Below are 57,671 nucleotides of genomic sequence, written 5' to 3' on the forward strand. Positions count from 1 at the left end.
GGTCGCCGCAGCTGGCCGACTTCGAAAGCTTGCGCCGCGTGCTCGACGGCCAGTCACCGGAACCGCCAGCGCGTCGCCCGGCGGCGGTCGTGCTGCCCGCCAACGAACGCCGGCGCGCACCGGAAAGCGTCCTGCTGGCGGCGGAAGTGGCCGGCCAGGCGATCTCGATGAGCGGCCAGGATGCAGCCACAGTCGCGTGCGTGTTCGCGTCGTCGCACGGCGACCAGGCGATCACCGACTACATGTGCGCCACCCTGGCCGAGGTTCCGACCGAGTTGTCACCGATCCGCTTCCACAACTCGGTACACAATGCCGCAGTGGGCTACTGGACGATTGCCACCGGCTGCCATGCACCGTCCACCGCCATCGCCGCACAACGCGCCAGCTTTGGCGCCGGGCTGCTTGAAGCGGCCAGCCAGGCGTGCAGCGAGCAGCGTCCGGTGCTGCTGGTATGCAGCGACTTCACCGGCGCCGGTCCGCTGCTCGAAGTCACGGCTTGCACGCAGGCATTTGGTTGCGCGTTGCTGCTGGCGCCAACGCGCAGCGCAGCCAGCGTGGCCCGACTGCGCCTGACGCTGACAAACGCGCGCCCATCCAGCACACTCAACCCACCGCTGGCCGGCTGGCGCGAATCGAACCCTTCCGCCGCGGCGCTGCCGTTGCTGGTACAACTGGTGCAGGGTCACGGCCGTTGTCAGGTGGAAGCGGCTCCGCAGCTGGGGCTGCAGATCGACATGGAGAGCGTCGCTTGAATACCGTCACGCCACGCTGGTGCGTGTTGATCCCCTGCCTCAACGAGGAGGCGGCGATCCGTTCGGTGCTCGAATCCGTGCTCGCCCTCGGTGCGCCCGTCATCGTCATCGATGACGGCTCGGACGACCGCACACCGGAAATCGTCGGATCCATGCCGGTCACGCTGCTGCGTCACGACCAGCGTCGCGGCAAGGGCGAAGCATTGCGGCGCGGCTTTCGCGAGGCGATGGAACTTGGCTACGACGCCGTGTTGACCATGGATGGCGACGGCCAGCATCTGGCCGCCGACATACCGCGCATTGCCGCCGCCGCGACGAAGTACCCGGAACACATCGTGATCGGCGCGCGCATGCTGGACAAGGAACAACAGCCGCCCAGCCGCCGCCGCGCGAACGCGGTGGCCGACTGGGGTATTTCCTGGGCCTGCGCCCAGCCGGTGGCCGACACGCAAAGCGGCCAGCGCTGGTACCCACGCGCCGCACTCGAACTGGTCGACTTGCAGGCGGAGAACTTCGTGTTCGAGGCCGCGATACTGATCGCCGCCTCGCGCGAGAAGAAACTGGGCGTGGTCTCGGTGCCGATTGCCTCGCGCTACCACGGCAGTTTCCGGCCCAGCCATCTGAAACCCGTGCGGGATGTCACCCGCATCACCACCTACACGATCGGTCGCATCGTTCATTACGGCAAGGTGGTGGCCAGCTACCGCCGCTCGCGTGCCCTGCCCATTCTTTTCAAAGGCGACGCGACACACTGAGATTTGCCCACACGGAGCATGTCGCATGAGCGGGACCAAGCATGAAGCAGTGATTCTCGGTGGTGGCCTGGCTGGTCTCTGCCTGGCGTTGCAACTGCGTGGCGAGTTCCCCGAGATGGACATCGTGGTGCTTGAGCGCAACCACCATCCGCTGCCCGCCGCGGCGCACAAGGTTGGCGAGTCCTCGGTGGAGATCAGCGCGCACTATTTCGGCCATACCTTGGGCCTGCGCGACCACCTGGAGAATGCGCAGATCCGGAAGTTCGGCTTCCGCTTCTTCTTCTCCGAGGGTCGCAGCGACCTGGCCGAGGTAACCGAGCTGGGCGTGCGCGAGGTGCTGCCCACGCCCAGTTACCAGATCGATCGCGGCATCTTCGAGACGTTCCTCGGCGAAGAAGCACGCCGGCGCGGCATCGACTTCCGCGATGGCGTGCGCGTATCCGGTTTCACCTTGGGCACGCACGGTGCGATGCACAGCGTGCGCTGCACCGATGCCGACGGCAGCGAGCACACGCTGGAGACGCGCTGGCTGCTCGATGCCGCCGGCCGCGCCGGGATGATCCGGCGCAAGCTCGACCTCACCCGCGACAATGGCCACCACGCCCATGCCGTGTGGTTCCGGCTGGACGATCGCCTCCGCATCGACGGCTGGTGCGATGACGCCGAATGGCAGGCCCGCTGCAACCCGCCGGAACGGTGGCGTTCGACCAATCACCTGTGTGGTCCCGGCTACTGGGTCTGGCTGATTCCGCTGGCTTCGGGCGCGCACTCGGTCGGCATCGTGGTGGATGCCGCAATGCATCCGATCGATACCTTGAACACGTTTGAACGCGCCCTGGCCTGGTTGACCGAACACCAGCCGGCGCTGGCCAGCGAGGTGGCGAAGCGGCAGCACAAGCTGCTCGATTTCGCGTTCTTCCGCGACTACTCCTACAGCAGCGCGCGCATGTTCAGCGCCGATCGCTGGGCGCTCACGGGTGAGGCCGGCGCGTTCCTCGACCCGTTCTATTCACCGGGCAGCGACTTCATCGCGATCAGCAACACCTACATCACCGAACTGATCCGGCACGATCGGGCCGGCGAGTCGCTGGCGCCCTATGTCCGTCTCTACGAACGACTGTTCTTCTCGTTCTACGAAAGCACGCTGGCGCTCTACCGGCATCAGTATCCGCTGATGGGCAACGCCGAGGTCTTGCCGATCAAGGTGATCTGGGATTACGCGTATTACTGGGGCGTGCTGTGCCAGCTGGTGTTCCAGCAACGCCTGGCCGATGCGGCGCTGTTCGCCGAACTGGGGCCGGAGCTGGAAGCCGCCCGCGCACTCAACGAACGCATGCAGGCCTTCTTCCTTCGCTGGCATGCGTGCTCGCGGGGTCGCAATCCGCGCGCCATGCTCGATCAGGGTGATCTGCCGTGGTTCGCCACCATGAACGCCAGCCTGCACGACACACTCGATGACGCCGGCGTGCGTGCGCGCCTGCGTGACAACGTGGCGCTGCTGCAGGGACTGGCGGTGACCATCGTCGAGCGCGCAGCGACGGATGGTGGCGATTCGCTGCGCGAGAGCATGGCCGATCTGGTCAGCACCCACGAATCACCGCGGTTGTTCGAGGCGGCCTGAGCGCAAGGCACGACGCAGCAGAGGCACCGGCGTGCGCCGATATCGAACCGTCCGGGCCACGGCTGTTGAAGCCAGTGACCCGGACGCGTGACCTAGTTCAGGTCGCCGAGCATGCCGTCCTTGCCGGGCTGGGCGAGCCAACCGGCAATGTCTTCGCCCAGTGCCTTCACGGTGCGTCCGAGCACCGAACAATTGCCCTTGAAACCACCAAACGCACCGCCCATCGAGTTGCGCCGGGCGAGGAAATTGCCGACCTCGGCACCGTTCTGATAGAGCTTGCCCTTCACCGTGGTATGCGTGTGATGGCCGATGAACGCATTGCCGTCAGCGACCGAGTCGGTGATCTCCAGTACCAGCGAGCGGCCGTTGGAGCCCGGGGTCGCCTGCGCAACCTGCGCGACCGCCACACCCTTTTCCTGACCGTACTCCTTGATGAATCCGGACAGCTTTTCCCCCAATTGGCATTCGCGCTTGACTGCCCCCGCAATCACCGCGTCCTGCGCGAAAGGCACCACCGCCGGTACATTCACCGGGGCCGTGCTGTCCGCCGCATGAGCAACCGATACGACGCCGCACAACAAGGCGGCCGCAACAAAAATCATCTGACGCATGAAACATCCTCCGTGATGGAGCCCCCATGACTCCGTTCGCGAATTATGCCTGTTACGCCTCGCGACGACGAAGCTGCCCGCACCCTGGTTCCGCAACAACCCCGGGCGTGTCGCGAGCCGGACTGCGGGATGCTGTCGGTCCATGGTTGACGTTGTGCCGGAAAAGCCGCGAAGGCACCCTGGCGATGATCGGGCACAAGGGAGACACCGGGGAACCGTACCGAAAGTCTGGCCGCGGGGTTTTCAAATGCGGCGCCACCTGCGTGCGTTCAACCCGGATGACGAAATGACAGTGCGGCAGGCCTGCAGCGGCTGCGTCCCTATCCCATGCCGCCGTTGACGCCGATCACCTGACCATTGATGTAGCCCGCCGCATCGGAGCACAGGAAAGCCACCAGCGCGGCAACTTCTTCCGGCTTGCCGGCGCGTTGCGCGGGCACCACCTCGCGGATACGCTCGGGAGGAAACGCCGCGTCGGCCATGCGCCCTTCGATCACGCCGGGCGCCACCACGTTGACGGTGATCCCGCGCGAAGCCATCTCGCGCGCCAGCGACTTGCTGGCACCGTGCAGTGCGGCCTTGGCCGCCGCGTAGTTGGTCTGGCCGCGGTTGCCCAGCTGCGCCGCCACCGAACTCAGCGACACGATGCGGCCGAAGCGCTGCCGTGCCATCGGCAGCAGCAGCGGCTGGGTGACGTGGAAGAAGCCGTGCAGCGACACGTCGATGACCCGATGCCACTGTTCGTCGCTCATGCCGGCCATCGGCGCATCATCGTGAATACCGGCGTTGTTGATCACGGCGTGGATCGACCCCTCCGTCAGCAAGGTGTCGAGCGCGGCGCGGGTCACTTCGGCGTCGGCAACATCGAAGGCCAGCGCCTGCGCGCTGCCGCCATCCGCATTGATTGCTGCGGCGGTTTCCTCGGCGCGGGTCAGGCTGTGATGGCCATGCACGATCACGTGCCAGCCCGCGGCCGCCAGGGCATGGCAGATCGCACCGCCGAGTTCGCCGCTGCCCCCGGTGACCAGGGCACGGCGCCGCTTGCTTGTTTCGGACATGGGAACCCTCGCTCCGGATCAACGAACAGGATGGATCACCGCGGCGCGACCGCTGGCCAGCAACTGGTCGCGATGCTCGACGCGAAAGGCGTATTGCGCGCCGCCATCATCGGCATAAAGGCACTCGCCGTACACATCCAGCGCACCATCAAGCTGATCAACGTATTCGGCGAACAGCTGCACGTCGCGCAGGCTGACCAGCATGCCTGGTCGCACCTGCCCGTCGCCGCGCGCGCGCGCCAGCAGCGCGCCATGCACGGCCATCGCCTGGGCGCCGTATTCGGCCAGATGCACGGCATGCAGACCGTTGTCGCCGCGCAGCGGATTGTCAGTGCGAGCGTGACCCGCACTCTGCGCGTGGATGGTGCGCTCGTCCCACGCGCACACCACGTCGAGCAGGCACATCGTGCCCGCGTGCGGAATCAGATGGGCCCAGTCAGTCTTCGGAAGCATGCGGAGCCATCAGGATCGACAGACAGAAATGGAACGCCACGCCCAGGCTCACGGTGAGGCCGATCGCGCGCAGCACCGGAATGGTCGCCCACGCCAGCATGCCGAACACCAGCAAGGCGGACAGCACGCAAACGATGGTGGCGTGCAGGGTGCGCCGCTGCTCGGCCGGGTCGCCCGTGTCGCGCTCGAAGAACAGTGCGTAGTGCAGACCCAGACCCCCGGCGAGAATCAATGCGACCAGATGGAACAGCGAGATCTCGATGCCCATCACGCGCTCGACCGCCAGCACCAGGAAGGTGGCCAGCGTCATCGGCGCCAGCACGTGCCAGGCGCGACGCACGCTGCGCAGCGCGAAACTGATCGTCAGCACCAGCAGCAAACTGGCCGCCAGCAAGGCCTGCAGGATGCGCGTGCGGTAGTCGGCCACCAGCGATTCGGAGGCCGCCTTCAAGTCCAGCAGCCGCACCATCCCGCCGGTGTCCGCACCCAACGCCTGCAGCGCCGCCACATCATGCACGCCGCTGACCGTGCCCAGACCCAGCCAGTGGCCGTCGCGCTTCACCAACATCGCACTCAGCCGCTGGCCCAGCGGTGTTTGCGCATAGCGTTCGGGAGTCAGTGGCGGCAGCGTGCGGGCGGTTTCCACGTCGTCGACAAACGGCTGAAACAGGTCGGCGCGGAATGGCAGCCCCTGCAGTGCCTGATCCAACGCGTGCTGCAAGGTCACCCCATCGGGCAGCTTCTGCTGGCGTTCGCGTTGCACGGCGACGCTGGGCAGGTAACGCGAGGGCAGTTCCAGCGCGTCGACCGCATGTTTCGCCACCAGCGCATCGACCTGCGGCTGCAGTTTTTCCGACAGGGCCAGCACGCCCTGCTCGGTCGGCGCCTGCAGCACCAGCAGGTAGCGTACGTCCGGTGCGCCGAGCGCTTCGCGCAGTCGCGCATCGTGCAACAGCATGTCTTGCGGCAGCGGAGTCAGCGCGGCCAGGTTGTTCTGCCAGAACGGACCGCGGGCGAGCGCCAGCATCGCCACGATCGCCACCGCCACCACCAGCGGAATCCAGCGTGGTCGCGGCAGGCGATCGACGAAGCGCCGTGCACGCGCCAGCCAGACCATGTCGGCCACGTCACGCACCCGGCGCGGCAGCAAGTGCGGCAGCAGGTAGCGCGTGCTGAAACCGGCCACCAGCAGGCCGACGATGGTGAACACCGCCAGTTGCTTGAGCCCATTCACGCCCGACGCATAGAACGCCAGATAGGCGATGCACGCCGAGGCAATCGCGGTCAGCAGCAGCGGCCACAGCGCGCGCACGCTCTGCACCGCGTCTTCACCGGCGCGACGATGACTGAGCACACGGATCGGATACTCCTGCGCCACGCCAAGCAGAGTGAAACCGAATGCCAGGGTGATGCCGTGGACTTCGGGAAAGGCCAGCGTCAACGCGGCAATGCCGGCCAGCGCCGCGCTGGCGATCGGCAAGGCGCCCAGCAGCAGCGAGCTGAAACTTCGATAGGCCAGCAGCAGCAACGCGATGAAACCCACGGTGGAGATGCGCCCGATCCAGTCGGCCTGGTTGCGCGTCTGCGCGCCCACCACCACGCTGAAATAACCCGGGCCACTCAGGTCGAGCGTTGCCGCAGCGCTGCCCGGCAGCGCCGCGAAAGCCTGGCGGATGCCGTCGATCGATTGCTCCTGCGCACCCGGATCGAAGCCGGCGGCCACCGTCTGCACCAGCAGCAATGCCTCGTTCTGCGGCGAGAACCACACGCCCTCACGCACCTCCGGCGATTTCGCCGGCGCCCACAACTGGGCCAGTTTCAGCACTTCCAGCGTGGGGTCACGTGGCAGCAGGCCTTTCAACAGGCTGGCCGCGGGCGAGGACAGGTCATCCAGCCGCTGTTGCAGCTGATCGGCGAGATACGCCTCATCCAGCGGCTGCGTGTCCAACGTCGGTGACAGCAGGAACCGGTACGGCAGCAGGCCGGGATCGAGCGCGCCGAGATCGAAACTGCCGTTGATCACCTGGCTGTAGCGCGGATCCTTCTGCAGCGCCGCAGCCAGGCCCTGGCTGAGACCGGTCAGCGCCGCATCGCGCTGGTCAGCGGGTAGCGAAGCGCACGGCGTGGCCGCCGTGGGCGTGTGCGCGGCTGGTGTGGGGCAACGGGCGCTGATCGCCAGCAGCAGCAAGCGCGAACCGGGGCCTTCACCGACCTGCTCCATCAGCAGGCGCTGGTCGGGCGTGGTCGGCGCGGGCATGAAACTGCGCAAGTCGGTGCTGATCTTCAGCCGCTGCGCCACCATCCAGCCAAGCCCGGCCAGCGCCAGCAACCAGAGTACCAGCAGGGTCGCTCGGCCACCCCGACGCATGCTCAGGGCGCGCCCTGGCACAGTGCCTGCAGCGCCTCGCGAGTCGGCTCGGCGGGCATCTTCGTGGCCAGCGAACCGAGCAGGTCGACCGCGAGATCGCCGTCGGCCTCCTGCATGTGCATGCAGCGCGATTCCTTGCCGACACCGTCGATGCGGATGCTCGCCACCGTCTTCGCCACCCGCGCATCGCGCGGCACCAGGGTCAGCGTCCAGGCGCCATCAGCGTTGCCGCTCTGGCTGATTTGAAAGGACTGCTGCAGGCGCGCCGCGTCGCCGCTGAGCAGGGCCACGAAACTGTCCAGCAGCACCTGCAACTGGGGTGCACGCTTCAGCGAAAAATGCCGTGCACTTTTGCCTTCGCGCTGCTGGGTCACCTCGCCATCGGCGATCGTGGCGGTCTCGCGCTGCGGCTGGTCCACGCGCCGCTGCAGCTGATCGCCGCCCAGCCAGGACAGCTGTCCGGACACTACCAGCGGCTTGTCCAACACCTGCATGAAGCGGGCCTCGGCAAACGCCGTGCGCGCGGGCGCGGGTTGACCGAGCGCGGCAATCAGCGTCTGCGCGGAGGAAGACGCCGGCGCAGGTGCTGACTCAGACGCCGACGTGCTCGCGCACAGGGTCAGCAACAGGCTCGGCAGGAGGAGGTGCGTCTTGCCAGAAATCATAGAAATTGAACCAGTTGTAGGGAGCAAGGCGGATGTAGTGCTCCAGCCGTTTAGCGTAGCGGGCGATCAGCGCATCGAGCGCCGGCCCCCGATCATGCCGCGGGATCTCCACCCGTTCGCTGAACGGCTCGAACACCAGCCGATAGCGGTTACCGCCCAGATACAGCCCGAAACAAAGTACCACCGGCACCTGCAGGGTATGCGCCAGCAACCACGGACTCACCGGAAACGGTGCCGACGAGCCGAGGAACTCGGTGCGACGCAGTACCTCGTGGCCACGACCACGATCGGCCAGCATCGCCACCAGTGCACCGTTCTGGCAGGCCTCGGCCATCGCCAGCGCGATGCTGGTGCCATCCTGCGCCGCGTCGATCACGCACTTGCCCACTTCCGGCGCCAGCTCTTCCAGCAGCTCGGTCATGGCCGGCGTCTTCTGCTTGTCCAGCACCACCCGCAACGGCATGTCGGGACGACGCGCACCCACAGCGCGCAGCGCTTCGAAGCTGCCCTGGTGCGAGCCGAACAGCAGCACGCCCTTGCCGCGATCGAAGCGCTCGTCGAGCAGTTCAAGCCCCTGGGTCTCGATCTCGAACGGCTTCTCGCCGTGCGCGAGCAGGAAAATCCGGTCCATGATCGTGGCAGCGAAACAGTGGATATGTTTCAGCACCTGCCAGGCCGACACCGGAGCGCCCAGCACGCGCTCCAGATACTGCTTCGACGCCAGCCGCTCGGGCCCGCGGCGCACATAGAAATACAAGGTGATCGGATACAGGCACAGTCGCCCGATGCGGCGACCGCCGTACAGTGCAATCGTGCGGATCAACCAGATCGCGAAACGGCCACCGCCCTCGGGCCGGCTCTGCCAGTGTTCTTCGGTACTCATGTCGCTCCCTCGACCATGCCGCGAGCCAGCAATTGTCCCTCGCGACGGATCTCGAAACGGGCCCGCGATCCTTCAGGAGCGGCCCCGGTCAAACACAGCATGGCCGTTTCGTCCGGCAACAGCGGTGCCACGAATTTTGCCTCAAGCAACCGGGTAATCCGCTGTCCGCGCCAATGTCGCAATGCCTGCGCCACATGGTCGAGCAGGATCACGCCGGGAACCAGCGGGTGTCCGGGAAAGTGTCCCGGCAAGGCCGGGTGTCCGGCCTCGATACGAATGACTTGCTCGAAGCGGTCAGTCACGACGGCATCACCGGCTTGCCGCGCACCAGCTGCGGCCAGTGCAGCGCCAACTGCATCATCATCTGGTGCAGGCCGGGGTGGCTGAGGTGACGCAGACGCCAGCGCCGATAGGCGTACTCCAGCAGAAACGCCACGCCCAGCAACACGTAACAACCCAGATGCAGCCACGCCGCCGCCCAGCGCTCCGGCACGTACACCGGCGGGGCGATTCCGAAACGGGGCAGCAAGCCGCTGTGGTCCGCGCAAAGCAGCAGGAACGTGAGCAGCAATGCCTGCGCGCCAAGCAACACGGCCCAGAACCAGGTGACCTGGCGCGCATAGGCCGTCACGCCCGGTTGCTGCAGCCGCTCGGCGCCCTCGATGGCCATGATGAAGCGTTCCACCAACGGCTCGGCGGTCGCCAGGCTGCGCCCGAACCAGATCGCCAGCAGGGCATTGACGAGGATCGGCACCGTTTCCAGCAGCAACCCTGCGAAACCACCCACCCAGACCAGCCCCAAGCCCACCAGCACGGCACACCACACCAGCCATGCCAGCCCGCGACGCGCGAAAAGTTGCGGCAGCAGCACCACCGTCAGCAGCAATGCCAACGCCAGCACGGCAAAAATCTGTCGATGACTGACCGCCCCGGCGATCGCCAGCACCGGATACACCGGCAACAGATACAGGGCGTAACGCCGCCCGTGACCAGGCATTGGAGATGATGCCGTCATGCCAGGTTCCGCGTGGGCTCCATCGAAAGCGCTACCGTGCCACCACCGCGGGAAAACAGCGTGATGACGCGCCACCGTGCGCAAGCGCGCTCACCTGCGTAACTCAGCGGGCGCGATGCTGCTCGACGTGGTCGGTCAGGCTGCGCAAGCTGGTGAAGATCTGCCGGTTCTCCGGGTTGTCCGAACGCAGCTGGAAGCCGTAGTGCTTGGACACGGCCAGCGCGATTTCCAGCGCGTCGATCGAATCCAGCCCAAGTTCGCCACCGAAAAGCGGGGCATCGGGTTCGATCTGGTCCGCCGTGACGGACTCGAGATTCAGGCATTCCACCACCAGGGTGGCCAATTCGTGCTGTGCTGCGGTCTGCTCTGCCATGCTCGATTCCGTACGATGAATTCATTGCCTCCCCCCGGTGGCAGTGGGCGCGGAGTGTAACATAGCGCCCTTGTCGTCCCCGGTTGTCGAGAATGGTTCAGGGAAGTGAAAACCCGCAAATTGACTCGCTGGTGCGCCGCGCGCCACGGGTTTCCTATCGCATGGCTTCGGCGGCATCCGTGCTCGCCGAGCCCGGCATGCTGGCCGTGTTCGGCTTTGGCGATGACGCGCCACGCCATGACGACCCGCGCTATCTGCAGGTACCACTGGATGCGATCGACAGCCCGGTTCCGCTGGAGCTGTGGCAGGTTGACGGTCCGGTAACCAGCGGCCAGCAGGACGCGCTGCACTGGTCGGCGGGTGATGGCTGGCTATTCGTCTCGATCGAACTGGATGAGCGCGAACACGGCGGCGCCGCGGCCACCGCCGAACTGGCCTACCAGCGACTGCACCAATGGGTGGCGTCGCGGCCGGAACAGCATGTACTGCGGGTGTGGAACTATCTTGGCGCGATCAACCGCGGTGAAGGCGACGCCGAGCGCTACAAGCATTTCTGCGATGGCCGCGCCAGCGGCATGGGCGACTTCTTCGCCGAGGGTTTTCCGGCCGCCACCGCGATTGGCCATCTCGGCGATGCGAACCGGCTGCAGATCTACCTGCTCGCCTGTGATCAGCCTGGCCAGCGGGTGGAAAACCCGCGCCAGGTCAGCGCATGGCGCTATCCGCGCCAGTACGGCCGGACCCCGCCCAGCTTCGCTCGCGCGATGAGCATGCCGGCGAATGACGCGCTGGCCATTTCCGGCACCGCGGCCGTGGTCGGCCATGCCTCGGCGCATCAGGACGACCTGGATGCCCAGCTTGCCGAAACCATGGTCAATCTCGATGCCTTGCTGGCCAACGCCGGCATGAACAGCGGCTTCGACAGTCACTCACCGCTGAAAGCGTACGTGCGCCACGCCGCCGACGCGTCACGCGTGCGCCAGTTCATCGAGACACGGTTGCCGGGCGTGCCGGTGCTCTTGCTGCACGGTGACATCTGCCGCAGCGAACTGCTGTTCGAGATCGACGGCTGGCGCTACGCCTAGGAGGGGCAACACGGAATGGCGCAGGAAGTGGCTTGGCGCTGCTTCTTGTCGTGTTCCACTCCGCGCGGCTCAACTCACGGCTGCTTCACCGGCCGCTTCCAGCCCTCGAACGTCTGCTGCTTGCCGCGCGCCAGGGTGAGCTCGCCGTTCGGTGCATCGTGGGTGATCACCGAGCCGGCCCCAATCGTGGCTTGCGCGCCGATGCTCACGGGGGCGACCAGCGAACTGTTCGAGCCGATGAATGCGCCATCGCCGATACGGGTCAGGTGCTTGTTCACGCCGTCGTAGTTGCAGGTGATCGTGCCGGCACCGATGTTCACGCCACGGCCCACCTCAGTGTCACCCAGATAGGTCAGGTGATTGGCCTTGCTGCCTTGGCCGAGATGCGCTTTCTTGGTCTCCACGAAGTTGCCCACGTGCACGCCGTCATCCAGCTCGGTGCCGGGGCGCAGCCGCGCGAACGGGCCGATCGTGCATGCGCCGTGGGTGACCACGCCCTCGAGGTCGCAGTGAGACTGCACCACCGTGCCCGCCGCCAGCTGCACGTTTCGCAGCCGGGTGAACGCGCCAATGCGCACGTCATCGCCCAGCACCACGTTCCCTTCGAGAATCACGTCGATGTCCAGCTCGACATCGCATCCGGTGGTCACACCCCCACGGACGTCGATGCGCAGCGGGTCCGCCAGTCGCACGCCGCCGGCCAGCAGCGCCTGTGCGGCGCGATGGCGAAAAGCCGCCTCCAGATCGCTCAGCTGCTGGGGATTGTTGGCCCCCGCAGCCTCGACCGGATCGGCGCATTCCACGCTGAGCGCGGGACGGTTCTCCTCGGCAGCCATGCGGAAGATGTCGGTAAGGTAGAACTCGCCCTGCGCGTTGTTGCGATCGAGCCGGCCGATCCAGGCACGCAACATCCGGGCGTCAGCAACCAGAATGCCGGTATTGACCAGATTCACCGCGCGCTGGGTGTCGTCGGCATCCTTCTCCTCGACCACCGCCCGCACGTGGCCGTTGCCATCGCACAGCACGCGGCCGTAGCCGCGCGGTTCGCCCAGGCGCATGGTGAGCAGGCTGAAGCCGCCCTCGGCGGCCACCAGATGCTGCAGCGTCTCGACCCGGGTCATCGGCACGTCGCCGTACAGCACCAGCACGCGCGCCTCGTCCGGCACCCCGACCAGGGCCTGCTCCACCGCGTGGCCCGTGCCCAGCCGCTCCGCCTGCAGCACCCAGCGCAGATCCGGCTGGTCGGCAAATGCCGCCTGCACCTGTTCACCGCAATGGCCGTAGACGACGTGCAACGCGGCCGGATCCAGCGCGCGACCCGCGGCGATGACGTGGGCCAGCAATGGCCGTCCAGCCAGCGGCATCAGCACCTTGGGGCGATTCGACTTCATCCGGGTACCGGCCCCGGCGGCAAGAATGACGATGTGAAGAGGAGCGTGGTTCATGAGTGTCGGCCTTGACGTGTTTCAATCAAAAAGCATAGCAGTCGATTCGGCGCTGCTGCAGGCGAATGTGGTTCAAGGCGTACCGGCGGCGGCCGAAACCATGGGCTTGCCACCATGGCATGCAAAACGGAACACGTAAGTGAGGCTGAACGGGCGGGTTTCGCTGTCCACCACGTGAGTGTTGCCATCGGCATCGGCAGCCCAGTGATTGATCTGCAATGGATTGAAGCGCCACTGTTTCGCCGCCACGCGGATCGCTTCGATGAATGCCTGCCGAGCGCTGTCCGCCTGTGCTTCGCCGGCGACACGAATTTCTCCCACCGCGCCCTGCCCATCGATGATCAACAACGCCGGAATCTCTTCCGGCGGCGGGCAGCTTGCCAGCAGGTTGGCCGGATACACCGGGCTGACACGCTGGAACGGCGTACCGCCGCTGGAGATCTCGCCCATCGCCAGTTGGTAGCGCACCGTGCCCGGTGACGATTCGATGCGCCAGGAAGCGTCGCCGGTCGCAGGCGGCGGGGGCGCGAGCTTCGATGTGACGCACCCGCCAAGCATCAGTGAGGCGATCAGGACGCCGCCGCGCAAAACCCCTGCCGATCCGCTCATGCGCGTCCCTGTGCCGGAAAGTTCCATCGTGCCGAGACAAAGACGCCGGCACAAGGCCGGCGTTTTGCGATACCCGGACAGCTCCGGAATCTCAGTGCTTGAGGGTCTTGCGCAGCCGCTCCAGCGCCTGCAGCTGGGTCATCGCCTCGGCCAGCTTGACCTGGGCTTCGGCAATCTCCATCGCATCAGTGCGATTGGCCAACGCGTCCTCGGCTTCCTTCTTCGCCTGCTGCGCGGAGGCCTCGTCCAGATCGGAGGCACGAGCGGCGGTGTCTGCCAGCACGGTGACCACCTGCGGCTGCACTTCCAGAATGCCGCCGGAAACCCAGAACTGCTGGCGCTCGCCACCGTCCAGCAGCACGTCGACGTGACCGGGCTTGAGGCGGGTGATCAGCGGTGCGTGACGCGGCGTGATGCCGAGCTCACCCAGCTCGCCGGTGGCAACAACCATCGTCGCGTCGCCGGAGAAAATCTCGGCTTCGGCACTGACGATGTCGACGCGAATGGTGTGGGTCATTTCATGGTCTCGCTTTGCACGACGGGAACGGGGAAAGGGGAACAGGGAACGGATGGATCAAGAGCGCGGCGAGACGGCAGCCTTTTGCTTTTGTTCCGTGTTCCCTGACCCCTGTTCCCGCTTTCAGAATCAGGCCGCCTTCTTGGCGCCCATCTCTTCGGCTTTCTTGATCGCTTCGTCAATCGTGCCGACCATGTAGAACGCCTGCTCCGGCAGGTGGTCCACGTCGCCGTCGATGATCATCTTGAAGCCGCGGATGGTTTCCTTCAGCGGCACGTACTTGCCCGGCGAGCCGGTGAACACTTCGGCCACGTGGAACGGCTGCGAGAAGAAGCGCTCGATCTTGCGCGCGCGGGTCACCGACTGCTTGTCTTCTTCGCTCAACTCGTCCATGCCGAGGATCGCGATGATGTCCTTCAGTTCCTTGTAGCGCTGCAAGGTGCCCTGCACGCGGCGGGCCACGTTGTAGTGCTCTTCGCCGATCACCAGCGGATCAAGCTGGCGGCTGGTCGAAGCCAGCGGATCCACCGCCGGGTAGATACCCAGGCTGGCGATGTCGCGCGACAACGCCACGGTCGAATCCAGATGCACGAAGGTGGTCGCCGGCGACGGATCGGTGTAGTCATCCGCGGGCACGTAGACGGCCTGGATCGAGGTGATCGAGCCGGTCTTGGTCGAGGTGATGCGTTCCTGCAGCACACCCATTTCCTCGGCCAGCGTCGGCTGGTAACCCACGGCCGACGGCATGCGGCCCAGCAGTGCGGACACTTCGGTACCGGCCAGCGTGTAGCGGTAGATGTTGTCGACAAAGAACAGCACGTCACGACCCTTGCCGTGCTCGTCCTTCTCGTCACGGAAGTACTCGGCCATGGTCAGACCGGTCAGCGCCACGCGCAGGCGGTTGCCCGGCGGCTCGTTCATCTGGCCGTAGACCATGGCGACCTTGTCCAGGACGTTGGAGTCTTTCATCTCGTGGTAGAAGTCGTTGCCCTCGCGGGTACGCTCGCCCACGCCGGCGAACACCGACAGGCCTTCGTGCGCCTTGGCGATGTTGTTGATCAATTCCATCATGTTGACGGTCTTGCCGACGCCGGCGCCGCCGAACAGGCCGACTTTGCCGCCCTTGGCGAACGGGCAGACCAGGTCGATGACCTTGATGCCGGTTTCCAGCAAGTCAGTCGCGGCAGCCTGCTCGTCATAGCTGGGCGCTTCGCGATGGATGACCCACTGATCCTTCTCGCCGATCGGGCCGGCTTCGTCGATCGGGTTGCCGAGCACGTCCATGATGCGGCCGAGCGTCTGCTTGCCGACCGGCACCTTGATGCCTTCGCCGGTGTTGCGCGCCTGCAAGCCGCGCTTCAGACCTTCGGTGGAACCGAGCGCGATCGCACGCACGATGCCGTCGCCGAGCTGCTGCTGAACTTCCAGCGTGATCTCGGTGCCGTCGATTTTCAGTGCGTCATACACCTGCGGCACCTGGTCGCGCGGAAATTCCACGTCGACGACCGCGCCGATGATCTGAACAACTTTGCCCTGGCTCATGCTGATAGCTCCGGATGTAACTTTCTAGGTTTCGTTGCGGCGCCGCTTCGCGTCGCCAAGATTTTTTCAAGAACAGCCGCGGTTACACCGCAGCTGCTCCGCCCACGATTTCGGAAATTTCCTGGGTGATCGCAGCCTGACGGGCCTTGTTGTAGACCAGCGTCAACTCACCGATCACCTTGTTCGCGTTGTCCGACGCGCTCTTCATCGCCACCATCCGGGCGGCATGTTCGCTCGCCAGATTCTCCAGCGCGGCCTGATACACCACCGACTCGATGTAGCGACCCAGCACGTGCTCCAGCACGGCCTGCGCGTCGGGCTCGTAGATGTAATCCCAGTCGTGACTCGACTCCAGCTTCACGCCAGCGTAAGCGGACTCGCCAGCCGCCTGATGCGCTTCCATTTCCGACGCCACCAGCGGCAGCGGCAACAGCGCATCGATGGTCGGCTTCTGCGTCATGGTGTTGACGAAGTCGTTGTAGGCCAGGAACACGCGATCCAGTCCGTTGGACGTATAGGCGTCCATCATCACCTTGATCACGCCGACCAGCTGCTCCAGCTTGGGCTTCTCGCCCAGGTGGCTGACGCTGCCGATAAGGTTGACGCCCTTGATCCGGCGGAAGAAGGAGATCGCCTTCTGGCCCACGGCCACCACATCGACCTGCACGCCCTGCTTCTGCCACTCGGCGATCGCCGGCAGCAGGCGACGGAACAGGTTGGAGTTGAGGCCGCCGCACAAACCGCGATCGGTCGACACCACGATGAAACCGACCCGCGCGACGTTGTCACGCTGGGTCAGGAACGGATGGCTGAAGTCGGTGCTGGCCTGCGCCACATGCGCGATCACCTTGCGCATCGAGCGGGCATACGGGCGCGAGGCCTTCATCAGGTCCTGCGCACGACGGATCTTTGCCGCCGAGACCATTTCGAGCGCGCGCGTCACCTTGCGCATGTTCTGCGTGCTCTTGATCTTGGTTTTGATTTCGCGTCCGCTGGCCATGCTCTATCCGCTTGTTGTGCTTGATGACGGGAGCGGCAGGTACCCCCGCCGTTCCGATTCACCACTGTCCGGTGTTACCAGCTACCGGTTTTCTTGTACTCGTCCAGCGAAGCCTTGAAGGTGGCCTCGATGTCCTTGTCCCAGTTGCCGGTGTCGACGATCGTCTTCATCAGGTCAGCGTGGTTCTGGTGCATGAACGCGTGCAGGCCCTTTTCGAACGGCAGCACCTTGTTCACCGCCAGGTCGTCGAGGTAGCCCTTTTCAGCGGCATACACCGACAGCGCCAGTTCGGCGATCGACAGCGGTGCGTACTGACCCTGCTTCATCAGCTCGACCACGCGCTGACCACGATCCAGCTGGGCGCGGGTGGCCGGGTCCAGATCAGAGGCGAACTGCGCGAACGCCGCCAGCTCGCGGTACTGCGCCAGCGCCAGCTTCACGCCGCCGGACAGCTTCTTGACGATCTTGGTCTGGGCCGCACCACCGACACGCGACACCGAGATACCGGCGTTCACGGCCGGACGGATACCGGCGTTGAACAGGTCGGTTTCCAGGAAGATCTGACCGTCGGTGATCGAGATCACGTTGGTCGGCACGAACGCCGAAACGTCGCCGCCCTGGGTTTCGATGATCGGCAGCGCGGTCAACGAACCGGTCTTGCCCTTCACTTCACCGTTGGTGAACTTCTCGACGTATTCCTCGGACACGCGCGATGCACGCTCGAGCAGACGGCTGTGGAGATAGAACACGTCGCCCGGATACGCCTCACGGCCCGGCGGGCGCTTCAGCAGCAGCGAGATCTGGCGATACGCCACCGCCTGCTTGGAAAGATCGTCGTACACGATCAGCGCGTCTTCGCCGCGATCGCGGAAGAACTCGCCCATCGCGCAACCCGAATAAGGGGCGACGTACTGCAGTGCGGCCGACTCGGAAGCCGAGGCCACCACCACGATGGTGTGCGCCAGCGCGCCGTGCGCTTCCAGCTTGCGCACCACGTTGGCCACCGACGAGCGCTTCTGGCCGATGGCCACGTAGATGCACTTAACGCCCGAATTCTTCTGCGCGATGATCGCGTCGATCGCCAGCGCGGTCTTGCCGGTCTGGCGGTCGCCGATGATCAGCTCGCGCTGGCCACGACCGACCGGGATCATCGCGTCGACCGACTTGTAACCCGTCTGCAGCGGCTGGTCGACCGATTTGCGCCAGATCACGCCCGGTGCAACCTTCTCGACTTCGGCGCTGAGCTTGGCGTTGATCGGACCCTTGCCATCAATCGGATTGCCCAGCGCGTCGACGACGCGGCCGAGCAATTCGGGGCCAACGGGCACTTCGAGGATGCGGCCGGTGGTCTTGGCGGTATCGCCTTCGCGCAGGTGCTGGTATTCACCGAGCACCACCGCGCCGACCGAGTCGCGCTCCAGGTTCAGCGCCAGGGCAAATGCATTGCCCGGCAGCTCGATCATTTCGCCCTGCATCACGTCGGCCAGACCGTGGATGCGCACGATGCCGTCGGACACGCTGATGATCGTGCCTTCGTTACGCGCTTCGGCGCCGAGCTTGAACTGCTCGATGCGGCTCTTGATCAGTTCGCTGATCTCGGACGGATTCAGTGTGGTGCTGGACATGTTTGCCTATCCCGAATTGAATGCTTTTTTGAAGAGTCCGGCCTGGACGGCCGGTCTTGCTCTTCGCGAAATGGACCTCGCGTATAACCAAATCTTTCCGGCCCGGACGGCCGGTCTCTCTTCGCGAGATGGACTTCGCGTCTAACCCGATCTTTCCGGCCAGAGACGGCCGGTTTTACGCTTGGCGAAACGAACTTCGCTTGAAATTCAGTGCGCCAGGGCGCCGGCCAGCTGCGCCAGACGTCCGCGCGCCGAACCGTCGATCACTTCCGTGCCGGTATCGATCACCACGCCAGCCAGCAGCGAGGCATCGACCGTGGTTTCCAGTTCGATCTCGCGCTTGAAACGGCGCTTCAACGAAGCCTTGAGCTGCTCGGACTGCGCCGCATCCAAGGTCATTGCACTGGTCACCTTGACCAGCAACTGCGACTCGGATTCGCGCTTGAGCATCTCGAACAATTCGGCGACTTCCGGCAACAGCGCCAGACGACGTTGCTCGGCCATCTCGGTCAGGAACTGACCGAACGGCGCATCGACCGCCATGCCGGCCGGCAGATGCAACGCCACCAGCTGAGCCGGCAGCACCCGCGGATCGTTGCCGAGACCGGCCACGAGCGCATCGCCCGCCACCGCCGCAGCAAAGGCCAGCGACTGCGACCATGAATCCAGCGTGCCGGACGCATGGGCCACTTCAAACGCGGCGCGGGCGTAAGGACGGGCGAGAGTGATTGCCTGGGCCATGGATCAAAGACCTGCTGCGAGCTGGTCGAGCAAGGCCTTGTGCGTCGAGGCATCCACCTCGCGCTGCACGATCTTGCTGGCACCCTGCACCGCCAGCGCACCGACCTGCTCGCGCAGCTGGTCGCGCGCACGCTGAGCCATCGACGCGATGTCATCCTGCGCCGCTGCCTTCAGGCGATTGATCTCGCTGATCGCTTCAACACGGGCCTTGTCGATGATCTGATTGGCCGTCTGCTGAGCTTTGTCGATAATCTCCGAAGCCTGCACACGGGCCTGCTTGATCTCGCCAGCCACTTTCACGTCCGCGCTCTTCAGCTCGGCGTGGGCGCGCTCGGCGGCATTCAGCCCTTCGGCAATCTTGACCTGACGGTCTTCGATGGCCTTGTTGATGTGCGGCCAGATGAAGTGGACGCAGAACCAGATCAGGATGGCGAACGAAATCATTTCGCCAATCAAGGTCGCGTTGAAATTCATCGCTGCATTACCTGTAAATACGGGTTGAAACGGGCCCGGGTGTCACGACACCCGGGCCGAGCCGGCGACGCCGCAGCGTCGCCAAGAAGTGCTTACGCGCCCGCCAGCTTCGACAGCAGCGGGTTCGCCACGGCGAAGTACATCGCCAGCGCCACGCCGATCAGGAACGCGGCGTCGATCAGGCCGGCCAGCAGGAACATGCGGCCCTGCAGCAGCGGCACCAGCTCCGGCTGACGCGCAGCGGCTTCGAGGAACTTCGAACCCATGACGCCGATACCGATACAGGCACCAAGGGCGCCGAGGCCGATGATCAGGCCCAGTGCAATGGCGGTGAAGGACTGGACTTGAGCAATGTGAGCGATGAGTTCCACGACGGTCTCCTGAGAAATTCAAACTGGAATAGATAAAACGGTTGAAACAGATGATTCGAGAACGCCGATCAGTGGTGATCGTGCGCCATCGAGATGTACACAATCGTCAGCACCATGAAAATGAATGCCTGGATCGAGATGATCAGGATGTGGAAGATGCCCCACACCGTGTAGCCGATGATGCCTGCGCCATACAACGCCCAGCCCGCCACGCCGGCACCGGCGCTGAACAGGCCGGCGATCAGCATGAACACCAGCTCGCCCGCGTACATGTTGCCGAACAGTCGCATCGCCAGGCTGACCGGCTTGGAAGCGAGCTCGACGAGGTTGAGCAGAAAATTGGGAATCCACAGCAGCGGGTGCTTGCCGAACGGCGCGGTGAACAGCTCGCTCATGTAGCCCGCGGCGCCCTTGGCCTTGAAGCTGTAGAAGATGATCAGCACGAACACGGTCAGCGACATCGCGAACGTCATGTTGATGTCGGCGGTGGGCACGGCGCGGAAATGACCGATGCCGAACTTCTCGGTGATCCACGGCAGCAGATCGACCGGCAGCAGATCCATCGCGTTCATCAGGAACACCCAGACAAACACGGTCAGCGCCAACGGGCCCAGCACGCGACGGTCGCCATGGAACACGTCCTTGACCTGGCCATCGACGAACTCGAGGATGATCTCGACGAACGCCTGGCCCTTGCCCGGCACACCGGCCGTGGCCTTGCGCGCCTTCAACCAGAACCACGCGCAGAACAGCACGCCCAGCGCCAGCGACACGGTCATCGAGTCGATGTTGATAGGCACCGCCCAGAACCCGCCCTCGCTGACATGCGGCGTCAGGTGAGTGAGGTGATGCTGAATGTATTCGGTAAGACCGCCAGTCGGCTCGCTTGCCATGGATCAACCCTTGAATCTGAACGCCAGCAGATAAACCGCGTAAGCCGCCGCCAACCCCGTGATGGCGGCCAGCGGTGGCAACTTGAATTGAAACAGGATCACGATCAGCCCTCCAACGATCACGATCCATTTCAGGATCATCCCCGTCAGCAACCGGCCCAACGCCTGACCCGCACCCGACACGCCGCTGAAGAATCGCGCCGACATCAGCGCGGTACCCAGCGCCACCATCGTCGCGCCCGCAGCAGCCGAAACCGCTTCACGCGGCCCCAGTGCGAGAAACACGAGGCCAACCAGCACGGCCATCACCAACTGCAGCAGAACAATGCGCAGTGCGATGCGTCGACCAGAGGCAAGACTGTTGAGCAACGTAGCTTCTCCGCGCGGCCTGCACCAGGCGGCACCGAAACAGCTGCGGGCCACGATCCAATCCGCAAAAGTATAACAGTTGGAAACTCGCAGGGACAAGCCACAAAGCGGGTGGCATCGTGGCCGCGTTCGCGCTTAACGTCTTGAAATGTGAAGCGGTCACAGCCCGCAACACAAAAACTTGCGACGCCGCATGCAAACAGGGCCGGACATGAAGTCCGGCCCTGCTGCACCGCGCGAGTGCGCGATGATCCCGCCAGATTACTTGGCGGAAGCCTTCTTGGCGGCGACCGGCGCGGCAACCGCATCATTGGCAGCCTGACGCTGTTCCTGCACCAGCGCATTCACGGACTCGGCGGTCTTCTGCGTCACGGCGATCACTTCCTGCGACACGGCCACGGCGCGCTCGGCGTTCTCGCGGCTCAGGCTGCTGCCCTTTTCCCACAAGGTGCGCAGGCCGTCCATGTCACGGGTTTCCATCGCCTCGGCGACGAACTGAGCCGAAATCTGCGACTGCTCCTGAAGCGCCTTGAGCTGCAGCTCGGCGACCGTCTCCAGGCCCTTCAAGGCCAGCGACTGCGCCTTGAACGCGCTGTCGGTGAACTGCTTGGTGAAAGCGAAAATCTGGTTGTTGAACTGCTGAGTCATGGCTTTGTCCTCGTCGAGGATGGGGTAGTGGCATGCACTCTACCAACAACTTTTGTGCACTGCAATATATATTTCGCAAATGCCACCAGACCATTGCAGGAATATTCAGCAAAAACGGCCGCTTGTGGCCGTTTGAAGACGCCATGCGTCGCGTCAAAATCCGACGCTGCGGACAGCGGGGGCCAAGGGCATCGCGGTTACTCGCCTTCCTGCCCGGCCAGCAAGGCACCACCGCCGCCACACACCCACACGTGGCCAACCCGGAATCCCGGCAGACTTCGCGCCCCATCTTCCCGGCGCCAGGATGACCCGCACACATTCCTGACTTTGCTGACGCTTGCTTCGGATTGGGACTGGACTTGGACTTGGCGCGCACTTCAGGCGCCCCTCCCCCAAACCGTTCGCGCTGAGCGTAGTCCGCGCAGCAGGCGGAGTCGAAGCGCCGCCAACGCAGCTCGTGTCAGCACGCCCTGCACTTCGACCGTCCATCTCCGCTCAGGACGAACCACGCCTGGAACGAGCACCATTCATCCCTGATCGTCCCTTCAACGGAAGCGGGTAGCCGTAACGTCAACGGTCAACGTGACATCGAGCCCCGCACCGCCCTTGGGCCGGCGACAACCGCTTCGCCAAGACGACACCTCAGATCAGGCCACTTCCTGGCTGGCTGCAAACTGCCGCCCGAGGAACGCCGACACCTTCGCCGCACTCTGCCGGTTGATCGCCTCCAGCAGCTCCGGCGCAATTGACGTGCACCGATAGCGCCGCCGGATGTCCTCACCGATATGCAGCAGCAAGCGCGTGGAAACCTCCGCATCGGCCTCCGCGCGATGCGCCGCACCGCGCCAGGAAATGTTCAACGCCTGCGCCAGCCCGCCCAGCTTGTAACTGCCCTGCCCCGGCAACATCCGGCGCGCCAGCTTCAACGAACAGATCAGCCCGCGATACCGCGGCGACAAACCCAACCGCGCACTCTCGGCCAGCAGGAACTTGGCATCGAAGCCCGCGTTGTGCGCCGCCAGCGCGTCATCGCCAATGAAATCCAGCAACTCCGGCACCACTTTCGCCACCGCCGGCGCGCCATCGACCATCCGCTGCGAGATACCCGTCAACCCCGTCACGAACGACGGAATACGCACCCCGCAATTGATCAACGTGACATAGCGATCGACCACCACGCCACCGACAACGCGCAGCGCTGCCACCTCGGTAATGCGGTCGCCCATCACCGGACTGAGGCCGGTGGTCTCGAAATCGAGCATCACGATAGGTTGGTCGAACAAGGCAGATCCCGTGCAAACGCGCGTTACTCAGCGCTCGCGAAACATGGTGGCTGTGCCGCGCATCCCGGCAACGGTCACCACCAGACAACCGCTCACGCGCCGCGGTAACGACACCCTGACGTACAGGTCTCATGCACCACCACCTCGGAAAGCAGCGGCAGCCCAGGCTTCAACCGATCCCAGATCCACACCGCCAACCGCTCGCTGGTCGGATTCTCCAGCCCCTCGATGTCATTAAGGTAGTGATGATCCAGCTGGTCATAGATCGGCTGAAACACCGACTTGACGTCACCGAAATCCATCACCCAACCCGACTCGGCGCCAATCTCGCCCGTCAGATGCAGTTCGACGCGGAACGAGTGCCCATGCAAGCGCGAGCACTTATGGCCTTCCGGCACGTTGGGAAGACGATGTGCGGCTTCGAGGGTGAAGGCTTTGAAGATATTCATCGACGGATTGTACAGCGGCCCGGAACATGAAATTTTTGAGGGCTCAAGACACCAGGTCCTCGAAGTCCGTCCAAGTCACCGACTGTTCTGGTGCCAGCATGTCGCGAGAGAGTTCACGCTTGCGGGAAAGTCGTTCAGCGATGCGTTGTTCAAAGCTTTCAAAACCGTCGCCCGCGACGGTGGGGCAATATACCCAGACCGGTTTGGTTGAACCGATGCGATAGGCTCGATCCGTGGCCTGGTCTTCCTTGGCGGGATTCCACGGCCGGGTGAAATGGATGACGTGATTGGCAGCCTGCACGTTGACGCCAAAGCCCACCGCTGTGGTGGACAGCACGATGACACCGAAGCCTGGCCGGGCCTGGAAGCGGTCAATCACCGCCTGTCGTGAGGCCTCATGGGCGGGATCAACAGTGGTGCTGCCGTTGACCACATCCACCTGCAGATTGAAACGACCTGCGATGGCTCGCTGCAGCAGCCGCTGGAGCTCGCGATACTCGGTGAACACGATGGCTTTTTCATCGGCTTGCCGAATATGGTCCAGTTGCTCCAGCAGCCAGCCCAATTTGGGTGAATGACGCAGGTGCTCTTCCACCGGCAACAGCTCCGCGCGTTCGTCGTTGGCCGCCAACGGGTTGGCGCAGATCATGCGCAAGCGATGTAGCAGGGTCAGTGCTGCCGTGCCGGGGCCCCCTTTGTCTTCGGCACGCTCCATTGTCTGCTTGAAGTCGGCAATGGTCCGGCCATAGAGCTGGCGCTGCAACACCGACATCTGAAGCATCTTGTGCTTGAGATCGGCTTGCGGATGAGTCTCATCGATTTTGTCGGGAAGGTCAGCCACGTCACTTTTCATGCGACGCAACACCCAAGGGTCAATGGCGGCGCGCAGTTGCTCGACCAACGGCTCGTGCCCCTCCTCGCGCTGCTCGATGGCTTTGCGAAATGACTTGGTGAACTCACTCAGGGAGGCCAGCAGGCCCGGCTGGAAAAAGTCGAACAAGCACCAAAGATCGGCCAGCGAGTTCTCCACGGGTGTGCCGGTACAGGCGATCTTGAATTCCGCCTGCATGGCCTTGGCCGAGCGAGTGACCAGCGCACCAGGTGTCTTGATTTTTTGCGCCTCGTCGCAGGCGAATACGCCCCATGCCTCACGCCCGAGCGAGAGCTCATAATCGCGCAGGGTCTCATAGGTTGTCAGGACGAACGCCGCGCCGTCGGCAAAGCCGGGGCGAAGAAATTTCTTTATCCCGGCCTCGCGCAGACCCGGCTCCAGCTGCGCAGGGAGCAGGCGATGCTTCGCCAACTCCGATCCATACAGCGCAATCGTTGTGCCCTGGCTTCCATCAAGAAACTTGCCGATCTCTGCCTTCCAGTTTTCCAGTAGCGACACCGGCGCGACGATCAAGCATGGCTTGGGCATCGGGGTAATTTCGCGATACCACGCCATGACGCAAAGACACTGCAAAGTCTTGCCAAGCCCCATGTCATCCGCCAGCAGGATGCCGCGAACACCCTGGTCGCGTTGCTGAAACCGATGCTGCATCCAGGCCAATCCGTCACGCTGATGTGGCATCAGGGCGATCTCGCGTCGTAGTGCGCGAGGGAGCTGCGGCGCATCCAAGGGCGGCGGTGCCAAGCTGGATTGTGTGCCGTATTCGAGCTGTTCGATGTTGTGCAGGATGCGCAAACTGGTCGTTGCCCGAGGCTTGGGATCTTTCGGTGCGCCGGGAGCGCCGACCTGCTTGCGCAGTACATCGTTCATGCCATTTAGCCAGACAATAGCCTCGCTAGTGGGGATCTCGAATTTCGTGCCAGGCACGGCAACAGAGGGAGTTCCCTGCTGGCGAGCTTCTTCGGTGATCTGGCGAAATTCTTGGATGCGTTCGACATCCAAGTGAGTGCTGGATACCTGGCCACTGAGCGGATCGACCGTCGCGATGAGCGCCTCCATGTTCTCCGGAATCATGTCTTTGCCGGCATCCCCGCGTACCAGCTGCGGAACATGAATGGGTTTGCCGTCAAAGCCCACGACGCGATCGCTGTATGCACCCAGGTCGAAGATGTCCCCAAACTGCAGCGCCACCGGACTTACAGCCGAGGTTGCCATCCACTGACCAAGCTGTTGCAGCGACACACTGGTGGTATTCGACAGCTGCAGTAGATGATTTTTCCAGCGAAAGACCGGGCGACCCGATTGCCGTGCCTCGGCGGCAGCAGCCAACAGAGACTGGACCCGCGAGGGCTCGGTCAACTTTTCGCAGAGATCGCCGGCATCACCCGCCGGATCAATCAGCAGAAGATCCCATCCGTCCTCCCCAGGCACCGCGTCGAGCTCTCGCTCGACCAGCCCAGCAGCCCGCCTTGCCTGTTCAAAACGTTCCGGCGGCAAAATGGCTTCGGCGCCGTCTCCCAGGAATGGATACGGATTGTGCAAAAAAGCATCCGCATCCTTTGAGGCATACCGACGTCCCGGCGCACGTTTGACAGCTTCAAGGGTCTCGCGCACGGGCGGCGGCAACAGCACGTGGGTAAGTTGACCATCAGACTGAGGCAAGTCGTAGCGTGTTTGCACGCTGTCGTAGCGATCGAATTGATCGAGCAAGTTATCGGGCGCACCCTGCGGACGCGGTAAGACTTCGACAACAGATGTACCCAGCGCATCTTCGATCTTCAGCGTGATATCGAGCTGATCCGCAACGACGATGCTTGTCTTGTCCAGGTACGTGTCAAGGCGTGCTCCGCAGGCATGCGCCGCCTTTTGAATGCGGCCAGCGCTGACCATGCGCTCTTCCGACGACCAGCCGGGACCTTGTAGGTGGAGCTCAAGTAGCATGGAGATCAGACTGAAGGCCGCAGATGACAGTAATTCGTCACGTCCGCGGTAGCTCAGAACTGCGCCGGTGCGGGCGACCGCTGAGGCGGGCAAATCACCGGTGGCATCAAACCAGCCCGTGAGTCGAATGGCGAAATCGCCATCACCAGGGGACCCATGAGCGGCAAGCGAGGGAAGTAATGCTGTCGGGGCCGGCAGGCCAAGAAGATAGAGGCTGCTCGCGTGATCGTCATTTTCTACAAGGCAATAGACCGAGTCCCATCGCACCACGCAGCGATCATCTTGACGTTCGGCATAGTGCTCATCGACGAGTTGATCAACGTAAGCGCCCAAGGGTGAACCCGCTAGCGACTTCGACGACCCAAGGACCCATCCTTCTGGGGAGGCGAACGGTCGAGAATCTTGTTGGACATCGTCCTGACGCCCAGTGCGGAACCAATCCCATTTCATTTCTTGTAGAAACCCCTGCTTTTGGCATAGCGAAATCCGCGACGTTCCATGCCCTGTATCAGGGCCGAGTTCGGTGTTCGAGCAATCTCTATCCAGAGCGCGCCACCCTTGGGGCGGTTATCAATGACCTTTGGCGAGAGAGACTCCAACTGATCGACCATCGGCTGCCCAATTTCCAACGCAGTCAGGCCCTTGGGGATGGATGATGGCGTTGCTGCCAAGTTGGTCGGAAGAGGAGCTTCATTCCCTTTCAAATTGGCGCTGGGTCTAGAACCTGTTCCTACCACCACCCCGTCTGGCCAGATCCCTCGCTCGGAGAGAAACTGATCGAACTTTTCTTCCCAAGAAAGGGACATATGCGGGAGGGTCTTCGCGCCGCTCTTGGTGACTGCTCTGCGGATCTTCAAATCCATGACCAGATCGAAATAGCTGGATCCGAGATCGAAAGGCACGTGTTCCTTGCTGTACGGATAGCAGGCATTCCCGGTTTCACTGAACTCAACGAACCACCAATCTGCAATTCGCAGCATAATGGCATTGTTGTTTCGCGTACCTCGCAAGTAGGCCAAGCGCCCCTTTTTGCGTGCCACAAATTCCCGACTCTCCCTGTCTTCCGCGTCATGGATTGAAGCCCCCACCACGATACGACTGAACGTGATTTGCTTCTTGAACCGCAACCAATAGGCGAGGCGCCGGCTATCAACGGACGCATCACCTTTGCAGTAGGCGGCAAAGTCCTCCAGATCCTCTTCTGCCAGCCAGCCGCACACCATGCTGCGCGCAGCATCAGACGTGTCGGACCAACGACCAACCACATCGGCGCCCAGCTGTGGACTGCCCCAGGCATCCAACGAAACCTGCAACAAATCGTCCTGACGAAGGACAACTTTTTTCTCCGCATAGCGCGAGAGGATTCGGCTGAGCACCAAGTCACGGCAATACGGGTAATCGTTGATCAGTCCCAAAGCCAGAGTCCAGCGCTCATCGAACAACGCATCGTTCGTCGTGTTGCAGCAAGCCTCCAATATCGCCTCGATCAGACTGTTGAAGAACCAGCTCGTTGGCGGCAACTCAATCAGCTCTCTGACTTCATCAATGCCGTCGTGGAGCCCTTCGACCCATGCCTGCGCATAGGTATCTACAGGGCGATCGGAGAGCAACCGCGGATGCCTTTCCAATGCTTGGAGCCAGCTCGGGCGAAATTTCGCGGCGCGCAGCATACCCAGCGTGTCGACCAGGAACCGGCGCGTTGCTTCAAACCCCACATCGGAGGGCGCCCCGCGGAACAAACTCAACAAGGCTCCTCGCCATATCTGCCGAGCCGACCCGCGCGTCGCAAGCTGCTTACGCCAGTATTCAAGCAGCGGGGTCAATTCGGCCAGCGTATGCAGCAGGCTGTTGCCTTCCAAATTGGCATGCCCCTCGGCCAGGTTATAGGCCAACACGACATGGTCGCGTGCGGCGATTCGACCGGCACCACCTGCAAGGAGGCGATCCATGGCCGCGTCAAGCCGGTTTGCCGCGTGGGGATCAAAAATCAGCAAATCACTTGTTCCGCAGATCTCCAGACGTGCCTGCTCAAGCACGCTCGGCGACCAACCTTGGCTGCGTTGCTGCAGTTGCTGCAGGCTGCGCTCAACGCTTTGTTGGAGACGTACGGCGAGCACAGTCATAACTGACAGCCATCCGTCGGCGCGCTTTCTGCCACTGGCCCACGATCCTGGTGCTCATCATTGAGGCCGTAGAACTGAAGCCTGAGCTCCACACGGCGACTCTCATCCGCCGTCGCACGCTGGTTGTTGAACGATACGCCACCAGCAAGAAACAACTGTCGTACGCGCTGAAGCTGTAGCGGTGTGAGCTGAAGTTCCGCGTTCTTGCGTGGATCCATCAACAAGCAAAGCATCCATTCGGAGCGCTGCAGGCTAAGATGCAAATTGTAGAGATAGCCTCCCACCGTATCGGTAGAGCCTTCGACGACAACCTGCTTCATCCACTTTTTGCCCAGTGGACCGTCCGCGACCTGCAACACCACAGGCACCAGTTTAGCCAAGGCGGCATTGGCTTCCGCGGGTAGGCGATAGTTGTTGGTAGCGAAACGACCCGCATCTCCAAAGGAGATACGGTTGTTGACGCAATCGATATTGAGGTTGCCGACGCCGGACAACTGCTGCTGGATGCTTGAGCAGATTTCGATGATTTCCCCGCGGCGCTGCTCCTCTGGCCCCGTCACCTTGCGAGTAACGGCGGCGATGGTGACCGCCATCGCACTAAGGAAGAGCACCATCATGGCGGTCATCAGATCGGCATAACTGATCCAGAAGGGCTTTTCGCCATCGGCCTTGCCGCGACGACGTACTGGGGAGGTTCGACCGAACATCGCTTATCGCTCCGCCAGGTCCGCGAGATCTTCGGCCCTCTCGCGCAGCTCTTCCATCGTCCCCTTGAGCATGGAGACCGTCGAGCCCAACGCATCGTCGTATTGCTTGAGCACGTTATTCAGCACCTTGGAGGTGGCTTCGCCAAAGCGGTCGACGCCATCGACCAGATGCTTTTCGACTTCGCTGGTGAGCTGACCGAACAGGTCCGACGCTTCACGGCTCTTGACGAGAACCTGTTGAATCTCGCGTAAGGCCGCCTCACGTGCCTCCGCCTCACTAGACATGAGTCCGGAAACTCCCTCCAGTCGCGTGGAAGCCTGGCCAAGCACGCCCATCGCTTGGGATATTGTCTGTGCACCCGTCCCCAGCGTAGTCGACGCGCGCTCAAGTTTGCCTGCTGCATCCACCGACTGTTCCTGGAGCCCGCTAAGTGACTGGCCTGCACGAGCCAGGCGCTCAGCAACCGTATCCATGGCGGAGATCGACGCATTGATGCGCGCAGCCCCTTTCTCCAAGCCCCCGATAGCATCCATAGATACCTGCTGCACGCCAGTCAACAACGCTTGCGCAGCCTCCGTCGCTTGCTGGCTGGCGTTTATCGACTGCGCGGTCACCTTGCCGATTTGTTCACTCGCGGCAGTGGACGCGTCATTTGTACGACGCGTCGAGACTTCCTGAGCCTCGGCTATGCGCTGCAGTGCATCCTGCATTTGCGTCAGCGCCTGTGACTGCTGCGATGAGGCGCTGTCGGCCAGCTGGTTTTGATGATCGGCAAACGATTGCATCAAACCTTTAACGGCCGCCTGCATGCCGCTCGACGAGGCCTGCGAGCTGCGCTCCATGTCGGCGACCAGTCCTCTCAACGTCGATTCGACTTGCGCCACGGCCTGAGTCGTTTGCTGCATCAAGCCGCTGAGATCCCCCAGTTGCCCGCCGACGGTGTCCTTCATCTGCGCCATGAAAGCGGTCATCAGGTTCTCGAGCATCCGCGCCGAGTTTGTAGATTGATCGCCGCTGGCGGCCCGCACCGTTTCAGCAATGTGTTGAAGCGGCTCCTGGAGACTGGCGTGCAAGCTCTGGCCGATGTCGATTGAGAGCTGGCGCGTCGCTTGAATCTGCTGCTCGGTCAAATTGGTGAGCAAGGCCTTGAGATCCTGAACCAGGCTCTCCTTCATGTGCTTGGTCTGCGTAGCTCCGTCTTCAGAGGACTTGACCAGGCGGGAGAGGTATTCCTCACCGAGCCCCGCACGGAACAACGCGTCCAGTGCGGCCGACACTCCGCACGCACGATGCACGCACAGGTTGTAGATCACCTTCTCCACGATCGTCATCAGCATCGCCAAACCAATCGCGACCGCCGAAAACATGAATGCATTGCGGACGTAGCCGAAAAGGCTGCCCAGATTCTGTTTGAGTGCCTCGGCGTCGGTCGCGGTGGCGTCAAAATGCTGCAAACCCGTGATCAGGCCAGTAAACGTGGCGATGATGCCGACGCCGGTGAGGATGCCCGGCAGATGCTTGTAGAACTCCACATGCAGCGGATCGTCCACCAAGGCTTCGGTGTGAAAGAACGCCTCTGCCTGCACCGTCGCGCGAATACCGAGGACCACCGGCTCGGCCTTGGAGGGGTCCGTCTGCTCATGCAGCGTCTCTTCGTATTCTCGCCAAGCATCTTTCCACGGCGTGCGTTCGAAGATGCTCGTCAGTGATGCCTTGATTTGCGTCGGCGATTCGAGGCCAAGCGTGCTGATTTTCTTGCGAAGGCGCCCCAGACGCACCGTCAGAATCACGCCCTTGATCAGGACATGCCATGAGAAGAAAAGCACCAGGACAAGCACGGCTCCACCAAGAATCTGATGCAGCCAGTCCGCCATGACCAAATTGATAAGGTTGTTCATCAAGCAAAGTCCGGTTCAGAAATTTTGTTACAGCGTCGGAAGCTCGCCAGTGCGGCACCACCGGATGCCGCTGACGATTCCCCAGTTGCCGTTGGCATTGGGCCTCCGCCAACGAGGCACCGTCATCGCGCGAAGCGCAGCCAGCGCCTCGCCGTAATCGACGCAGCGAAATTCCTCACCTTTGGCGCCAATCGTGAATCCGCCCGCGCGACCGACGTGTGGCCCAAACCAGCTCCCGCACTTGGCCACAGGCACCATGGATGGTCGTTCGGCCATGCGACCATCGGCCGCAGACGCTGCGGTGATTTCGGCTTTATGAGCAACCGATGCAATTTTTTGCGCCGATGGCCGCACTGGACGAGGCAACCCTGCGAGGCAAGATGTGCCGTGATCGGCCATCATTTGCTCCGCGACAGCGTCGGCAAGATTCACCCAGATGACCGCCCCGTTTGGATGGTCGTAAGCCACCGGCCGTATTAAGGGTCTGGCGTTTTCGAGCACCCAAGCGTGGTTCCAGCGCAGCAGCGCGTCGTCTTGGCTCAGTGGAATGCCGTGCTTGTCGCGGTGGGCGCGGCACGCAATAGCGTCGAGCGGCCCAATCGAGTCGACTAGTTCTGCATACCCCACGACCTGTCCACTTCCCTTGCGGATCAACGCGATGCGCCCGCGGATCGACGTCGACGTAGTGCGCATCTCCCAGACTTTCTCGCCGCGAAGAATCTTGCCGATCCACGGCTCGTCAATGATCAATCCCTTCATTCCGTCATCCTTCGCTTGTTGCCCTGGCTCAACGAGCGCTCGTAACTTTGCCCGCCTTGGAAAACATTCGCTGCGGTAGCCGCTAGGGCGGCATCGCAATTTAATAAGTTTTTACGCAAGATTCATGCCGGAATCTGAACAAATCGCTTCTCGCATTGAATCTTGCGGCACAGAAAGCCGCAGATACGGAAAGTTCTACTTGTTAGCGCAGCGGGGATTCATGGGAACTCAGGGAGCCCATCCACCCCTCGCCAAATCCAGCAGCCGCCCCCGTATGTCTGACGATGATGCCGTCAAATCCAGTGTCGCAAACCTGATCTTGTGACCTTGGATGACCACAAGCTCATCCACTTGCCTTGCCACCGCGGGGTGTAGCAACAGGCCGCAGGCCTTGTCTGCAAGCGCGTCGCCCTGTGCAACCTGCGAGCGCAGATAGGCATATATCTGATAAACGTAACCACTTCGCAGGGTTTCTTCGCGATACCAGCCGCTTGTGACGATTGAATTGAATTTGGTGTCGATCACAATCCGATGACCGTGCGCCGCATGATCGAGGACCACATCGGTTTTCATCATCGGCAGGATCTTTCCAACTCCTGCTGATTTGGCCTCCACTTGCCAGTCCAGCGTTTTGCCGCAGCGCACATCCCAGCCCTGCGGACTTAACACGACGTCATAGAATCCGCCGACCGCACGCTCAAACAGCCGCCGCACCCAGGTTTCCTCACGCTCTGGCAGGGAAAGCACATTCGATCCCGCGCCCTCGGTGGGCAAAGTGAGATCCAATGCCAGCTTCGCTGCCGCCAGCATGAATTGGTCATCGGCGTCATTGCGGCCGAATCGCTCCATACTCATTTGGGCGCGAGTCGGCGCTTCTCCCGAGACACCCATGGCTTTCATGCCGCTGGCCAGACGGCGGCAGCGGTGAGCCACGTCATTCCTGCGCACAATGCGCGAAATCGCCTCGAGCGCCGCACGAACAAAACGATTGCGCGGCGTGTCGACGGTCAGCTCGTCGAACCGGCACACCACCAATCCCCGGTCCAGCAGCTGATGGCGTTCGGTGGTCAGAACATCGATGCGACCGCGCACACGATTCAATCGAGCGTTGCGCGATCGATAGCCCAAGCTGAGCTGCCGGCGCTGTCGCAGCTCAACCGCTCGGGCAAGCATTTCGGCGACAAGGTCTGGCAGATCGTCCGGACTATCTTCGAGCCCCACCTTGCCAATGCCGCGCATGCGAAACAGATCTGAGGCATACAGCATCAGCAGCCACAGGTTACGCACCGGAATCCTTCCGATATAACCGTCTGCGGCAACGGACGGGCCGTCCGCCGGATCGACCACCGCGCTCATCACCAGCCCTGCAGCAGGCGCGCAGTGGCTTTTTGTGACTCCTCTGGCGCGTCGAACCAGTATTCGTCGAGCAGCGGAGTCAGCTCGGTCTTCACCACTTGTTCGAACCATCGCTGGGTGGCACCGGCTTCCAAGCGGTGTGGCGGGGTCACATAGCTGTGGCCGATACAGAATGACTTGCCGAGTCTCGCATCGGACGCGATCTGTTCGTTCAACTGAATCATCCGCGCCTGAACATCGGCAACGCGTTCGGGATCGACGCCGCACTCGTTCACCACCCAGTCCCGCCAAACGTTGCCCAAGTTAGGCTCCAGACCGACAAAGGCAAAGCGGCGACGCAGCGCCAGATCGACCAGTGCCAGTGAACGGTCGGCGATATTCATGGTGCCCACGATGTACAGATTCTCGGGAACGTGGACGGGGCGACGTTTGCCATCGGCATCGGGATAGCACAGCTCGATGGCTTCGCGTGGCGTGCGCTTGCCCGCTTCCAGCAAGGTCAGCAATTCGCCAAAGATCTGCGCGGGATTGCCGCGATTGATCTCCTCGATCACCACTACGAAATCGGAAGACGGCGCTTTGCCCGCCGCCTTGATCGCCTCCATGAACACGCCGTCGGCGAGGGACAACTTGCCTTCGCCAGTGGGGCGCCAGCCTCTTACAAAGTCCTCGTAAGACAGGTTCGGATGGAATTGAACGGCGCGGACCCTGCTGTCGTCTTTCTGCCCCATCAACGCGAAAGCCAGTCGTTTCGCCAACCACGACTTGCCCGTGCCGGGCGGGCCCTGGAGGATGAGGTTCTTCTTGCTGCGCAAACGCTCGAGCAAAAGAACGATCTCGCTGCGCTCAAGAAAACACCCGTCTTTCAGAATGTCGTCGATGGTGTACGGCACGATCGGTGGCGCTGGCTGAAACGCTTCTTCCAACATCTCGTCCGACTCCTGCACGCCCAACACATCCGGCTCTGCAACCGTCGCCGAACCGGCATCCTTGGCGGGCCCCTTGTACAGCCATGCCGCGAGCGACAAGTCCGGAAAGCTGTGTACTGGATAGTCGTCCTCCTCGAAGTGGACCAGCAGCGCGTCCCGCAAGGCCAGATAGCTTTTTGCGTTGCACGCATCCTGACCGCTGCTGACAACGGGCTGCAGTAGCTGCGCATCCAGATAGTGGCGTGACTGGCTGTCCAGCGTGGGGAAATCCCATGGATGCGCCCAGTACAAGCCCGTGGAAAGATTCCACGCCACGCCCCACACGTCGCTTGCCTCGTCGTAGGCTGCGGCGAAAGCGGATTCGGCTTCGTGGTCATCGTCGCCCACGAGCTCCGCACCGGCCGCGAACACGGCCCACAGCGCGTCAATGTCACCGGCGCCGCGCTTGTCCGCATAGCGGAAAAACCACGAGCGCTGATTGTTGAGCACGGGTATGCCATCAAAGGAATCCGGTACCGGTACGGTGACGCCGATCAGCTTGGCCAACTCGGCAGCAATCGTCTGACGGTTCGTATCGGTCATCGAGCGGTTGAAGGTACCCATCGCCGTAAACGGACAAATGTCCCGCAGCGGTCCGCTGCTGCCATCGGCGAACTTGTCCTGCAGATAGCTGAGGCCGGAGATCCGCGACCCGATTTCATGGATGCCTTCGATCAGCGGCGTGCGATCGTTGCGGTAGGCCAGCAACTTTTCTGCAACCGCCTCGTAAAATCCTGTCCATGCGAAGCGCGCTTCGTCAAACGCGGCCGAGCCAAAACGCTCGCACCAGTAGGGTGCATTACGAAAACGATCGATGTCCTGTGGCGCGCGCTTGAAGGCGAAGGCCAGCAGGGCATCGGTCGTCCATTTGCCGGGTTCCACGCGCCAGATGGTGGAACGGTAGGTGTAGAAATACCATTCGCGCATCGGATCGACGCGTTCCCAGCGCACCCGGATACGTTCGCCATCCATCGGGTTGTCCAGAATCGTGCCGATGGCCTTGATCGCCATCGTGGACACCGGCTGCTCACGATTGTCGAAAGGCAGATCGTGCTTCCGCACATACGTCGCCTTGATCGCAATCTGCTCGCCCGGTCGCATGGAACGCACCGCCGCCTTTTCTTTCTCTTGCGGGCGGCTGACCTCCCACACGCCGTCGGCGATGAAACGCTCGGTCTGATCCTCGGTGCCACTGAAGCTTGATCCGACAAACCAGGCTCCCCTGGTCGATTCGTCCTTATCTTCGTCGCTCATCGCCATCCCCTCAGTCGTGCTGTTTGGTTGTCGCTGGAGGTCTGCTCGAACCACGCATGGCGTCGAGCGACCAAAGTCATCATCCCTTCGTTTTGCGCCCGCGTTTCGGCTTGGGTGCAGCGGCGCGCTGCGCGCGGATGCGTTCCAACAGCACGCTGGCAGGTTCGTCGTTGGGGTCTTGCGGCACCAGCTCGCCACGGAACGCTTTTGCGAGAATGCTCTGGGTCAATGTGTCGATGCGTTGTTTGACGGTGACGACTTTGGCTTCGAGCTGGTCGGCGAAGTCGAAGAGCTGTTCGACGCGGCGGACGATTTCGGTTTGCTGCTCCAGCTCTAGCAGAGGAATCCGCAGCGATGAAATCTTAGTAATGCTCAGAGTATGTAGGCCGGTAGTGCTCTTGGCAGCCTTGACCAGTGCTTCTCGACCTTGAGGAGACGCAAGATAGAACAGAACAAATTTCGGCAATGCCTGCCCTTCCTGCCTCCACCGAATCAGATGATTTTGATGACAACAATTCTTGATCTCACCGCTCCACATTGCGGCGCGGCCAATGTGATCCAAGCTGCCGTTGCCCTCTACGATGAGGATATCTCCGGACTTAAGCTCGGTCTTTTTAGCTTCCTGATCAGTTACACCAATGGACGTAATTTCTCTCAAATCGAGACGTCCTGCTTGGACGTTTGCAACACGTAAATATGGCCTCACGAGTTCCAAAGAAGACCTTTTAGAATTCTTTGTGATTCCCCCGGTTACGTTGCCCGTGTCAGCAAGTGCAGCATCAACCTCGACTGAGATACCGGTCAATTTGCCAGACAGGGCCGAAGCGAGAACACATTGCCGGAAGCGTTTGACTAGGGCAGGAATGGCGTCGATGCGGGCCTTGAGGGTGTTGACCTGGGCCAGCAACTCATCCAGCTTTTGCGCGATGCGCTTTTGCTCGGCGGCAGGCGGCACTGGAAAAATGAGTTCGCTGAGCTTGCCCCGCGCGATCCGCTTCCTCGTGGTTCCTGACGCATTTCGTGAAATATCTTCACGTATCGGGGAGGCATTGATGGCATGCATCAGCCATCTGTGGGAGATATCGGCGTGTCCTGATCTGAAAACCGCGACGTCCACCACGGTAAGACACCTCTGCGGCAAATTCGGCATCAAGCACGCGCGCCCAAGTGGATCCGGCATGCGCGCAATCAGAACATCACCTTCCTCCAGCGCCGTGCAATTCAAGCGCTCAAAGGTTTCGTCATTGACGAAGCGTGACGACTTATTGATGAAGGTGCCATCGCCGATATCTGCTAGTTGCAGAAGTCTGTTCTGCCCTTCTGGGTCTTGATCTTTGCTTTCGATCCAGTCGCCATCCGAAAAAATTCCCACGTTGGTTTGAAGGTCGCCAAGCGATGCGAATACCCAACCACCCGGCAACTCACTCACCGTCCACCTCACTCTGCAGCACTTCCAGCCCCATCATCTCCGCCAACAACCGCTTCTGTGCCAGCGCTTCATCCCCCGCGCCCAGCGCCTGCATCAGCGCATCGAGTTCGCGAAAAGCTTCGCTGAGTTCAGCCATCGCCTCGGCCGCCAACACTTCGGGCGCCGGCAAATCATTGGCATCCACACTGTCGGCATCCTTCAGCCAACTGATATCCAGCGAGTCGCCCCGCTCGGCAATTTGCTCGCGGGTGAAACAGCGAAAACGCCCCTGCTCACCTTCATCGATGCGCGGACTGCCGCCATTGGGATCGTCCCCATAAGCATCTTCGAATGGCTTGAGATGCAATACACCAAACGGCGTGCGCTTGCCGAAGCTGGGCATGTTGCTGCGCAGGTCGTAGATCCACACGCGCTCGGTGCAGCCGGTGTCCTGACGTGGCTTGGTCACGCTGCCGCTGTGGAAGAACAGCACATTGGTCTTGACGCCTTGCGCGTAGAAGATGCCGGTGGGCAGGCGCAGGATGGTGTGCAGGTTGCATTTGTCCATCAAGTCGCGGCGCACGTCGGTGCCGACGCCGGCTTCGAACAGCACGTTGTCGGGCAGCACCACGGCGGCGCGGCCGCCGGGTTTCAAGCCGCGATAGATGTGTTGCAGGAAGGCCAGCTGCTTGTTGCTGGTGTGGAAGGTGAGGTCGTCGCGCGTCGGCCCGCCGCCGCCCTTGGCGGTGCCGAACGGCGGGTTGGACAGCATCACGTTGACCGGCTTCAGGCGCGCACCGGGATTGCCCAGGCTGTTGCCCAATTGCACCACGCCTGCGCCTTCGCCCTCGATGCCGTGCAACAGGCAGTTCATCAGCGCGAGGCGGCGCGTGCCGGGCACCAGCTCCATGCCGATATAGGCCTTGCGCCGCTGGAAGCGGCGCGCCTTGTCGTCCAATTTGTAGAGATCGTCGCTGCGTTGCTTGATGTAGCTGTCGGCAGCGATCAGGAAGCCGGCGGTGCCGGCGGCGGGATCCTGGATGGTTTCGCCGGGCTGCGGCTGGATGCAGCGGATGATGGCGTCGATCAGCGCGCGCGGGGTGAAGTACTGGCCGGCACCGGACTTGGTTTCGCTGGCGTTTTTCTCCAGCAGGCCTTCATAGAGATCGCCCAGGCCGTCGTCGCGGGCGCTGAACCAGTCCAGCGTGTCCAGGCTTTTCACCAGCTGTTCGAGATGGCGCGGCTCCTTCAAGCGCGTCTGCGCATCGGCGTAGATCGCGGCGATCATCGGGTCGTGGCTGAGGCTGAGATCCAGCAGCATCTGGCGGTAATGGGTGAGCAGGTTGAGGCCGGACAAGGCGGTGAGGTCGGGCCAGCGGCAGCCGTCGGGCAGTTTGTGCTCGAAGTTGGCGTTGTTCTGCACCTGTTCGTATTCCATTTTCACGAACAGCAACAGCACCAGCTCGGTGACGTAGTCGCTGTAGTTGATGCCGTCGTCGCGCAGCACGTCGCAGAGGTTCCAGAGTTTCTGGACGATATCGTTTTGGGTCATGAGGTACTCGATGCAGTGGGGTCGACCGCCGGTGCGGGAGTGGCGTCGGAAATAATTTGATAGCGGGTGCTGCGGCCCCCGCCGGGCAGGCGCTCAAGGCAGCCCTTGTCCAGCAGATCGGCCAAGTGGCGGGTGGCGGTGGCTTTGGAGATCTTGGCCAGCGCCTGGTATTTGCCGGCGCTGATGCCGTGCTCGAAACCGCGCTCGCCGCCATCGAGCAGGCGGTTGAGCAGCTTGACCTGTTCGGGCAGCAGGCCGTGATGCTGGTGCTGCTGCCAGAACCGGGTTTTGGCCAGCACGCGGTCGATGCGCTGCAACGCCTCCTGCAGGCTGTTCAACAGGGTGCGGAGAAACCACTGCAGCCACGCGGTGATTTCCAGACCGGCCTTCTGGCTGGACTCCAGCACGCGGTAATAGCCGGCGCGGTCGGCCAGGATGCTGGCGGACATGGCGTGCAGGCGGATGGCCTGATGTTCGGTCTGGGCCAGCGCCAGATCGGTGATGGCGCGGGTGAGACGACCGTTGCCGTCCTCGAAGGGATGCAAGGTGACAAACCAGAAGTGCGCCATGCCCGCACGCAGCAGCGGGTCGAGCGTGGCATCGGCTCGGCTGCGGTTGAACCAGTCGAGGAAAGCATCGAGCTGGGCTTCCAGCCCTTGGCGCGGCGGTGCCTCGAAATGCACGGTGGGACGGTCGATGCGACCGGAGACCACCTGCATGGGCTCGTTGCCGCGCAGGCTGCCGACGCGGATGGGATGCGCAAGCAGCGCGTCTTGCTGCGGGAACAGCCATGCGTGCCATTCAAGCAGACGTGGCATGTCCAGCGGCGCGGCGTGGCGCTGGGTGGCATCGAGCATCAGTGCGGCTAGCCCTTCGCTGCGCGGGGTGGCGCGCGCGCCCTGGTCCGCGGCCACGCCCAGGCGTCGAGCCAGCGAGGAACGTACCGAGGCGACATTGAGGGTTTCGCCCTCGATCGCCGAAGAGGTGATGATGTTTTGCAGCAACGTATCCAGCTCGCTCTGGGCTTGCGCATCGCCCGCAATAGCGCCAGCCATGCCCAGCAAGCGGCCCTGCGCCTGCTGGCAGGCGCGCAGCAGCGGCATCAGCGTCCCGGCCTGCCAGTGAAACTGTGGCCAAGCCGGTTGTTGCCAGATCCAGCGGGGGTTATCCAAGCGGGGTGCTCCGTACGGTGAGCCGAATAATCGAGTTATTCGGCTCATTCAATGAGCTGATTATGCCGCTTATTCGGCTCACCGACCAGGCCTCCGCGATGGATTTCAGGCTAGCCGACCTGATCCCAGAGATGGTCGTTCAACGACTGCAGGACATCGTCCAGGCGCCCGCTGAGCAGTTTGTCCAGGCGCGCCGCGCCGCCATCCTGCTCGAAATTGCGCTGCACCACGGGACGGTCCACCACCACTTCGTGCACCAGTTGCTGCGCCAGACGCTCCAGCCAGCGTCGCTGCACCGGCGCCCAGTTGTGCTGCTGATAGATCCGCTGCATCGCCGTGGCCACGCGCTGATCAAACGGGATCAAGGCCTCGCCCAACGCGGCCTGGCGGATGTAGCCGACGATGCTGGCCGCAATCTGTTGCTGGGTCTTGTCGCGCCAGGCGCTGCTCAGGCTCGCCTCGCTGTAGCCGTTCTGGTCCAGCAGCAGACGCACCTCGCGCAACTGCTCCCGCGTGAGATCGCGCGGGCGGTTCACCACCACGCCGAGCGCCACGGACTGGTTGAGCTGCTGGTGGATGAACTGGTGGAAGCTCTCCAGATAGTCTTCAGGCTTCTGGTGGACGCCGTAGTTCTGCTCGCGCGCCAGCAGTTTGTCGGCATGCGGTGCCAGCACGGGGTAGTCCTCCGAGCCGAGGCGCTGGATCTGGTTCAGCTGGTCGAGCAGTTGGGCATGTTCGTCGATGAAGGCGGCGGCGCCTTGCGGACCGAGTTGGCGCAGATGGCGATGAAGCTCCTTCGGCGCCATGCCCCAGCTGGCTTCCAATTCATCGAGCCGCTGCTTCAGCTGTGGCTTGCGTTCGGCCTTGTGCGTGGCGCGGCGCACGATGCGCATGACGCGCTGACCGAGCTGGTCGAGCACGTCGTCGGCGTGGCCGTGGCCTTGCTGGATGCCGGGCGCCTGCGCGCTGCGCTCGTCCTGCAATTCGCGCATGAGCTGCTCGAGGGTGATGTTGGGATCCTTGACCAACGGCTTCATGGTGTCGACCGCTTCAAGCGCCGCATATAAATCGACCGGATCGAAAATGCGGAACACCGTCTTGCCGATGGCGTCGCAGCGGCGGGTGGCGCGGCCTTTCATCTGCTCGTAGAGAATGCGCGAGCGTACCCGCCGCATGAACACCAGATTGGCGATTTTCGGCACGTCGATGCCGGTGGTGAGCAGGTCCACGGTGATCGCGATATTGGGATAGCGTTCGTTTTTGTAGCGCCGGATAAGCAGGTCGACCCGGTCACTTTGACCGGTGATGATCTCGACTGCGGACTGGTTGTAGCTGTCGCCGTGCACTTCCGCGAACGCCGCATCAAGCAGGTGTTTGACGCGCACCGCGTGCGCCTGGTTGACGCAGAAGATCAGGGTTTTTTCCTCGCCTTCCGGATCCAGCTCCTTGGCCAGCTCCTCGCAGATCACGCGGTCGAATTCCGGCGTGATGACGCGGCGGTTGAATGACTCGATGTTGAAGTCGAGTTCGTCCTCCAGCTCGGCGGTATCCAGCTCGCCGGTTTGCGTATTCACCACATCGACCATGGCGCCCTTGTCGAAGTGAATGCCGTGGCGACTGAGCTGGGTTTCGTAACGGATCGGCGGCTCGTGGTCGATCAGCCAGTCGTCGGCCACCGCTTCCCGGTAGCTGTAGGTGAACACCGGCTTGCCGAAAATTTCGGTGGTGTGTTTGGCCGGCGTGGCGGTGAGGCCGATACGACAAGCATCGAAGTAGTCCAGCACGCGCCGGTATTGCGACATGTATTGCTGGTGATCGCGCACCGCCAGCTCGCCGTCGGTCATCTCCTGATCCAGCGTGTAGCCGCGGTGTGCTTCGTCGACGATGATGCAGTCGAACTGGTCCACCGGCGGTGGCGTATCGGACTGGAAGATGCGCCGCACCATCGCCTGCACGGTCGCCACCTGGATGCGTGTTTCGGCTTCGGCGGCCATGTCGCCGAGCTGTTTGACGTCGTAGATCTGCGAGAGCGTGTGGTTTTGCTCCAGGGTTGCTTCGTCGAACGCATCCAGCGCCTGTTTTCCCAGCGCGCTGCGGTCCACCAGAAACAGAATGCGGTGAAAGCGTTCGGCTTTGAGCAGTCGATACATCAGGCCGATGACGGTGCGCGTCTTGCCGGTGCCGGTGGCCATGGCGAGCAGGCATTGGCGTTGATTTTCGGCCAGCGCGCGCTCGACTTCGGCAATCGCCTTGCATTGGTAATCGCGCAACTTGAGGTAGCCAAACCCTTCCTGCCGCAGCTTCTGCTCGGCCAGCACACGGTCGCGGGCGAGCAGGTCGAGCAAGCCGCCCGGGGTGTAGAAATCCTGCAGCGCGCGGCGCTGGTTCGCGGGGCTGCGCAAATCGCGAAACCACGTACCCGACTGTTCGGCCAGCTGGGCGATATAGGGACGGCCATTGCACGCAAACGCGAATGGCAGCTTGAACCTGCCGCCGTGGCCATCCGGCCAGCCTGGCTCGTGGGTTGCAGCTGACCATGCGGGCACAAGCCCTTCGGTCATCGGGAAGTCGCGCGCGTATCGCTCAGCCTGCGGAATGCGCTCGGCCACGTTCAAGCGTTTGCGTTTGGCCTCGACAATGGCGATCGGCATCATCCCGGCAAACAACACGTAATCCGCACAGGCCTTCGGACTGCTGGTCGGCCATTCGGCGATCGCCCGGTTGCGACCCTTTTCCGGCCGGCCGCCGCGAGCGTGGATCAGGTCCAGCGAATCAGCTTCCCAGCCTGCCATCTGGAGCTGCTGGTCAATAAGAATGCGCGTGAGGTCTTCGGTCAGATCGAAGGCGTGACTGGCGCGCTGGGTCTTTTTCTGGACCTGCTGCGCGAGCTGCGGATTTGCCTCCAGTTCGGCGCGCACGCTCGCCAATCGCTGTTCGAATGTGGCGTTCAGCGCGATGAGCTCGGCTTCGCGTGCGACAGCCAGTTTTTGATAGTCGCGTGCTTCGGCATCCATGGCCTCGGCAAGCGCCATGGACTCGGCCGTCTCGCGTTGCTGCAGTTCGATCAGCTGCTGGTTGTCTTGCAGCTCCTGATGCGAATCACTGAGGGCTGCCGCAAGCTGCTCAATTTGCGCCTTCAATTCGCGCAGGCCCTCGCTGGGATCACGCGGCGCAACAAACGGCCCCGGCTTGAAGTCGCTGCCGGCCTTGCCGAATGACCGGTGATACCAGATCGCCAGTTCGCGAGCGACCTTCAGACCATCCATCGCCTCGCGATGGCGTGTGCTGAACTCATGCGTGGCCTTGTTGCCTTCCACCCGAAGCGTGTGGAAAAGACCATGGATGCCCGGATCCAGTTGCAGCTCCCGATTGATCCGGAAGAGCAATTCGGATTGGGAGGTGGTGGCATCGAACGGGATTCCAGAGCGTGTCGCCACGTCCTGGGCAAGCGCCTCACCCAACTGCCGCAGTTTGATCAACGTGGTGTTGGGGTCACTGGCAAAAATCTGCTCGGCAGTCTGAGCCAGTTGCAGGAGAACCGGATCATGCTCACCCAGAAAGTTGAAGCTCCCCAAATCCGCCCCCACCGAGCCATTGCTGGCGATCGCCATACCCTGTCCATGCCGTGGTTTGCAGGAATACTAGCGCAGCCATCCAGATCGGCGGCGCAAACTGCGGCGCCCACAAAAAAGCCCGCTTTCGGCAGGCCTTGAGGAGTTCTCGGTTTCCGCATAACGCCACGAGAGCGTTTGGTGGCTATGGGTGGACTCGAATAAGGACGCGAACCCTTTACCTAATCCACTTCTTGAAATATTAGTTTCAAAACCTACCGTCAAAGTTACCGTCAGACGTGAAATTTTGTCCCTTCTGTTCCCTCGAACATTGTACAGATTGCTGTGATTGACGTCCCGCTCTACTCCGTCCCGCTACTCAAAGCGGGGGGACGTCGCACCACAGCAACTGCCAATCTCCGGCAGCGGACCTGGCCATCATCACCGGACCGACTGGCCGCATCCGGCCAAAAGCTGAAGGACCAGATCGAAGTTTCGAACAATTGCCGTTGCTGGATCAGAGTCCCGTCGTGCCATCAAGAATTCCGTCCTTGGATTTCAACCTCGCTTGCGCAGTTCCCAAAAATTGAGATCGGTCCTGCCCCCATCAAAAAGATGTGATCGGCAGGTGCAAACTCTTCTTGTTTTTCTTCCACAAATGAGGGAGGATTCCAAGAAGCAGGGGGACCTTCAATCCAGTTGACCTGAGCGAGATCTATGAAGACGAATGTCGTGTACGTCGAACCGCAAGCAGTGGAAGATCGTCTAGCGCAGATGGAATTGACCGAGGACCTGCTCCTGGAGGCCCTTCGTCTTGCGCATGTGCATACTGCGAGGATTACGGAGAACCACCCGCGAATCTACCCCGGCCTCGTTATGTGGGCTGAAATGGTTGCATCTCTACGCAATTTGCTACGGCCTTTTGGCTGGCACCGGCCTGACTCCAGCGTCTACGAGCTGGTGATCAATGGGGGCGACACGGTAGGTATAGCTGTGGCGTCGGGAGACGAAGAGACTGGAGTCGAAGCGGGCCATCCTTCAAACAAATCGCCTAAAGGCCGTTACACCGTCAAGGCGGTCGATGCGAACCGACAAGCCGACATGTTTGCCGATATGTTGCCACCACAACCCGCCCCTTCTGACCTCGAAACTTGGGTCTTGCTTCATCACTTTGATACCAAGACAAAGGAGCGGCGCATCGAGCTTTCGAAACCGTCGGACATGGATTCAGACGGCAAAATCATCGAATGGTCGGAGCGCATCATCCTTACTCCGCTGTCGTTTAGTGATGACTTCGACGGCATCATCTTGCCCGAAACGCCTGATATCGATTTCGAGGTACATCGTAAGGTCGAGTAACCACTTATGTTCAACGAAAAAAGATTTGCCCTCGCCCGGAAACGGCGAGGGATGACTAAAAAGATGCTTGCGGGACGTGTGGGTGTAAGCGAACGATCTATCACTGGCTATGAGAGTGGAACGCAAGAGCCAGAAGCACCCACCATGCGAAAAATCTCTGACGCGCTTCGGTTTCCCGAAGCGTTCTTTTTTGGTGACGCCCCGGAGTTGCTCACTCCTGAGGTTGCCAGCTTCCGCTCGCTCTCAAAAATGAGCGCAAAGCAACGCGACTCTGCCCTGGGAGCAGGGTCGGTGGCATTGATGCTTAACGATTGGATTGAATCAAAATTTGACCTTCCGACCCCTGACGTTCCAGATCTAGGGCGAGACCACGTGGCACTTGATGCTGCCGAGGGAGGCTCGTCTTCGGTAGAAAGTTCAGACGACTACCCCAGTCAAGCCGGCAGTCAGGATCCAGAGGCTGCGGCGGAGACACTTCGGGCGCACTGGGGGCTAGGTGAGCTGCCCATCAAGAACATGATCGCCCAATTGGAGTCGAAGGGTATCCGTGTCTACTCTCTGGCGATTGATGCCAAAGAGGTCGATGCTTTCTCGGTCTGGAATGGTGGAAAGCCGTTTGTGTTCCTCAACACCTACAAATCCGCGGAGCACTGCCGGTTCGATGCTGCGCATGAGCTTGGACACTTGGTTTTACACAAGCACGGTCAAACGCAAGGGCCAGAGCTCGAACGAGAGGCAAACGCCTTTGCCTCCGCGTTCTTGATGCCACGTGGAAGTGTTTTGGCAAATGCACCACGTATCGCAACGCTTCCCACGCTGATTAAGCACAAGAAGTACTGGTCGGTTTCGGTTGCCGCCTTGAACTATCGGCTGCATTCATTGGGACTGACGACCGATTGGGCCTATCGCACTCTATGCATTCAATTGGCTGAAGCAGGGTTCCGGAAGAGCGAACCTGAGGGTGCACCTCATGAACGGTCTCTGTTGCTAGAGAAGGTGTTCTCGGTCTTGCGCCAGGAAGGTACGTCCAAGGCATCTGTTGCCAGTCAACTAGACATCGAGGCGGACGAAATTAACGAACTCACCTTCGGGTTGATGCTGAACGTACTGAGCGGGGGCAGCTCAGTCACCAAACCGTTGTCTCCGAAGAAGGCAAGGTTGCGTCTTGTTTAAGATCTAGCGTCCTGTTCCGGGTATTCGACAATCAGCAATCAAGCCAGGCACTGCGCCCTCTCGGGTCCTGCCTAGTTCAAGTTGCTCGAAGGATCTGGCGTAGGTAGTCAATGATTTGTCTTCGGTAAACTGCTTCTTCACGTCCAATCTCCTTCAGGTGGGGATTGGACTCCAAACCGCTGTGCTACACAAAAGTGGGGGGACGTCGGCCGACCACTAGTTGAGCCGTTCGCCTGTTTCCACACGAGCGCCAGGAGCTAAATTGATCACCGCAAGCTCCGCGCCCAAGAAGCCCATTTTTTTCTCGAACAAATTCGCGAGACGGTCATCCGCGGTCGCAAAAAATATCTGCCGTCGACCTCCTTCTGCGACATCCGCCAAGTAGTCCAGAAACGCCAGCGCGTTCAGATCATCGATGTGTGCTACCGGGTCGTCAATCAACATGATGGGCGGCCCGGCCCGCAACGAGAGGTTGAGCGTCAGGAAGATGCTGAGTGTGAGGGCCGCTCGTTGCCCCGTGCTGATCTGGGATAGATCAGCTACGCCCTGAGTGTTGACACGCTCGAGCTGACACTCGGCCAGCGCTGAAAGGCGCAATTCGTTTGGCACATGAATGCGCGAAAAAATATGCTGAATCGACGCCTGATTTTCCGACAGGAAGCTGGCCAACCCCTGATCGAGACTGTGATTCGTCTTCAGTGACACCAGCGCATCTTGCGCTCGGCGCAGATTTTCCATTTCGGACTGAAGCTGGCCGCCGGAACGTTGGTTCGTTGCGATCGATGTCTCCAATGTCTTGATTTCCGCGTCGCGCGAGCGCTCCTGACGAATCCGTTCGCCAATCGCATCGAGATCTTCCGTAATCGTTCTCGACAGAGCGAGCAAGGTCGGCACGTCCTCGGAGTACGCGGCTATAACCGTTGCGGGGAGTGCCTTGAGCGCCTCATAGAACGCTGTGTACGATGCAATCCTGATTTGTGCAGTACGCCCGATCTCCGCCGCGTCGGTAATCGCACCATAGCGCCCACCCAAGGTCACAATTTCCCGATCGTACGACTCTCCTTCCACATCGAGCTCGCTCACGCGCACCGCTATTGTGCGCAGGTGATCTGTATCGTCAGAAATCGCATCACCAAGTCGGGCGGCGATAGACGCACTAGCTATCTCGGTACCGACTTGATCAGGGAAGCAGGCTCCCAGCAGTTCATCATAGTCTTGCTGGGAGAATCCCTCGCGAAGTAACGCGTCCAGCTCCTGTGTTAGAGCCACGTGCTCCACTTGGGCTGCATTTCGTGTGTTCTGGTGCTCCCACGCCACTGCGAGGGCCTGCTCACAAGCCCAGTGCTGGCTCTCGGCGTCCACCGCCATCAGTTGATTTAGCAGACGAAGATATTCCTGCTCGTCCGCGACCTGTTGCTCGGTGGTGGTAATCGCCACGGTGAGCTCCTCCAGCACACTCTCCTCATGCGACGCCGAGGAGAGCTCCAACTGACGCAGAAGGTCAGTCGCTGTCATCAGCGTGTTGCAGACTGGACAGGCATCGACCTGCGGATGCTGTTCAGCGTAGTGGCGTGCCAACACGCGCATCTGCCCAATCAGGGATTCCCTAGCAGTAGCTGAGGCACCTTCGCGTGCCTTCTGCTGGATATGCGTCTGCAACGATTGACGCAGTTCATTGAGAGAGGCCTCGGCAGCATTGGCGACTTGCCCTAACGGCCGCTCCATCGCCGTACGACTGCGTAATACCTCCGCCAACAGGCCAATATCACTATCGGCCATCTGAAAACGCGCGAGCACCGCAATCTTGCGATCACCATTTCGCCTCTGTTGCAACAGCTCACCGTAGGACCGTTCCGCGTACTGGCGAAGGCGAGCCGCGCGTGACGATTTCTCCTCCAGCACGCTCCACTCCGAGCGTAACCGGGCGCGCTCCGCATTTACGTTGTGTTTGGATAGCTCCAGCCGCTTGGCTAGCTCACTATCTTCCACATAACGGGCGATGGCTTGCCCGATCGCATCAACGGTCGTCGGGGGCTCCAGCATGGCCCGCTTCAGCAATGCATGTAGGGGCTCGAAGATGGCGAAATCCTTGAGCTCCATCGACGGACCAGGAAATTGCACTTGAGGCCAACCCAACTGACCCAGTTTTCGCTCCAAAGCCGAGAGCTGCACAAGCACTTGCGGTGACAGCGTCCGTAGAGCCTGCAGACGGCTTTCGTCCTGCCTGCAGCGTTCGTCAATCGCGTTCCATTGATTGGACAGAGGGCTCAGTTCCCGACTGATGTCCCGCTCAAATTCCAGAATTCGGTTCCAGGTATAGGAGGCGTCTGGTCCGAGCGCGATCTTCGCCAATGCTTCCTTGATGTTTTGAAGAACAGGGTCGCGCGACAGCTCGACCGCGGCGTCCGCGTTCATGAAGTGGTAGCGGGCGAATCCTTCGCAAAGCTTGTTTCCCCGGTTGGTCGAGCGCCCATACCAAGAGAGGTCCTTGCCCTGGTAGTAAGAGGCAGCCTGCAACTTGTAACGATGGGTCTTTCCATTACTGAAGGCAATGCTCGCGTCGAGATTCTCGGCCACCCCTTTATTCCGGAGCGTCGTTCCGCAAAAAAAATGCTCGATAGCTTCGATAAAGCTGGTTTTCCCCACCCCGTTAGGGCCCCGGATGAGATTCACCCTTCCAAGCTGAAACTCACCGCGCAAACTGCGATCCCCGAACCGCCGGATTTCCAAGCGCGTCAGGGTTACCGGCTCCTCGACCCTTGCAGGGACTTCGGGAACTCGCTGGGGCGAATCATTGGGCGAGGTACGACCCGCACGAATGGCTCGAATCACAGAGGCCCGGGCGTCTTCAGCAGCGATTGCGGCCAGCCCGGCGCTTGTAAGTTCCCGTGTCCAAATCTGCTGTAACTCATTTGCATGAACGGCAGGATGAGTACCGGTTTCCGCCCGATCCAGGAACACTCCGAGATCATCGTCCTGAACAACGATCTTTCGCGCGTAGCTCTTATCGGCTTCGATCCAACCGCGATTGCCCGGGTCTTGGTCTATAACAGAGGCTCCCGCCATGACGAAGACAAGAAAGTGATTCCAGCGGGACGCATCCTGTGCACGGTAATAGGACGGCGCCACCACCCCCTCCTGCAGTTGCGTGAACTCCGAGGAAGAGGGAAGCGTACTCACAGGGCAAAAAAAGTAGACGCTCCGTACGACTTCTCCGACGTGGTGCTCACATCGGACGACGTTGTGCTCACTGTCAATAACGCAAGAATCGAAGGACGCGCGTAACTTGGGAAGCAGATCACTGGCGTTCATATGGTCGTTTCATCAATGCCAACGGGGTTTCGCACCGGGTCATCGGAAATCTCCGGAACCTGATGGTCCATGTGATCTTTCAGTTTGCCCATATCGTCTCGGTACCAAATCGCGATCAATTCTTGATCTTGCCCAACATCCGCGATGCGCCTGAGAAGCTTAGTCTTAGTCAGAGTCAGCGTAGCTCTGTCCGGCGTAGACCCGAGGAAGACGGCAGTCGCGGACGGTCCGCCGTTGATGTGAAGGTTGCGATGGTGCAGAAAGTGCGGAGCTGATCGGTAGTCGACCGTGAAGGCCTGCTCCTTGAAGGGCGTCAGTCGCGCGGAAAAAGCCGGCGGGTTCATCACAACGGCTACAAAGCCCCGAAAATCTCTGAGGCAGTCAGCCCTGAAGCGATACCCTTGCCCCTCCGTCGACCAGCAGAGTCGCAAGCGGCGTGCCGTGTCGTCCGTATCTAACCGAAAGGAAGGGAGCGTCTTCCAATCATCCAGCCTATCGCCAAGTCCCCGTCCTGTGCACAGTTGGATGAGGCGCTCGGCATCCAACGGTTTCTCACTCAAGTGTTCAAGATACGGGCGCAATTGGGGCGCCTGTCCTAACCAGTAATCTTCAAATCGATCCCTTGCATCTCCTGCCGCCGGGATCCAATCGTCGTTACTCCATTCATAGCGCCCGTCCATGATGATTCCGACCCGACGGGCCAATGCGCCAGCACCGATCACCGAGGGCTTCGACATCTTCAAAGCAAACAGCTGCGGATCCGGCGAAAATACATAGGCCGCGCTTCGGTACTGTTCCCAATAGGTCAGGTAACAGCCCAACTTATGGTTGCTGACTACCCGAGCGTCGCCAGCCTCCAAGTCGTCGTCAGCAGGACGAAACAGGATGGTTCGCGGCTCTGTAACGAGGTCATCATCCTTCGCTCCGTTTTCGAGTTTCGTACCTTTTGCCCAGTTAAGGCATAGAACCTCAGTATTTCGTGGTACTTCGTGGCAACACGCTTCGCGATAAGCCCGGAAGCGAGCGCTATCGCCGTGCGGATTGAGCTGGAGATGGAGCACCAGTGTGTTATGGCGGAGCTCGGGCACCACATCATCCATGAAGCTCTGTGAGAGCGAGTCCGAGCAGAGCAGCCCCACTAGGCGGTTCTCGCCTGGATCTCCAAAACGGTAAATGGTGTCGCCCAAGATCAGGTGCTCAGACTCGTATGTGTCACCGCCCATTTGGCAAGTCTTAAACTGCACTAAGATCGTGAGCACTTGCGCACCCATCTCATCGCGAGCGACGAAGAGGTAGGACAAGCAGTCGAGAAATTCCCCGTTGGCGCCGGCTGGTGGCCGATCGATGACCACGCGGCAATGCGCCGCCAAGGCATCAGCTGTTACGCGAAGGTCACCGATCGAAATGCTTTCGCAAGCAATTGCCCACAACTTGCCCTCGACGGGGGTAACCCCTTCCGCGATGGCTTCGCTCAATGCTTCCCATGGGCACGCGTATTCCGGACAAGCAGCTAGGTCAACATTGAGCTCTCTCGATTGGTTGAAAAAAGCCTTCATCTGGGCGCAGAGCAACGAGCGATCCCTTACGCCGACGGCAGTCTCCGTTGCTACGATGACGCCCTTCGGCTGAAATAGGAGCACTCGAATGAGGCCCGGCTCTGTCGAGAGAAATGGGAGTCTAGGTGAGGCCATGCCCTCTTCACCCATTCTCTCCGAAACATTTCTGAGCACCGTCACTTTCCCCTGCCTCCCTTCCGCCCCTCACAGTCGACCTAGGATCGTCGGCTTGTCAGGCTGTTTTCGATCTACCCTGTCAACTATCGCCGCATTAGATCTAAAACGATGACAACCCGCCGGAACCTCGCCGCCTTGAAGCATTGATCGGTGTGATTCATCCTGTCCCAAGCTCCGTGTCACAGGAGATCATCCAGTGATCGCGCTACCGCATACCTCGCGGGATCTTCCCCGACCGCCAGCGACTTGAAGTGTGCCTTGCCGCAGTCGATCTTGGCTTGCTCGCGCGTGCGTACGTCATCGGCGAACAGGCCTGCCTTGGTTTCGACGACGAAGTAGAGGCGTTCCTCACCATCCTGCTCCAGCAGTAAAGCCCAATCTGGGTTGTAGCTGCCTAGCGGCGTCGGGATTTTGAACCAGCCTGGCAGCTTGGCGTAGACCTTCACTGCGTCGTTCTTTTCCAACTGGTTGGCGAAGTCGCGTTCGACGGTCGAGTCGTAGACCACGCTCTCGTACACCGCTTTGTCGGCGCCCAACATGTTCTTCAGATATCCAGTCAGTTCTTCCCGCTCAAACAGCTCTTGTGCATAGTAGCTGGCGTCGCCCAAGCGTTGGTACTTGATACCGTCGACGACCGCCAGGCGCTTGCAGCGGTTGATGGCTTCGGCGATCTGTTCGATAAACTGTTGCGGGTTGCGCTTGAAGTCGTCCAGCCGGCGACTCTCGACCAGGATGCGCTGCAGGGACCGCCGGGTGAGCTGGGTGCGGTCCTGCAGGTCCGTGAGTATGTCGGGCAGCGCGATGTCGGTTTCATCCAGCGCCACGTTGGCGGCACCCTTTTTCTCGGTCGCCTCGATGCCTGCCTTGCCGATGGCAATGTCTGCTTTGCGCCATTGCAGGCGCGCCTTGGTAATTCGCGGTGCCTTCTGCACGGCCTCGATGCAGCTCGCTATCAGCTTCTCGTTGTCGAATGCCACGCGATAGGTGGTCTTGTGCTTTATGCGGTCCCACAGAGCCTTGAACTCGGGGCTCTGCAACACAGCCTGACGGGTGCGCACCGCTTTGCGCTCGTCTGCGTTCTTCACCTCCAGACGGCCGGTCAGTTTGCGCAGGACAGTGGCAATCTGTTCGCGTTGCTCGGCAAAGGCCGCAGGTACTTCCAGGGAGCCATCCTTCAGTGCGGTCTTGAGTACGTCCTGCACCTTGCCCTGCGCGTTGATGTAGCCCTTGTCCTTCAAGGCCCGCCACAAGGTCTCGGATGCCTCCAAGCCGAGCGGAGCGAGCTGACCGTCGGCTTGAATGGTCGCGATGGCGACAAACTGGTGCTTCTCGATGATGCCGAAGCGGATGCCGGTGTCTTGCTCGACCTCCTTCTGTAGGTTCTCGGCAAACTGCTCGAAGGTCTCGGTGGCGATCACGGTCAGGGTGTTGATGTCAAAACCACGCTCGCGCTCGCCCTTCTGGTTGACGCACAGGCGCAAGCCACGGCCGATGGTCTGGCGGCGCATGCGCTCGCTCTGGATGTCGCGCAGCGTGCAGATCTGAAACACATTGGGGTTGTCCCAGCCTTCGCGCAGCGCCGAGTGGGAGAAGATGAACTTGAGCGGCGTGGCCAGACTCAGCAGCCTTTCCTTGTCACGCATGATCAGGTTGTAGGCGTCATCGTCGGCCTTGGTGGTGCCGCTGGTGTCCTTGATCATGTCGACCGTCTTTCCACCGACCTTTTTGCGGTCGATGGAGAAATAGCCGGCATGTACATCCGCCGCAGCGTGGCTGAGATCGACCTCGGCGAAAAGATTTCGGTAATCAGGATGCTTTGAGTACCGCGTGTATTCCTCTTCGAACATCTGCGCGTACACGCCCGGCTGTGGGTTGCCCTCGGCGTCGTACAGGCGATAGCGATCCACCGCGTCGATGAAGAACAGGGATAGCACCTTGATGCCCTTGGGGCGCAAGACCAGCTCCTTGTCCAGATGCTCCTTGATGGTGCGGCGGATCATCTGGCGCTGAATCGCCAGCGGGTCGACATCGCCGTGGGCCTGGTCGGGCTCCAGCCACTGCTCTCCACCGGGGTAGCGCAATTCCAGCATCGCCTGACCGCGGCCGGACCGAATCTCACCGACACGCATATCGCGATACAGCTCACGCTTGGTGGTCTGCTCCAGATCGTCGCCGTCAGACACGGTGGCTTCCTTACGCTGCACCTTGCCGTGGCTTTCGACATCGAGCTCGACCTTGGCGGTAACCGTGCCACGCGTGCTCTTGGTCGAAATCAATCGCACAAACGGCTTGTTACCACCGCTTTCCACCGTCGCCGCGGCTACCTCGATTTGCTTGACCAGCTTCTGCTCGTAGGCGTCAATCGCGTCCAGCCGATACACCATGTGATGTTTGTCGGCATGGGTGGCGGAATAGCGCAGGGTGCACAGCGGGTGCATGTGCTCTAGCGCTTTGCGGCCCTTGCCGTCGATGCCGCCATCCACACTTTGGGGTTCGTCCACGATCAGAATCGGGCGGGTGGCGCGGATCAGGTCGATCGGGCGTTCGCCACCGGTCTTTTCGCTGGCGCGATACATCACGTTCTTCGACTTTTCGCGGCGCTTGTTGTCGTCGGACTCTTCCTCGGCCGCCGCATCCTCGTCGCCAAACTTGTTGATTGCCGCCACGGTGATCACCATCACCTGGATGTTCGGGCTGCTGGCGAAGTTGCGTACCTGGCCGAGCTTGGCCGAGTCGTAGATGAAGTACTCAAACGGCGTGCCGCTGTAGAGCTCGCGGAAGTGCTCCGCGGTAATCTCCAGCGATTTGTACACGCCCTCCTTGATCGCCACCGAAGGCACCACGATCACGAACTTGGCAAAACCGTAGCGCTTGTGCAGCTCGAAGATCGTGCGCAGGTACACGTAGGTCTTGCCAGTACCTGTTTCCATCTCCACCGTGAAATCACCGGAGGCGAGCGTTGAAGAAGGCGCGAGCCCGTTGCCCAGCTGCACCTTGTGCAGGTTTTCCAGTAGTTGGTCATCCAGCAGGGTCAGTCGATTGCCGATACCGAGCGTGGACTCTTCGGTGCCTTGCCCCAGCGGTAGGCCCATCTGTGGGGATGCCACGCGCTGGGTGACAGTGAACTCGGTGCGGCATAGTTCCTGGCCGTGGAATAACTCGCATACTGAGTCGATGGCGCGCAACTGGTAGTCGAGGTTGGCTTCAAAGTGGAGTTTCATTGACTCATTCCGTCTTTTTATGCTTCTTGGGCAGGCGCTTGGCGACGCCTTCCAATGCCTTGATGTTTTCGCGTTCGCCCTCGTTCTCCAGCAACTCGCGGCGCTGTTTGGCGAATTGCTCGTATTCGTCATGGGCGCGCGCATCGGCTGCAATCTTGCTCACGCTACCGGCGCTGCCGAGCACCCGGCGTTCGTTGAACGCGAGGAAGTCATCGAGCTTGCTCTCCCAGTCCTTCAGGAACACATCCTTGCGGCGCTTGGCTTGATCTTCCGCGAAGTCCAGCCACATCACCACGATGCGATTGAGCTCGGATATCTCATCTTCGCGCAGATAGTTCTTGGCGACGGTCACGTCCGCCTTGCGTACTTCACGCCCTTTGCTGGACGTCACACCCATGTTCGGCCGGGTGTGGTCAGCACGTTGCAGGATCAGCTGGGGCGCCGTCAGGCCGGTCGCAGCGAAGTGCAGCTTGTTCTGGATGATCTGGAAGAACAGCGTCGTATCCTTCGCGCTCGGTCGGTAGTCGGCCGCCATGGCGAAGATCTCGCGCACCCGCAAATACATGCGCCGCTCGCTGGCGCGGATGTCACGAATGCGGTCCAGCAGCTCATCGAAATGATCGGGGATGCCGGCCCCTTCGACTGGCGGATTCTTCAGCCGCTCGTCGTCCATGGTGAATCCCTTCACCAGGTATTCGCCCAGCCGTTCAGTCGCCCATTGGCGGAACTGGGTGCCGCGCGTGGAGCGCACGCGATAACCGACGGCCAGGATCGCTTCCAGGCTGTAGTGATCCAGGGTACGCCGCACCTCGCGCCCACCCTCGGGCTGAACTATCCGGAATTTCCGGATAGTTCGTTCAGGCTGGCATTCTTCCTCGTCATAGAGGTTGACCAGGTGCTCGCTGATGGTTTTGCCGCTGACCTGGTACAGCTCGGCCATCTGTGCCTGGGTCAGCCACAACGTCTCGTCGCGAAACAGACAGCGCACACGCGTGCGGCCGTCATCCGTCGTGTGGATCAGGAACTGGCCGCTTGGAATCATGCCATGGGAAGTCATCGGGCCACCTTCTCGATCAGAGCCTGCGACGACGCACCCTTGCCGGCACCCATCACAGGCTCCGCACGGTGTGGATGCCGTGCTGGTCGAGGATGGCGGCAAGGTTGGTCTTGGCTACGTCATCGGCGAACGCGCTGTCGCGGAACACGCAGGTGGTGTCGCCACTGGGTGCAAGTTGCTGGTGCCAGTCGGCGATACCCAGGGCCAGCGCTTCGGCGTCGGCCACGGTGATCGACGTATCCAGACAGGCCAGTAGCACGCCGCCGCCGATGGCGTAGACGCGCTTGCCCGCGATCTGGCGCTGTTCGATCGGTACGCACAGATCGAGGCCGAGCTTGAGCAGCAGTTCGGTGAGTACGTCGTCTTCGCTTCGGTCGGGGGCGATGTGTTCGATGTTGTCGATCAGATCCCTTTCTAGGTCGTCGCTGGGTTGCCACGTGCGAATGTTCGACTGGTCGAGCTTGTAGACGCGGAAGCCGGTGTCGACCTCCGACCCAGGAAATTCTGATCTGACTGCCGCGCCCGATCTGCGCAAACGTTCCTTGGTGAGTTCTGCGATGTTCTTTGGAAGCGCCATTTCGTCACAAAAGTCAGCAGCAATCTTCTGATCTTTATCCTCAGGGTCAAGCGGCTCCGGAATTTGCACCAAGACAAAACGACGACTCATTTCGGCTTCGGCTTCGGCTTCGGCGTTTGATCGCATCACTCCGTGCCCTGTAGTTCCCGATCCCGCAAAAAAATCACAAACGACGTCCCCTGCATCAGTGAAGTAGGTAACAAGCTTTTGAAGATCACGAAAACTCTTCGGATTCTGGAAAACGGCCTTCCCATCGAACAACGCTGCGAAATCCTGAGTCGCCTTCTGCGCGTAGCTAAACTGAACACTGCGCATCACCTGTTCGTCTTTCTCAAATAAGTTCATACGAACGGAGGGAATCGTGGTTTCATCAGGACCGAAGACGACGTTTCCTGCATTAATCTCCTGCTCCATTCTTTCGAATGTGGGCCATACCCATCCCCGCCCTGGAACCTTACAGGGTAACTTTGTGACGGGATGAAGAACCTCATACCGAGGGCCGCTCCCTCCTGGCCAACTTGGATTTCCGTCTGAGCGAAATGGCCCTTTCTGGTCGACCTTGGTAAATCTCGCCAGTGGCATTCGTGGATCGTCTTCTTCGAATGTGCCGTAAAATTCTCGGAGACCTTCGCCGATGCGCGCCCAGTCCTCGCCGAATTCCAAACGTAACTTATCGAAAAGCTCCTTGACCTCTTCCACGCCCTCTTTCGGTGTCCGAAGCTTGACCTCCAATGATTTCAGCAGCGCTTTATCGCGCGCGTAAACCACCATGTATTCATGTCCTACTGAAAGCAGTTTCGCATCGTTCTTTCTGTTGCGATCAAAGACCAATACACCGACAAAATTTTCTTCTCCGTATATTTCGTTCATCAGCGCGCGCATATGGCCGAACTCACGGTCGCCGATGCTTAGGATGATGAATCCATCTCGGCGCAGTAAGCTCACACTCAGCTTTAGCCTCGGAAGCATCATATTGAGCCAGTCGGTGTGGAACCGACCTGATGCTTCGGTGTTCGAGCTCACTTTCGCACCGCCTTCGACTTGGCCGGTCAGCTCCAAGTAGTTTTTGATGCTGTCTTGGAAGTTGTCCGGGTATACAAAATCCTTACCGGTGTTGTACGGCGGGTCGATATAGATCAGCTTGACCTTGTTGGCATAGCTTTTCTGCAGCAGCTTCAGCACCTCAAGGTTGTCGCCCTCGATCATCAGGTTCTGGGTGGTGTCCCAGTCCACACTGTCTTCCGGGCACGGCCGCAGGGTGCCGGTGCTCGGCGTCAACGCCAGTTGCCGCGCGCGGCGCTTGCCGTGCCAGTTGAGGCCGTACTTCTCGTCGGCATCGGTGACCGTGGCATCACCGACCAGCTGCTTGAGCACATCGACGTTGATCGCCGCGCCATCCGCGCTTTCGGTGATCAGCTCAGGGAACAGCGTCTTGAGCTTGTCGATGTTCTCTGCTCGCACATCGACAGAATGGGCGGCGGGGTCGCTGGCGGTGATTTTCTGCATGGTAGGGCTCTTGGATAAATGTCGTGGCAACGGACGCTCAGGCATCGACGCTGCCCATCTGTTGATCGAACGCCTGACGGATCAGGCCAAGCACGTAGGGTAGTTGGTCGGGTGACTCCAGCTTCACTTCCACATCGCCATTGCCCCAACGGCCCAGTCCAGTGATATCGCGGCAGAGCCCGTTCGGATCGTCGATCTCATGGAAGGGGATGTTGAGGGTGAGCAGCAGGCGCTTGGCTTGCGGGATGACATCGACGAAGTTGGTTTCTGCCTTGTAGGCCACGTATACCTTGAGAAATTCTTCGCTGACGCAGGGATCCAACGCCAGTACTTGACCCCGTAGCTGCTCGAACAGCTCGCGCGCAGGGCCACTGGCCAACTGGTGGTGGTCGTCAATGCCGTAGGTTTGCCCGCCTTGCGTCGCAGCAGGGCGGTACGCGTTTAGGACGTCGGCGGCGAGCTCCGGTGCTTGCCAGACTTTGGCCGCGCGTACCGCCAGCCGGTCCGCACGTTGGCGAATGGCGTTCTCGTCCCATGTCTCCACAC

General features: G+C 61.4%; 46 protein-coding genes (2 of these 46 cut by a window edge). 6 read left to right on the forward strand and 40 right to left on the reverse strand.

All coding sequences use genetic code 11. From position 1 onward, the window contains the following. The 3 genes in view from ACVWWQ_RS14820 to ACVWWQ_RS14830 are tightly spaced (at most 25 nt apart) and all read left to right on the forward strand, a layout consistent with a single transcriptional unit that may run on beyond the window. Positions 1–752, forward strand: partial view of a beta-ketoacyl synthase chain length factor gene (locus tag ACVWWQ_RS14820; RefSeq protein ID WP_133951818.1) — the 3' portion only. Its footprint begins 40 nt before the window's first position; 752 of the gene's 792 nt are visible here — the last part of the coding sequence; the start codon falls outside the window, past its left edge; it ends in the stop codon at positions 750–752. Then, a complete protein-coding gene (locus ACVWWQ_RS14825; RefSeq protein WP_099654473.1) occupies positions 749–1,507 on the forward strand; it encodes a glycosyltransferase family 2 protein in 759 nt (252 codons plus the stop codon). Before ACVWWQ_RS14820 ends, ACVWWQ_RS14825 begins: the two co-directional genes overlap by 4 nt. A gap of 25 nt (positions 1,508–1,532) precedes the next feature. Beyond that, positions 1,533–3,128 (forward strand): tryptophan 7-halogenase, encoded by a 1,596-nt coding sequence (locus tag ACVWWQ_RS14830; RefSeq protein ID WP_133951820.1) that lies wholly within the window; start codon positions 1,533–1,535, stop codon positions 3,126–3,128. 92 nt (positions 3,129–3,220) lie between these two features. On the opposite strand, the gene ACVWWQ_RS14835 is transcribed toward ACVWWQ_RS14830, so the two are convergent. The 9 genes from ACVWWQ_RS14835 to ACVWWQ_RS14875 form a co-directional block, all read right to left on the reverse strand. Beyond that, entirely contained in the window at positions 3,221–3,739 is a 519-nt protein-coding gene (locus ACVWWQ_RS14835) for a hypothetical protein (RefSeq protein ID WP_099654475.1), read from the reverse strand. A gap of 320 nt (positions 3,740–4,059) precedes the next feature. Next, on the reverse strand, positions 4,060–4,797 hold the full coding sequence (gene fabG, locus ACVWWQ_RS14840; RefSeq protein WP_133951822.1) for a 3-oxoacyl-ACP reductase FabG: 738 nt from the start codon (positions 4,795–4,797) through the stop codon (positions 4,060–4,062). An 18-nt stretch (positions 4,798–4,815) separates the two neighbouring features. Then, positions 4,816–5,250 carry a hotdog family protein gene (locus ACVWWQ_RS14845; protein WP_133951824.1) on the reverse strand — a complete coding sequence of 145 codons (435 nt, stop codon included), beginning with the start codon at positions 5,248–5,250 and terminating at the stop codon, positions 4,816–4,818. Further along, positions 5,234–7,618: an MMPL family transporter gene (locus tag ACVWWQ_RS14850; protein WP_208321639.1), complete on the reverse strand. Its 2,385-nt coding sequence runs from the start codon at positions 7,616–7,618 to the stop codon at positions 5,234–5,236. The genes ACVWWQ_RS14845 and ACVWWQ_RS14850 overlap by 17 nt, the downstream gene beginning before the upstream one ends. A 2-nt stretch (positions 7,619–7,620) precedes the next feature. Next, on the reverse strand, positions 7,621–8,244 hold the full coding sequence (locus ACVWWQ_RS14855; protein WP_457383450.1) for a LolA-related protein: 624 nt from the start codon (positions 8,242–8,244) through the stop codon (positions 7,621–7,623). Beyond that, the gene (locus ACVWWQ_RS14860; RefSeq protein WP_099654480.1) at positions 8,210–9,166 is read right to left on the reverse strand and encodes an LpxL/LpxP family acyltransferase; all 957 of its coding nucleotides are present in this window, start codon (positions 9,164–9,166) and stop codon (positions 8,210–8,212) included. The genes ACVWWQ_RS14855 and ACVWWQ_RS14860 overlap by 35 nt, the downstream gene beginning before the upstream one ends. Then, positions 9,163–9,468, reverse strand: a complete 306-nt coding sequence (locus ACVWWQ_RS14865; protein WP_133951832.1) for a hotdog family protein — start codon at positions 9,466–9,468, stop codon at positions 9,163–9,165. Before ACVWWQ_RS14865 ends, ACVWWQ_RS14860 begins: the two co-directional genes overlap by 4 nt. Beyond that, positions 9,465–10,181: a COG4648 family protein gene (locus ACVWWQ_RS14870; RefSeq protein WP_133951834.1), complete on the reverse strand. Its 717-nt coding sequence runs from the start codon at positions 10,179–10,181 to the stop codon at positions 9,465–9,467. Before ACVWWQ_RS14870 ends, ACVWWQ_RS14865 begins: the two co-directional genes overlap by 4 nt. A gap of 103 nt (positions 10,182–10,284) precedes the next feature. Continuing rightward, positions 10,285–10,554: a phosphopantetheine-binding protein gene (locus tag ACVWWQ_RS14875; RefSeq protein WP_099654483.1), complete on the reverse strand. Its 270-nt coding sequence runs from the start codon at positions 10,552–10,554 to the stop codon at positions 10,285–10,287. A gap of 92 nt (positions 10,555–10,646) precedes the next feature. Here ACVWWQ_RS14875 and ACVWWQ_RS14880 point away from each other — a divergent pair, with 92 nt between their 5' ends. Next, complete coding sequence (locus ACVWWQ_RS14880; protein ID WP_133951836.1) at positions 10,647–11,639, forward strand: chorismate transformation enzyme, FkbO/Hyg5 family; 993 nt, start codon at positions 10,647–10,649, stop codon at positions 11,637–11,639. Positions 11,640–11,713: 74 nt separating this feature from the next. Here ACVWWQ_RS14880 and glmU read toward each other — a convergent pair whose 3' ends face one another. The 25 genes from glmU to hsdR all read right to left on the reverse strand — a co-directional run bounded on the left by glmU (position 11,714) and on the right by hsdR (position 43,247). Continuing rightward, on the reverse strand, positions 11,714–13,084 hold the full coding sequence (gene glmU, locus ACVWWQ_RS14885) for a bifunctional UDP-N-acetylglucosamine diphosphorylase/glucosamine-1-phosphate N-acetyltransferase GlmU (protein ID WP_133951838.1): 1,371 nt from the start codon (positions 13,082–13,084) through the stop codon (positions 11,714–11,716). Between the two features lie 72 nt (positions 13,085–13,156). After that, positions 13,157–13,693 carry a hypothetical protein gene (locus tag ACVWWQ_RS14890; protein WP_133951840.1) on the reverse strand — a complete coding sequence of 179 codons (537 nt, stop codon included), beginning with the start codon at positions 13,691–13,693 and terminating at the stop codon, positions 13,157–13,159. A 91-nt stretch (positions 13,694–13,784) separates the two neighbouring features. After that, positions 13,785–14,210, reverse strand: a complete 426-nt coding sequence (locus ACVWWQ_RS14895; RefSeq protein WP_099654490.1) for a F0F1 ATP synthase subunit epsilon — start codon at positions 14,208–14,210, stop codon at positions 13,785–13,787. 129 nt (positions 14,211–14,339) lie between these two features. Then, a complete protein-coding gene (gene atpD / locus ACVWWQ_RS14900; protein WP_099654491.1) occupies positions 14,340–15,752 on the reverse strand; it encodes a F0F1 ATP synthase subunit beta in 1,413 nt (470 codons plus the stop codon). Positions 15,753–15,834: 82 nt separating this feature from the next. Further along, entirely contained in the window at positions 15,835–16,752 is a 918-nt protein-coding gene (atpG, locus tag ACVWWQ_RS14905) for a F0F1 ATP synthase subunit gamma (RefSeq protein ID WP_099654492.1), read from the reverse strand. Positions 16,753–16,826: 74 nt separating this feature from the next. Further along, a complete protein-coding gene (gene atpA / locus ACVWWQ_RS14910) occupies positions 16,827–18,377 on the reverse strand; it encodes a F0F1 ATP synthase subunit alpha (protein ID WP_099654493.1) in 1,551 nt (516 codons plus the stop codon). A gap of 207 nt (positions 18,378–18,584) precedes the next feature. Beyond that, on the reverse strand, positions 18,585–19,118 hold the full coding sequence (locus ACVWWQ_RS14915) for a F0F1 ATP synthase subunit delta (protein WP_133951842.1): 534 nt from the start codon (positions 19,116–19,118) through the stop codon (positions 18,585–18,587). 3 nt (positions 19,119–19,121) lie between these two features. Beyond that, on the reverse strand, positions 19,122–19,592 hold the full coding sequence (locus tag ACVWWQ_RS14920) for a F0F1 ATP synthase subunit B (RefSeq protein WP_133951844.1): 471 nt from the start codon (positions 19,590–19,592) through the stop codon (positions 19,122–19,124). Positions 19,593–19,684: 92 nt separating this feature from the next. Beyond that, the gene (gene atpE / locus ACVWWQ_RS14925) at positions 19,685–19,963 is read right to left on the reverse strand and encodes a F0F1 ATP synthase subunit C (RefSeq protein ID WP_077512805.1); all 279 of its coding nucleotides are present in this window, start codon (positions 19,961–19,963) and stop codon (positions 19,685–19,687) included. A gap of 68 nt (positions 19,964–20,031) precedes the next feature. Then, a complete protein-coding gene (gene atpB, locus ACVWWQ_RS14930; RefSeq protein WP_099654496.1) occupies positions 20,032–20,856 on the reverse strand; it encodes a F0F1 ATP synthase subunit A in 825 nt (274 codons plus the stop codon). Positions 20,857–20,859: 3 nt separating this feature from the next. Beyond that, the gene (locus ACVWWQ_RS14935; RefSeq protein WP_457383451.1) at positions 20,860–21,162 is read right to left on the reverse strand and encodes a hypothetical protein; all 303 of its coding nucleotides are present in this window, start codon (positions 21,160–21,162) and stop codon (positions 20,860–20,862) included. Positions 21,163–21,486: 324 nt separating this feature from the next. Beyond that, positions 21,487–21,873, reverse strand: a complete 387-nt coding sequence (locus ACVWWQ_RS14940; protein ID WP_099654497.1) for a phasin family protein — start codon at positions 21,871–21,873, stop codon at positions 21,487–21,489. A gap of 647 nt (positions 21,874–22,520) precedes the next feature. After that, a complete protein-coding gene (locus ACVWWQ_RS14945) occupies positions 22,521–23,156 on the reverse strand; it encodes a 3'-5' exonuclease (protein ID WP_133951846.1) in 636 nt (211 codons plus the stop codon). Positions 23,157–23,248: 92 nt separating this feature from the next. Beyond that, complete coding sequence (gene queD, locus ACVWWQ_RS14950) at positions 23,249–23,605, reverse strand: 6-carboxytetrahydropterin synthase QueD (protein WP_133951848.1); 357 nt, start codon at positions 23,603–23,605, stop codon at positions 23,249–23,251. Between the two features lie 43 nt (positions 23,606–23,648). Next, entirely contained in the window at positions 23,649–26,771 is a 3,123-nt protein-coding gene (locus tag ACVWWQ_RS14955; protein ID WP_457383452.1) for a DEAD/DEAH box helicase, read from the reverse strand. A 113-nt stretch (positions 26,772–26,884) separates the two neighbouring features. Then, positions 26,885–28,561: an EH signature domain-containing protein gene (locus tag ACVWWQ_RS14960; RefSeq protein WP_133951850.1), complete on the reverse strand. Its 1,677-nt coding sequence runs from the start codon at positions 28,559–28,561 to the stop codon at positions 26,885–26,887. Further along, a complete protein-coding gene (locus tag ACVWWQ_RS14965; RefSeq protein ID WP_133951852.1) occupies positions 28,558–29,268 on the reverse strand; it encodes a flagellar motor protein MotB in 711 nt (236 codons plus the stop codon). Before ACVWWQ_RS14965 ends, ACVWWQ_RS14960 begins: the two co-directional genes overlap by 4 nt. 3 nt (positions 29,269–29,271) lie before the next feature. Beyond that, positions 29,272–31,167 (reverse strand): anti-phage ZorAB system protein ZorA, encoded by a 1,896-nt coding sequence (gene zorA / locus ACVWWQ_RS14970; RefSeq protein WP_133951854.1) that lies wholly within the window; start codon positions 31,165–31,167, stop codon positions 29,272–29,274. Positions 31,168–31,194: 27 nt separating this feature from the next. Beyond that, positions 31,195–31,926 carry an ASCH domain-containing protein gene (locus ACVWWQ_RS14975; protein WP_208321640.1) on the reverse strand — a complete coding sequence of 244 codons (732 nt, stop codon included), beginning with the start codon at positions 31,924–31,926 and terminating at the stop codon, positions 31,195–31,197. A gap of 228 nt (positions 31,927–32,154) precedes the next feature. Further along, positions 32,155–33,282 carry a 5-methylcytosine-specific restriction endonuclease system specificity protein McrC gene (mcrC, locus tag ACVWWQ_RS14980; RefSeq protein ID WP_133951856.1) on the reverse strand — a complete coding sequence of 376 codons (1,128 nt, stop codon included), beginning with the start codon at positions 33,280–33,282 and terminating at the stop codon, positions 32,155–32,157. Next, positions 33,282–35,504, reverse strand: a complete 2,223-nt coding sequence (locus ACVWWQ_RS14985; RefSeq protein WP_133951858.1) for an AAA family ATPase — start codon at positions 35,502–35,504, stop codon at positions 33,282–33,284. Before ACVWWQ_RS14985 ends, mcrC begins: the two co-directional genes overlap by 1 nt. 79 nt (positions 35,505–35,583) lie before the next feature. Further along, a complete protein-coding gene (locus ACVWWQ_RS14990) occupies positions 35,584–36,945 on the reverse strand; it encodes a restriction endonuclease subunit S (RefSeq protein WP_133951860.1) in 1,362 nt (453 codons plus the stop codon). Beyond that, complete coding sequence (locus ACVWWQ_RS14995) at positions 36,926–38,464, reverse strand: N-6 DNA methylase (RefSeq protein ID WP_133951862.1); 1,539 nt, start codon at positions 38,462–38,464, stop codon at positions 36,926–36,928. The genes ACVWWQ_RS14990 and ACVWWQ_RS14995 overlap by 20 nt, the downstream gene beginning before the upstream one ends. Beyond that, positions 38,461–39,636, reverse strand: coding sequence for a Fic family protein (locus ACVWWQ_RS15000; RefSeq protein ID WP_133951864.1), 1,176 nt, complete (start codon positions 39,634–39,636; stop codon positions 38,461–38,463). Before ACVWWQ_RS15000 ends, ACVWWQ_RS14995 begins: the two co-directional genes overlap by 4 nt. A gap of 110 nt (positions 39,637–39,746) precedes the next feature. Further along, positions 39,747–43,247, reverse strand: a complete 3,501-nt coding sequence (gene hsdR / locus ACVWWQ_RS15005) for a type I restriction-modification system endonuclease (protein ID WP_133951866.1) — start codon at positions 43,245–43,247, stop codon at positions 39,747–39,749. Between the two features lie 657 nt (positions 43,248–43,904). Between hsdR and ACVWWQ_RS15010 the strand changes: the two genes are divergently transcribed. Together ACVWWQ_RS15010 and ACVWWQ_RS15015 are read left to right on the forward strand one after the other, a co-directional pair. Then, positions 43,905–44,546 carry a hypothetical protein gene (locus ACVWWQ_RS15010; RefSeq protein ID WP_133951868.1) on the forward strand — a complete coding sequence of 214 codons (642 nt, stop codon included), beginning with the start codon at positions 43,905–43,907 and terminating at the stop codon, positions 44,544–44,546. A 6-nt stretch (positions 44,547–44,552) separates the two neighbouring features. Beyond that, positions 44,553–45,719, forward strand: a complete 1,167-nt coding sequence (locus ACVWWQ_RS15015) for an XRE family transcriptional regulator (RefSeq protein WP_133951870.1) — start codon at positions 44,553–44,555, stop codon at positions 45,717–45,719. 216 nt (positions 45,720–45,935) lie between these two features. Here ACVWWQ_RS15015 and ACVWWQ_RS15020 read toward each other — a convergent pair whose 3' ends face one another. The 6 genes from ACVWWQ_RS15020 to ACVWWQ_RS15045 form a co-directional block, all read right to left on the reverse strand. Beyond that, positions 45,936–49,031 (reverse strand): AAA family ATPase, encoded by a 3,096-nt coding sequence (locus ACVWWQ_RS15020; RefSeq protein WP_133951872.1) that lies wholly within the window; start codon positions 49,029–49,031, stop codon positions 45,936–45,938. Then, entirely contained in the window at positions 49,028–50,767 is a 1,740-nt protein-coding gene (locus ACVWWQ_RS15025; RefSeq protein ID WP_133951883.1) for a hypothetical protein, read from the reverse strand. Before ACVWWQ_RS15025 ends, ACVWWQ_RS15020 begins: the two co-directional genes overlap by 4 nt. 176 nt (positions 50,768–50,943) lie before the next feature. After that, on the reverse strand, positions 50,944–53,985 hold the full coding sequence (locus ACVWWQ_RS15030) for a restriction endonuclease (protein WP_133951885.1): 3,042 nt from the start codon (positions 53,983–53,985) through the stop codon (positions 50,944–50,946). A 4-nt stretch (positions 53,986–53,989) separates the two neighbouring features. Then, positions 53,990–55,042, reverse strand: a complete 1,053-nt coding sequence (locus ACVWWQ_RS15035) for a virulence RhuM family protein (protein ID WP_133951887.1) — start codon at positions 55,040–55,042, stop codon at positions 53,990–53,992. Positions 55,043–55,094: 52 nt separating this feature from the next. Next, positions 55,095–57,125, reverse strand: coding sequence for a site-specific DNA-methyltransferase (locus ACVWWQ_RS15040; RefSeq protein WP_133951889.1), 2,031 nt, complete (start codon positions 57,123–57,125; stop codon positions 55,095–55,097). Between the two features lie 37 nt (positions 57,126–57,162). Next, on the reverse strand, positions 57,163–57,671 hold the 3' portion of the coding sequence (locus tag ACVWWQ_RS15045) for a GmrSD restriction endonuclease domain-containing protein (RefSeq protein ID WP_133951891.1). The gene runs 1,612 nt beyond the window's last position; only the last 509 of its 2,121 coding nucleotides appear in the window; its start codon lies off the right edge, out of view; the stop codon is at positions 57,163–57,165.

The sequence above is a fragment of the Rhodanobacter sp. TND4EL1 genome (genome assembly GCF_054061035.1).

Bases quoted from the DNA above. Each gene is read 5' to 3' on its own strand.
- ACVWWQ_RS14920 (WP_133951844.1), bottom strand. From the start codon at position 19,592: ATGAATTTCAACGCGACCTTGATTGGCGAAATGATTTCGTTCGCCATC.
- ACVWWQ_RS14850 (WP_208321639.1), bottom strand. From the start codon at position 7,618: ATGCGTCGGGGTGGCCGAGCGACCCTGCTGGTACTCTGGTTGCTGGCG.
- ACVWWQ_RS15020 (WP_133951872.1), bottom strand. From the start codon at position 49,031: ATGAACGCCAGTGATCTGCTTCCCAAGTTACGCGCGTCCTTCGATTCT.
- fabG (WP_133951822.1), bottom strand. From the start codon at position 4,797: ATGTCCGAAACAAGCAAGCGGCGCCGTGCCCTGGTCACCGGGGGCAGC.
- ACVWWQ_RS14835 (WP_099654475.1), bottom strand. From the start codon at position 3,739: ATGCGTCAGATGATTTTTGTTGCGGCCGCCTTGTTGTGCGGCGTCGTA.
- ACVWWQ_RS15015 (WP_133951870.1), top strand. From the start codon at position 44,553: ATGTTCAACGAAAAAAGATTTGCCCTCGCCCGGAAACGGCGAGGGATG.
- atpB (WP_099654496.1), bottom strand. From the start codon at position 20,856: ATGGCAAGCGAGCCGACTGGCGGTCTTACCGAATACATTCAGCATCAC.
- ACVWWQ_RS14880 (WP_133951836.1), top strand. From the start codon at position 10,647: ATGGTTCAGGGAAGTGAAAACCCGCAAATTGACTCGCTGGTGCGCCGC.
- ACVWWQ_RS14860 (WP_099654480.1), bottom strand. From the start codon at position 9,166: ATGAGTACCGAAGAACACTGGCAGAGCCGGCCCGAGGGCGGTGGCCGT.
- ACVWWQ_RS14935 (WP_457383451.1), bottom strand. From the start codon at position 21,162: ATGGCCGTGCTGGTTGGCCTCGTGTTTCTCGCACTGGGGCCGCGTGAA.
- ACVWWQ_RS14995 (WP_133951862.1), bottom strand. From the start codon at position 38,464: ATGACCCAAAACGATATCGTCCAGAAACTCTGGAACCTCTGCGACGTG.
- ACVWWQ_RS15010 (WP_133951868.1), top strand. From the start codon at position 43,905: ATGAAGACGAATGTCGTGTACGTCGAACCGCAAGCAGTGGAAGATCGT.
- atpA (WP_099654493.1), bottom strand. From the start codon at position 18,377: ATGTCCAGCACCACACTGAATCCGTCCGAGATCAGCGAACTGATCAAG.
- zorA (WP_133951854.1), bottom strand. From the start codon at position 31,167: ATGAACAACCTTATCAATTTGGTCATGGCGGACTGGCTGCATCAGATT.
- ACVWWQ_RS14845 (WP_133951824.1), bottom strand. From the start codon at position 5,250: ATGCTTCCGAAGACTGACTGGGCCCATCTGATTCCGCACGCGGGCACG.
- glmU (WP_133951838.1), bottom strand. From the start codon at position 13,084: ATGAACCACGCTCCTCTTCACATCGTCATTCTTGCCGCCGGGGCCGGT.
- mcrC (WP_133951856.1), bottom strand. From the start codon at position 33,282: ATGAGCGCGGTGGTCGATCCGGCGGACGGCCCGTCCGTTGCCGCAGAC.
- ACVWWQ_RS14870 (WP_133951834.1), bottom strand. From the start codon at position 10,181: ATGACGGCATCATCTCCAATGCCTGGTCACGGGCGGCGTTACGCCCTG.
- ACVWWQ_RS15035 (WP_133951887.1), bottom strand. From the start codon at position 55,042: ATGACTTCCCATGGCATGATTCCAAGCGGCCAGTTCCTGATCCACACG.
- ACVWWQ_RS14830 (WP_133951820.1), top strand. From the start codon at position 1,533: ATGAGCGGGACCAAGCATGAAGCAGTGATTCTCGGTGGTGGCCTGGCT.
- ACVWWQ_RS15040 (WP_133951889.1), bottom strand. From the start codon at position 57,125: ATGCAGAAAATCACCGCCAGCGACCCCGCCGCCCATTCTGTCGATGTG.
- atpD (WP_099654491.1), bottom strand. From the start codon at position 15,752: ATGAGCCAGGGCAAAGTTGTTCAGATCATCGGCGCGGTCGTCGACGTG.
- ACVWWQ_RS14965 (WP_133951852.1), bottom strand. From the start codon at position 29,268: ATGTTCGGTCGAACCTCCCCAGTACGTCGTCGCGGCAAGGCCGATGGC.
- ACVWWQ_RS14940 (WP_099654497.1), bottom strand. From the start codon at position 21,873: ATGACTCAGCAGTTCAACAACCAGATTTTCGCTTTCACCAAGCAGTTC.
- ACVWWQ_RS14975 (WP_208321640.1), bottom strand. From the start codon at position 31,926: ATGAAGGGATTGATCATTGACGAGCCGTGGATCGGCAAGATTCTTCGC.
- ACVWWQ_RS14895 (WP_099654490.1), bottom strand. From the start codon at position 14,210: ATGACCCACACCATTCGCGTCGACATCGTCAGTGCCGAAGCCGAGATT.
- ACVWWQ_RS14875 (WP_099654483.1), bottom strand. From the start codon at position 10,554: ATGGCAGAGCAGACCGCAGCACAGCACGAATTGGCCACCCTGGTGGTG.
- ACVWWQ_RS14960 (WP_133951850.1), bottom strand. From the start codon at position 28,561: ATGACTGTGCTCGCCGTACGTCTCCAACAAAGCGTTGAGCGCAGCCTG.
- ACVWWQ_RS14915 (WP_133951842.1), bottom strand. From the start codon at position 19,118: ATGGCCCAGGCAATCACTCTCGCCCGTCCTTACGCCCGCGCCGCGTTT.
- atpG (WP_099654492.1), bottom strand. From the start codon at position 16,752: ATGGCCAGCGGACGCGAAATCAAAACCAAGATCAAGAGCACGCAGAAC.
- queD (WP_133951848.1), bottom strand. From the start codon at position 23,605: ATGAATATCTTCAAAGCCTTCACCCTCGAAGCCGCACATCGTCTTCCC.
- ACVWWQ_RS15030 (WP_133951885.1), bottom strand. From the start codon at position 53,985: ATGAAACTCCACTTTGAAGCCAACCTCGACTACCAGTTGCGCGCCATC.
- hsdR (WP_133951866.1), bottom strand. From the start codon at position 43,247: ATGGCGATCGCCAGCAATGGCTCGGTGGGGGCGGATTTGGGGAGCTTC.
- ACVWWQ_RS14890 (WP_133951840.1), bottom strand. From the start codon at position 13,693: ATGAGCGGATCGGCAGGGGTTTTGCGCGGCGGCGTCCTGATCGCCTCA.
- ACVWWQ_RS14985 (WP_133951858.1), bottom strand. From the start codon at position 35,504: ATGAGCGACGAAGATAAGGACGAATCGACCAGGGGAGCCTGGTTTGTC.